This is a genomic window from Oscillibacter sp., from assembly GCF_032060045.1.
In the GTDB taxonomy this organism is placed as follows: Bacteria; Bacillota; Clostridia; order Oscillospirales; family Oscillospiraceae; genus Oscillibacter.
Genome location: NZ_DAMBZJ010000002.1, coordinates 65,521 through 112,643, shown reverse-complemented (window position 1 = coordinate 112,643; position 47,123 = coordinate 65,521). Strand labels below are relative to the sequence as shown.

At 49.7% G+C, this 47,123-nt stretch carries 45 protein-coding genes, 1 tRNA gene and 1 pseudogene; 17 read left to right on the top strand and 30 right to left on the bottom strand.

All coding sequences use genetic code 11. From position 1 onward, the window contains the following. Positions 1-377, bottom strand: a 377-nt coding sequence (locus RT018_RS01545) for a hypothetical protein (RefSeq protein ID WP_312938786.1), incomplete at its 3' end; no start/stop codon positions are given. 616 nt (positions 378-993) lie between these two features. After that, on the bottom strand, positions 994-2,775 hold the full coding sequence (locus RT018_RS01540; RefSeq protein ID WP_312938785.1) for a PrpR N-terminal domain-containing protein: 1,782 nt from the start codon (positions 2,773-2,775) through the stop codon (positions 994-996). Between the two features lie 296 nt (positions 2,776-3,071). On the opposite strand from RT018_RS01540, the gene RT018_RS01535 reads away from it, so the two are divergent. The 11 genes and pseudogenes from RT018_RS01535 (at position 3,072) to RT018_RS01485 (ending at position 14,039) form a co-directional block, all read left to right on the top strand. Continuing rightward, on the top strand, positions 3,072-4,439 hold the full coding sequence (locus RT018_RS01535; RefSeq protein WP_312938784.1) for an SLC13 family permease: 1,368 nt from the start codon (positions 3,072-3,074) through the stop codon (positions 4,437-4,439). A 118-nt stretch (positions 4,440-4,557) separates the two neighbouring features. Continuing rightward, complete coding sequence (locus tag RT018_RS01530) at positions 4,558-5,871, top strand: lactate racemase domain-containing protein (RefSeq protein ID WP_312938783.1); 1,314 nt, start codon at positions 4,558-4,560, stop codon at positions 5,869-5,871. Between the two features lie 18 nt (positions 5,872-5,889). After that, positions 5,890-6,180, top strand: coding sequence for a UxaA family hydrolase (locus tag RT018_RS01525; protein WP_312938782.1), 291 nt, complete (start codon positions 5,890-5,892; stop codon positions 6,178-6,180). Positions 6,181-6,194: 14 nt separating this feature from the next. Next, a complete protein-coding gene (locus RT018_RS01520; RefSeq protein WP_312938781.1) occupies positions 6,195-7,355 on the top strand; it encodes a UxaA family hydrolase in 1,161 nt (386 codons plus the stop codon). A 753-nt stretch (positions 7,356-8,108) separates the two neighbouring features. Beyond that, positions 8,109-8,270 (top strand): annotated as a pseudogene (locus RT018_RS15770) (hypothetical protein); the annotation flags it as partial. Between the two features lie 1,085 nt (positions 8,271-9,355). Beyond that, complete coding sequence (locus RT018_RS01510) at positions 9,356-10,543, top strand: glycine betaine/L-proline ABC transporter ATP-binding protein (protein WP_312938779.1); 1,188 nt, start codon at positions 9,356-9,358, stop codon at positions 10,541-10,543. A gap of 2 nt (positions 10,544-10,545) precedes the next feature. Next, the gene (locus RT018_RS01505; RefSeq protein WP_312938778.1) at positions 10,546-11,400 is read left to right on the top strand and encodes a proline/glycine betaine ABC transporter permease; all 855 of its coding nucleotides are present in this window, start codon (positions 10,546-10,548) and stop codon (positions 11,398-11,400) included. 58 nt (positions 11,401-11,458) lie between these two features. Beyond that, complete coding sequence (locus tag RT018_RS01500) at positions 11,459-12,355, top strand: glycine betaine ABC transporter substrate-binding protein (protein ID WP_312938776.1); 897 nt, start codon at positions 11,459-11,461, stop codon at positions 12,353-12,355. A 525-nt stretch (positions 12,356-12,880) separates the two neighbouring features. After that, a complete protein-coding gene (locus tag RT018_RS01495; protein WP_312938775.1) occupies positions 12,881-13,168 on the top strand; it encodes a transposase in 288 nt (95 codons plus the stop codon). A gap of 15 nt (positions 13,169-13,183) precedes the next feature. Next, positions 13,184-13,831, top strand: coding sequence for an IS3 family transposase (locus RT018_RS01490; RefSeq protein ID WP_312938774.1), 648 nt, complete (start codon positions 13,184-13,186; stop codon positions 13,829-13,831). A gap of 10 nt (positions 13,832-13,841) precedes the next feature. Then, positions 13,842-14,039, top strand: a complete 198-nt coding sequence (locus RT018_RS01485; protein ID WP_312938773.1) for an IS3 family transposase — start codon at positions 13,842-13,844, stop codon at positions 14,037-14,039. A gap of 561 nt (positions 14,040-14,600) precedes the next feature. Here RT018_RS01485 and RT018_RS01480 read toward each other — a convergent pair. Both RT018_RS01480 and RT018_RS01475 read right to left on the bottom strand, forming a co-directional pair. Then, positions 14,601-15,164, bottom strand: a complete 564-nt coding sequence (locus RT018_RS01480) for a hypothetical protein (protein ID WP_312938772.1) — start codon at positions 15,162-15,164, stop codon at positions 14,601-14,603. 292 nt (positions 15,165-15,456) lie between these two features. After that, positions 15,457-16,626, bottom strand: coding sequence for a hypothetical protein (locus tag RT018_RS01475; RefSeq protein WP_312938770.1), 1,170 nt, complete (start codon positions 16,624-16,626; stop codon positions 15,457-15,459). 588 nt (positions 16,627-17,214) lie between these two features. Between RT018_RS01475 and RT018_RS01470 the strand changes: the two genes are divergently transcribed. Beyond that, on the top strand, positions 17,215-17,523 hold the full coding sequence (locus tag RT018_RS01470; RefSeq protein ID WP_312938769.1) for a hypothetical protein: 309 nt from the start codon (positions 17,215-17,217) through the stop codon (positions 17,521-17,523). 110 nt (positions 17,524-17,633) lie between these two features. Here RT018_RS01470 and RT018_RS01465 read toward each other — a convergent pair whose 3' ends face one another. The 19 genes from RT018_RS01465 to RT018_RS01375 form a co-directional block, all read right to left on the bottom strand. After that, positions 17,634-18,695, bottom strand: coding sequence for a helix-turn-helix domain-containing protein (locus RT018_RS01465; protein ID WP_312938767.1), 1,062 nt, complete (start codon positions 18,693-18,695; stop codon positions 17,634-17,636). 131 nt (positions 18,696-18,826) lie between these two features. Further along, entirely contained in the window at positions 18,827-19,117 is a 291-nt protein-coding gene (locus RT018_RS01460; protein WP_312938765.1) for a hypothetical protein, read from the bottom strand. A 1-nt stretch (position 19,118) separates the two neighbouring features. Beyond that, positions 19,119-19,877, bottom strand: coding sequence for an AAA family ATPase (locus RT018_RS01455; RefSeq protein ID WP_312938763.1), 759 nt, complete (start codon positions 19,875-19,877; stop codon positions 19,119-19,121). Between the two features lie 173 nt (positions 19,878-20,050). After that, entirely contained in the window at positions 20,051-20,377 is a 327-nt protein-coding gene (locus RT018_RS01450; protein ID WP_312938762.1) for a hypothetical protein, read from the bottom strand. Between the two features lie 50 nt (positions 20,378-20,427). Further along, on the bottom strand, positions 20,428-20,976 hold the full coding sequence (locus RT018_RS01445; RefSeq protein ID WP_312938760.1) for a helix-turn-helix domain-containing protein: 549 nt from the start codon (positions 20,974-20,976) through the stop codon (positions 20,428-20,430). After that, positions 20,973-21,302: a hypothetical protein gene (locus RT018_RS01440; protein WP_312938758.1), complete on the bottom strand. Its 330-nt coding sequence runs from the start codon at positions 21,300-21,302 to the stop codon at positions 20,973-20,975. The genes RT018_RS01445 and RT018_RS01440 overlap by 4 nt, the downstream gene beginning before the upstream one ends. After that, positions 21,295-21,687, bottom strand: a complete 393-nt coding sequence (locus RT018_RS01435) for a hypothetical protein (RefSeq protein ID WP_312938756.1) — start codon at positions 21,685-21,687, stop codon at positions 21,295-21,297. Before RT018_RS01435 ends, RT018_RS01440 begins: the two co-directional genes overlap by 8 nt. 289 nt (positions 21,688-21,976) lie before the next feature. Next, positions 21,977-22,294, bottom strand: a complete 318-nt coding sequence (locus RT018_RS01430; RefSeq protein WP_312938754.1) for a hypothetical protein — start codon at positions 22,292-22,294, stop codon at positions 21,977-21,979. A gap of 9 nt (positions 22,295-22,303) precedes the next feature. Then, positions 22,304-22,912 carry a hypothetical protein gene (locus tag RT018_RS01425; protein ID WP_312938752.1) on the bottom strand — a complete coding sequence of 203 codons (609 nt, stop codon included), beginning with the start codon at positions 22,910-22,912 and terminating at the stop codon, positions 22,304-22,306. A gap of 3 nt (positions 22,913-22,915) precedes the next feature. Beyond that, entirely contained in the window at positions 22,916-23,410 is a 495-nt protein-coding gene (locus RT018_RS01420; protein ID WP_312938750.1) for a hypothetical protein, read from the bottom strand. 15 nt (positions 23,411-23,425) lie between these two features. Then, positions 23,426-24,148, bottom strand: coding sequence for a zinc ribbon domain-containing protein (locus RT018_RS01415; RefSeq protein ID WP_312938749.1), 723 nt, complete (start codon positions 24,146-24,148; stop codon positions 23,426-23,428). Between the two features lie 170 nt (positions 24,149-24,318). After that, the gene (locus tag RT018_RS01410) at positions 24,319-25,311 is read right to left on the bottom strand and encodes a ParB/RepB/Spo0J family partition protein (protein WP_312938748.1); all 993 of its coding nucleotides are present in this window, start codon (positions 25,309-25,311) and stop codon (positions 24,319-24,321) included. 12 nt (positions 25,312-25,323) lie between these two features. Then, a complete protein-coding gene (locus RT018_RS01405) occupies positions 25,324-26,232 on the bottom strand; it encodes a sigma-70 family RNA polymerase sigma factor (protein WP_312938747.1) in 909 nt (302 codons plus the stop codon). 22 nt (positions 26,233-26,254) lie between these two features. Then, positions 26,255-26,605 (bottom strand): hypothetical protein, encoded by a 351-nt coding sequence (locus RT018_RS01400; protein WP_312938746.1) that lies wholly within the window; start codon positions 26,603-26,605, stop codon positions 26,255-26,257. Between the two features lie 16 nt (positions 26,606-26,621). Next, the gene (locus tag RT018_RS01395) at positions 26,622-28,298 is read right to left on the bottom strand and encodes a hypothetical protein (RefSeq protein ID WP_312938745.1); all 1,677 of its coding nucleotides are present in this window, start codon (positions 28,296-28,298) and stop codon (positions 26,622-26,624) included. A gap of 93 nt (positions 28,299-28,391) precedes the next feature. Beyond that, on the bottom strand, positions 28,392-29,108 hold the full coding sequence (locus RT018_RS01390; RefSeq protein WP_312938744.1) for a hypothetical protein: 717 nt from the start codon (positions 29,106-29,108) through the stop codon (positions 28,392-28,394). Positions 29,109-29,123: 15 nt separating this feature from the next. Further along, positions 29,124-29,816: a hypothetical protein gene (locus tag RT018_RS01385; protein ID WP_312938743.1), complete on the bottom strand. Its 693-nt coding sequence runs from the start codon at positions 29,814-29,816 to the stop codon at positions 29,124-29,126. Next, positions 29,813-30,373: a hypothetical protein gene (locus tag RT018_RS01380; RefSeq protein ID WP_312938742.1), complete on the bottom strand. Its 561-nt coding sequence runs from the start codon at positions 30,371-30,373 to the stop codon at positions 29,813-29,815. Before RT018_RS01380 ends, RT018_RS01385 begins: the two co-directional genes overlap by 4 nt. A 386-nt stretch (positions 30,374-30,759) precedes the next feature. Further along, positions 30,760-30,951 carry a helix-turn-helix transcriptional regulator gene (locus RT018_RS01375; protein WP_312938741.1) on the bottom strand — a complete coding sequence of 64 codons (192 nt, stop codon included), beginning with the start codon at positions 30,949-30,951 and terminating at the stop codon, positions 30,760-30,762. A 147-nt stretch (positions 30,952-31,098) separates the two neighbouring features. Between RT018_RS01375 and RT018_RS01370 the strand changes: the two genes are divergently transcribed. After that, positions 31,099-31,494: a helix-turn-helix transcriptional regulator gene (locus RT018_RS01370; RefSeq protein ID WP_312938740.1), complete on the top strand. Its 396-nt coding sequence runs from the start codon at positions 31,099-31,101 to the stop codon at positions 31,492-31,494. 227 nt (positions 31,495-31,721) lie between these two features. Beyond that, on the top strand, positions 31,722-32,828 hold the full coding sequence (locus RT018_RS01365; RefSeq protein WP_312938739.1) for a tyrosine-type recombinase/integrase: 1,107 nt from the start codon (positions 31,722-31,724) through the stop codon (positions 32,826-32,828). Between the two features lie 82 nt (positions 32,829-32,910). Here RT018_RS01365 and RT018_RS01360 read toward each other — a convergent pair. After that, positions 32,911-32,987, bottom strand: a tRNA-Val gene (locus RT018_RS01360). Positions 32,988-33,271: 284 nt separating this feature from the next. On the opposite strand from RT018_RS01360, the gene RT018_RS01355 reads away from it, so the two are divergent. The 3 genes from RT018_RS01355 (at position 33,272) to RT018_RS01345 (ending at position 40,316) form a co-directional block, all read left to right on the top strand. Further along, on the top strand, positions 33,272-34,201 hold the full coding sequence (locus RT018_RS01355) for a GDSL-type esterase/lipase family protein (RefSeq protein ID WP_312938738.1): 930 nt from the start codon (positions 33,272-33,274) through the stop codon (positions 34,199-34,201). A gap of 268 nt (positions 34,202-34,469) precedes the next feature. Further along, a complete protein-coding gene (locus RT018_RS01350) occupies positions 34,470-36,668 on the top strand; it encodes an EAL domain-containing protein (protein WP_312938737.1) in 2,199 nt (732 codons plus the stop codon). Positions 36,669-36,722: 54 nt separating this feature from the next. After that, complete coding sequence (locus RT018_RS01345) at positions 36,723-40,316, top strand: response regulator (RefSeq protein WP_312938736.1); 3,594 nt, start codon at positions 36,723-36,725, stop codon at positions 40,314-40,316. A 123-nt stretch (positions 40,317-40,439) separates the two neighbouring features. Here RT018_RS01345 and RT018_RS01340 read toward each other — a convergent pair whose 3' ends face one another. The 6 genes from RT018_RS01340 to RT018_RS01315 form a co-directional block, all read right to left on the bottom strand. Beyond that, positions 40,440-41,459, bottom strand: coding sequence for a PfkB family carbohydrate kinase (locus RT018_RS01340; protein WP_397359483.1), 1,020 nt, complete (start codon positions 41,457-41,459; stop codon positions 40,440-40,442). Between the two features lie 38 nt (positions 41,460-41,497). Further along, positions 41,498-42,154 (bottom strand): bifunctional 4-hydroxy-2-oxoglutarate aldolase/2-dehydro-3-deoxy-phosphogluconate aldolase, encoded by a 657-nt coding sequence (locus RT018_RS01335; RefSeq protein WP_312938735.1) that lies wholly within the window; start codon positions 42,152-42,154, stop codon positions 41,498-41,500. Between the two features lie 256 nt (positions 42,155-42,410). Further along, a complete protein-coding gene (gene ilvD, locus RT018_RS01330; protein ID WP_312938734.1) occupies positions 42,411-44,105 on the bottom strand; it encodes a dihydroxy-acid dehydratase in 1,695 nt (564 codons plus the stop codon). Positions 44,106-44,215: 110 nt separating this feature from the next. After that, complete coding sequence (locus tag RT018_RS01325) at positions 44,216-44,686, bottom strand: PH domain-containing protein (RefSeq protein WP_312938733.1); 471 nt, start codon at positions 44,684-44,686, stop codon at positions 44,216-44,218. A 98-nt stretch (positions 44,687-44,784) separates the two neighbouring features. Next, entirely contained in the window at positions 44,785-45,894 is a 1,110-nt protein-coding gene (locus RT018_RS01320; protein ID WP_312938732.1) for a DctP family TRAP transporter solute-binding subunit, read from the bottom strand. Between the two features lie 66 nt (positions 45,895-45,960). Then, positions 45,961-47,123 (bottom strand): TRAP transporter large permease (locus RT018_RS01315; protein WP_312938731.1); only part of this gene is annotated, 1,163 nt, incomplete at its 5' end.

Below are 47,123 nucleotides of genomic sequence, written 5' to 3'. Positions count from 1 at the left end.
TGCGAAGCGCCGGACGTATCCACTTGAATGGAGTTGCTCTTAATTGCCGTGACGGTTCCGGCCACATCGCCGGTTCGCATCGCCGCCGCCGTCACTATACCGCCGCGAACCGTCAGGTCATAGAGATAGCCTTCCTGCAAGGTGTTTTGCACGGCGTAATTGTTAGCGTTGCTCACCTGATACTGCAAAATCGCTCCGTCTTTCCAGAAGCAATGTACAAACGTGTCCTTGGAAGAACTGGTAACTATTCCATAGTCTTGAACGCCGAGGTAGACCACCTTTGAAACGTCGGAATTTACTTCCGCCGCTGCCGGAACCACCCCCGTAGAGCAGAGCATGCAAGATGTCAAAAAGACTGCGCATAGTTTTTTCAGCATGTTTTTTATTCTCCTTATCCTCAAAATCTTGATGGAATTCTGGTTATCCCGGTGTGTCAGCCCTTTCTCTGTCCGCGTTCGATTGTTTCTTCCTCCTTCCACTTCTCTCCTGTCTCTTCTTTGACTTTGCTGCCTCCCAAGCGCCCCAAACGCAAAAACCCAGTAAAAACCGAAGACGCTTTTCGATGCTTACTGGGTTTCCTTTGCTGATTGGCGCATGGTAAGATGCGTCACACAAAGGAAGCAGCTATTAAGTTTTACGCCGCAGATGGGTCCGCTGCCTTATCATTGCGGCCGTGCACTATATCAAAGTATACTAACTTGAATTTATGTGTCAAGAAATTTTGACACATTTTATAAAAATAGTTATTCAAAACAAAACTATTTTGTCGAATTAAACAAAAAGGTTTCCATTGAAAGACTGTACGTTGTCTCAAAAAGGACATCACGTGGTTTGCAATTATTAAGCACTTGAGATTTTGGAAGAGAGCCTAAAGGTTTTGCTGGCATTCATATAGATATTTTAATGATACAATCAATAAAAAGCAGCCAATCACATATGTGATTGGCTGCTTCTCATTTGGCCGTTCCAATATAGCATTTCTGCGAATCATCGTCATGGACCCTGTATAAGGCGCCAAAATGTAGTTCGTCCGATTCCTAGTCGCCTTGCCGCCTCTGTCCGATTTTCGCCCACCTCATTTAGAACCCGAAAGGCAATATCCCGATTAATTTCGTGCAAAGAACGATTCAAATTCAACGGAGCGACGGACTCTTTGCTACCGCAAGAGAACGAACATGTATTGCGTTCTTGCCGAAGTGTGCGATTAGTCATCGCACTTGTAATGGTATGGTCAGATGCCGAGAATGCAAGCTCTTTGATTACCCGGTAAAATTGCATATGATTGTACGGCCACCTGAATTCCTGCAGCGAGCGCAGTGCTTCTGGTTCAATGTTTAGGACAGGCCGTTCCAACTCTAAGTTCAACTGGCTGAAAAGCATAGTAGTCAAGGTTGCAAACTGTTCCCGCTGCATTCTCAAAGGCGGAAGATATAATAATTGACATCCAAGGCAATTTAAAAACTCGACGCACTCCGGCGGCATCTGTATTTCGTATTTGCAGGTACAGGAAAAAATAATACGATGTCGGCGACATGCATTCATTTTTAGAATCGCATCAACAATTTGGAGTCGCTGGGTATCGCTGAGCGCCTCCACATCCGAAAAATATATTGTATTCTGGGCATCGGACAAGGGCGAATTTGCATTCATTAGCAAAAAATCCAGACTTTTTTCGTTGAGCAGACTGCAATTAATAGAAACCAGCGGCCTGTTTCGCAGAGTTCCCTGTGCATATAAAAAACTGACGGCAGCATCTTTGCAGGTGCCTGATTCACCGACAACGACAAGCGGCTGAGGACTTTCCGATAACCGCAAAACGGCTTTTCGCAGTTCGGGATCCGTGTTTAGCAGCGTGAAAATACTGCACAGCTCAATTTGATCTTCATCTGTACAGGAACAAAACGAAATTCCAGTTTGGCTATGAGCTGGCGGTATTTGACGGTCCTCCAAATAGAACGCTGTATAAATGGTGCCTTCGAAAGTAATCGGACGGATCTGAATGCAATACAGCGTTCCGTTTAAATTGCGGATTACTCGCCGTACGCCGGAATTGGTAAGCAGCAACTCGCGGCGTAAAATGGGCAAAATTTCTGGAGACAGGTGGTTCACCGTTGAAAAAAACAAAGACCCAGCCTTGTCTAGCACAACAGTTTGCCCGGGTGGACATTCCAAAAGATTGCGAAAAAACCCGCTTTCTTCTCGTAAGCGCACCTGGCATCGACAAACCATCAGAGCCTGATCCAGGGCGTGGCGAATGCTATCAACGCCCGATGTAATTAGAATTGCGTTCATCCCCATTTGTGTTGCAAGTATGTTTGCCGTGGTATCACACAGAACAACACTATACTGATTCATCTGCAGTTTGCGAAGAGTAGGTTCCAAATCCTCAAGAGTATCGACGGTATACACATCCAAGTCATATCCCAGCAAGGTACACAGATTTTGAGCATTTACAATGATGTTGGCATAGGCCACCATGGCAATTTTGTTATTAAGTACATTGGACAGTTTAAGAGCGCAAAGGATGTCATACGAGGATATCTCGATTTCCACAACGGGAAACCCACAGTTGCGCAGCATCTGCGCAGTTCCTCCGCGAGAAACGACCACATCGTAACTGCCAGCAAAACGACTGTTGGCAATCTCCAGTGCCTGCTCCGTATTTCCTACGAACAGTTCCATGTCAATCTGTGGATAGTCGGCAGAAAGATTGAGCATCTGCGTTTTAATTCCTTCGAACGGAACAATTCCGAGAAGTCTAATACGATCACTCAACTGTTTCACCCCTTTTCGTATTCGCGATAATTGTACAGTATTAACAAAAAAAATTCAACATTTATTTGCTTGTTTCACATTGGAACGAAAATGCGGTGGTGTATTTGTTGCATTTCGGAACAATCTTCCGTTAAAATAGGTTTCGACACATCAAGTGTTTCAAAATTGAAAGCCACATCTGAAACACGAGCACGACGGGCAATCTTGCAGACACTTAGGGAGAAGTCAAATCTGCAAATCGGTAGATGCCAATGTGCGCAGTGGACGATCTCGCCCCAATAGGAAGGAGAAAAAATATGAGTAGCACACTATTAGTAATCAATCTAACGGTTTCAATTATCCTGATTATCGGCCTTATCTTGATTCCGAAACTGAATCCAATGGTCAGCTTAATCATTGCCAGCGCCTATATGGGTATTTCCTGTGGACTGGGAGTTATTCCCACGCTGTCTACAATTGCCGAAGGGTTTGGCAGTATGATGACCAACATCGGTATCCCCATCGGTTTGGGTGTCATTTTAGGCCAGCTGATGAGCGACTCCGGAGCAGCTCAAAAAATCGCGATTACATTGGTCCATGCCGTTCCATCAAAATATGTGATGTGGGCTTTGGCCGGAGCTGGATTTCTTTTGGCAATCCCTGTGTTTTTTGATATTACGTTTATTATTTTGGTTCCCATTGGCATTGCCGTGGCCAAGGAGATTAATAAGCCTATGTCCTATGTCGCCACGGCACTTATCATTGGTGACGTAATTGCGCAGACTTACATACCTCCCACTCCAAATCCCCTGGCAGCCCCCGGCCTTTTGGGTTACAGCCTTGGCACCCAACTGATAGTGGGACTCATTGTGGGCGCCATTGTACTCATTCCTTCCATGATCATCACCACCAAGTTCCTGGATAAGGGACTGTTTAACGATGAGAAGGACATCAACCACGAAGTAGATGTCATGAAGGCTATGGCTGAGAAAAAGGAGAACCGGACAGACCTGCCGCAACCCTCCTTTATTGTTTCCATGATTCCCCTGATGATGCCTGTGGTGCTGATTCTGATTAGCACGGTTTTGGGTGCTTGTGGGTATTCTTCCGATTCTTTGATTGTCAGCCTGTTTGGCAATAAAATCTTCACTCTTTCGATGGGTGTTTTGGCATCCTATCTCATTGCATGGAAGCACATTGGCCGGAAGGCAGCCGAGACTTCCAGCAACAGCGCTTTGGGGAATGCTGGTGTGGCACTGGCAATCACCGGTGCGGGCGGCTCATTTGGTAAGGTCATAGCTGCCACCAACATCGGCACCGCCCTGACCAGTGCGCTTCATATCGACAGTGGATCCGTCATTTCCGTACTGCTGTTTGCGTATTTCCTGGGATTCATTTTCCGTGTAGCGCAGGGCTCTGGTACTGTGGCCGGTATCACATCTATGACGATTATGGCTACCATTGCTCCCTCCGTTCCTGTTCATCCCGTGTGGATTGCAATGGCCTGTCTGGCCGGAGGCATTTCGATCGGTCATGTGAATGATTCCGGGTTTTGGGTCTGTACCAATTTGTCCGGCTTTACAGTTACCGGCGGCTTGAAAACCTATACTCTTCCGATTTTTGTGGTCACGGTCTTCACAGAAATCGCGGCTATCGTGGGTGCACTGGTTCTACCAATGGTTTAAACGCTACAGCACCCTGGTCATTCTCCCTTGACTGGGGTGCTGATTGGCGTTTTTCTCGCTATTTTCAAGAATGCGGAAGCAAGTGTTTCCAGTAATCACAAAGCAAGGAGTAGTTTCAATGGCATTTGAAAGCAGTAAAGATAACGTCGTAGATCATCTGTGTAGTACATCGGTGACACTGCCGAAGATGATTAAAGTTCATCAGGTGTTCGACAAGACCTGTATCGATCCTGTAGACCTTCCCAGAGTCGTACGAGACCAACTGGACCGGGATGAAATTCGGCGTAACATAAAGCCCGGAATGTCCATTGCGGTCACCTGTGGCAGCCGGGGCATTGCGAATATCTCGATTATTGTAAAAGCAATTGTCGACTATGTAAAAGAGTTGGGTGCAAAACCATTTATATTTCCCGCCATGGGGAGTCACGGCGGCGCAACCGCCGACGGGCAGTTGGAAGTTCTGGCTGGCTATCATGTAACGGAAGAGACGATGGGATGCCCCATCCGGGCAACGATGGACACCGTCCGCCTAGGTACCACCGTGGAAGGAAGTCCCGTATACCAAGATCAATACGCCCACGAGGCAGACGGGATCATCCTGTGCGGGCGCATAAAAGCGCACACAACTTTCCGGGGACCTTACGAAAGTGGACTTCTGAAAATGTCGGTAATTGGCATGGGCAAGCAACACGGTGCGGAATGCGTCCACGAGTCTGGTTTTATCAATATGGCTCGCGTTCTGCCCCAGTTTGCCCGCGTGGTGTTTGACAACACCAATATTCTGGAAGGCGTTGGAATTTTGGAAAACGCCTTTGATCAGACATACAAGATTGAAGCGTTGACCTCCGGAGAGATTTGGGAGAAGGAACCGGAACTCTTGAAGGAGGCCAAAAGAATGATGGGGCGCCTCTGGATTGAACAGACAGATGTGCTGGTGGTTGATCAAATCGGCAAGGATATTTCCGGCGATGGCATGGATCCCAATATTACGGGAACCTTTGGCAGCCCTGAGAGTGCATGTGACGGCAATCCGGGGCCGATTCACGCACAGCGCACAGTTGTCCTTGATTTGACCGATGCAAGCCACGGCAATGCAAATGGTATCGGCGTGGCCGATGTTACCACAAAGCGGTTCGTGGACAAAACCAATTTGGACATTACATATCCCAACGCCCTGACATCAACCCTGGTGAATATGGTAAAAATCCCGATGTTTGCCCACAGTGATGAAAACGCCATCAAGTTGGCCGTGCGAGTCTGCAATATGATTGACAGACAGAATCCGCGAATCGTCCGCATTCGCAATTCGCTGGAAATGGGCGAAATCTGGGTATCCGAAGCGCTTATCGAAGAAGTAAAAGCGCATCCTAATTTGGAACTGGCGGGTAATCTGGAAGACTGGGGCTTTGATTGTAACGGAAATTTATGGTAATATTTGAGGTTCGCTAAAATGGATAATGCAGTAGTTATTGATGAAAAAGATAATGTAGCGGTGGTAATTAAATCCGTGGCAAACGGTGATTTTGTCAACTATACGTTTGAAGGCAAACGTACATCGCTGCTTGCACGGAAGGATGTTTCCATTTACCACAAGATCGCTATTAAAGATATCCAAAAAGATGAGTTCGTTGTAAAATATGGGGAGCACATCGGGATAGCCCTCTGCAATATTGAAGCCGGAGAGCATGTCCATATCCATAACCTTCGTGGTCAGAGGGAAGATCTAGAAGCAAAAGCGTAGAAGGAGAATAGAATATGACATTTTACGGTTACCGGCGGCCCGATCATCGTATCGGCGTGCGCAATAAGGTATTAATTCTGCCTGCAAGCCTTTGCGCTTCCGATACAACCCGTATTATTTCTCAACAGGTGGAAGGTTCTATAACATTTAACAATCAGCAAGGCTGCGCTCAAATTCCTGCTGATCAGCAACTGACCATGGATATCATGGCAGGATATGCAGCCAATCCAAACATCTACGGGACAGTGGTTGTATCGTTAGGATGCGAAAATTGCCAAATGGATCTCGTGGTAAACGCGATTCAGGAACGAACGAACAAACCGCTCAAGCAGATCATTATACAGGAAGTTGGCGGTACAACCAGAGCGGTTGAATTGGGCATACAGTATGCGAAGGAAATGGTAGCGGAAGCTTCCGCAGTTAAACAGGAGGAATTCCCTGTATCCGAGCTGATTCTCGGTACGGAGTGCGGTGGATCGGACCCGACTAGCGGGCTGGCGGCAAATGTGCTGATTGGTAAACTCAGTGATCTGATTGTAGAAAAAGGAGGAACAGCCGTTCTTTCGGAAACCACCGAATTCATTGGTGCTGAGCATATACTGGCTCGTCGTGCTGCTACTCCTGCCGTGCATGACCGCATCTTTGAGATTGTTCAGCGATACGAAAAGGCGCTTCAACTGGTGGGCGCCGAAGTACGCGAAGGAAATCCTTCCCCTGGAAACAAAGCTGGAGGCATTACCACTCTTGAGGAAAAATCTTTGGGGTGTATTCACAAGGCGGGGCATACTCCAATAAATGGCGTATACGACTATGCAAAACAGTTATCGCCCAACGAGGGCTTAGTCATCATGGACACACCGGGAAACGATCCGGCCTCCGTCGCGGCTATGGTTGCCGGAGGAGCTCAAGTCATTGTCTTTTCAACCGGACGCGGTACACCTACGGGCCATCCCATTGCCCCGGTCATCAAGATCACTGGTAATGAGATTACATTTAATAAAATGAAAGAAAATATCGATGTGGATGCTTCCCCTATTATCAATGGTGGTAATTTGGATCTTATGGGGGAAGAACTGTTGCAATTAGTTGTAGATGTGGCCAGTGGAAAGCAGACGAAGGCAGAAACTCTGGGGTATACAGAGACGACCATTGCCCGTGTTTGCAACTATGTGTGAAACGCGAGGAAGCAAACCGTTATTTGAATTCCAATCCATTTGTCACAGCATGCGAACAGACAATTTTATATGCTACCGATCCCTTTCCAATTGGCCTGCAGACCCAATGAGAAAGGTTCCCTTTTCTTAAGAAAGAGCCTTTTTAGGCTCTTTCTTCATTTTGTGCCTCAGAGCCGGAGCGCGAATCGAGTTCGACTTTTTAACAACTTCTTGTCTGGAAGATCACCATTTGCGACCATGTGTAATGGAGTTTGTAATTTGAAACTGGCGCAGAAAAGTCGTTGGGACTCCGGTAAAATGAATGGTGTCGAGGACCCTGCGTCATTTGTATACCCTTATGACGCTGGAAAGCGGTGATGCTATTAAAACCGTCCAGGAAAATCTAAGCCATCACGCAAGGAAAACCACTGGGCAATATGCAAAACAAAAGCCCTAGAACCATTGTGGTTCTAGGGCTTGTTGGTGGACGATACAGGACTCGAACCTGTGACCCCCTGCACGTCAAATAGAAGTTAACTTAACTGGAAGTAACTATACCAGAATGAGCCACCGTTTTCAAGCCCTTTTTAATATTTTACACTGGCTCAGTTCGGCACAGTTAGTTCCAGTTTTCAACAAATTGTCAACAAAGCGGTCTCACATATTCCACTGAGCTGGCTTCTCGCATCCTAAAAGCCCGCATGCACTAACTGGCATCACGATCAGCGGCTGAAGCAGAAAAAACCTGCTTTAGACGCCTTGCTGTCATGGTTTCTGGCAAAAAATACGCTAACCAAATCTGCTCTTGGAAAAGCGCTGCACAATCAGGATTATATTGCCGAAAAAGACATCCGCATCGGGGACACCGTGCTGGTCCAGAAGGCGGGGGAAATCATCCCGGAGATCGTGGATGTGGATCTTTCCAAACGGCGGCCGGGGACCGATCTCTGGGTATTTGTCAGGTGGGCGCGAAAGCGGGCCGGGTGCTGGCACTCCACTTTAAGACCCTGAACGCGCCGGAGTGCGTCTCCCTGGAGGAATAATTGAAACCGCCTACGTGGTGGCGGGGGACGCCCCGGTAGCAAGCTTCAAAAGGCACAGGAGCTTGGCATCCCCTACTGACGGAGGACGAGTTCGCAAAAATGCTGAAATGAGTCCCTGATAGCCCCTCAAAAAGCAGCAAAAAGGCGGTATGGCTATCTCATAAGGAAGTAAATACATTTATGGGAGGACCCGGTGTAGCTTATGGCTGCACCGGGATTTTCCTGTTGACCTTGCCATATAAGTAAGATATTGGAAACTAAAAAATTTAGCATTATGTACAACTTATTTTATAATAGCTTCAAGATAACTGCCGTTTGCTACAAATGTTTTGTAATTTAAAAATTCAAATTGGACAACATGTTAAACGTCTCTATACTTTGCGGCAGAACGATTTATAAATGATTAGCGTGCTAAAATTTTGCTTTGAAGATCCTTCTGGATTTTCAGCGGACGTTAAGATCAACCGCCGAGGTCAGCCTTGACAATCACTTGGACTTTATTGTATGCTATATACAGATCGTATTTTTTATGTATTAAATTGGAAGTAAAAAAATCCTTGTCAAAAAAGATAATGGGATTATCTGTAAATCGCATTCTGCGTTATGCTTAATGCATTCAACTTTTCAATACATGTAAAATTTTGGGTATAGAAATGAGGCGCCTGAAAAAGAGCAAAAGCACTTTACTGCTTGTATTATACATACCAAATGTTCAGGATCGCTTCTAATCTTGGTTTATGTTGTAAACCTTGGAGCGACCCTGTTTTATTTTTATTTCAGAGTGCTTATCAGCTTTCAAACCATATAAAACCCGACTTATGGATTCGGCAACGCACTTTCTTGTATATTCCTTATGCGATCTTATATTAGCTTGTATGATCACGCTACAGGGCCAGCAAGTGCAGACTGATCATGCGCCCGAAAAGTCATTTAGTCAATACTTTTTTAGCTTGTTTCACAACTGGAGGGAGGAATTCCATGGCATTTAAACTAGAAGTTAAAGAGCTCTATAAAATATTTGGGCCAAATCCGAGCAAGATTATTCCACTGCTTAAAAACGGCCAAGGGAAAAAAGATATTCTCAAGAAAACAGGAAACGGTGTTGGAGTAAACAACGCCAGTTTTCAGGTTGAATCAGGTGAAATCTTTGTTGTAATGGGTTTATCCGGAAGTGGCAAGTCTACCTTGATCCGCTGTCTGAATCTGTTGATCCGTCCAACAGCCGGTCAGGTACTGATTGATGGTGAAAATATCGTGAAATGCGGTCGTGACCGCCTTATGCAAATCCGCCGGAAAAAAATAGCAATGGTTTTCCAGAACTTTGCGTTATTGCCCCATCGTACGATTGAAAATAATGTTGCTTTTGGATTGGAATTGCAAGGCGTGTCGGTTGAAGAACGCCTCAAGAAATCGCGTGAAGCGATTGAACTGGTTGGTTTGAAAGGCTATGAAAATTCATTTCCGGCAGAATTGTCCGGCGGCATGCAGCAAAGAGTAGGATTAGCGCGTGCTTTGGCCACCGATCCCGATATTTTGTTGATGGATGAGGCGTTTAGTGCGTTGGATCCGCTAATTCGGAAGGAAATGCAGGATGAGCTGCTCAGTTTGCAGAGCCGCATGCACAAGACAATCATCTTCATCACACATGACCTTGATGAAGCTTTGAAACTTGGAAACCGGATTGCCATTATGAAAGATGGCGAGATTGTTCAAATTGGCACATCGGAGGAAATTCTGACAAACCCCGCTGATGATTATGTCCGTGAATTTGTTCAGGACGTGAACCGCGTCAAGGTTGTTACAGCTTCTACCATTATGAAGCGGCCAGATCCAGTGGCCTTTGCCAAGGACGGCCTTCGTATGGCGGTTAGAAAAATGCGGGAGGCTTCTATTTCCAGTATTTTTGTGTTGGACAAGGAAGACCGTGTCAAGGGACTGCTAACCATTGATCATGCGATTGAACTTCTGCAAGCCGGCCGGACTGATATGGATAGCATCTTGAAAAAGGACATCGTCCGTGTCAAACCAGACGCCTCCATTGAGGAGCTTTTACCGTTAGTCATTGATTCCAAGTACCCGCTTGTTGTAGATGATGAAGAAGAGCGCATGTTGGGCTTCATTGTCAAGGTTTCTGTATTGTCGGGTATTATTGGAAGGGAGGTTTAAGCATGTATCGATTTGAAATTGGAAGTTATGTAGAACGGCTGATTGATTGGATGACCATTCATTGGGCTGGCTTTTTTGGTGGAATCCGTGAAGGTCTCAGTGCCATTATCGATGGGTTTTCTTGGTTGTTTCTCGTCATCCCATTTGTCGTTTTTATTCTGGTCGTAGTTTTGCTGGCTTGGCGGATTTCCGGGAAGGGCGTTGCGATCTTTGCCGGCATCGGGCTGCTGTTGATCCGTTCCATGAATCTTTGGTCAGAGACGATGTACACGCTATCCATGATTACCACTGCAACGTTAATTGCTTTGATTATCGGAATTCCTCTTGGAATTTGGATGTCTCATAGTAATAAGGCCAATCAGATCATTCGGCCTATTTTGGATTTTATGCAGACGATGCCAGCGTTTGTTTACCTGATCCCAGCTGTTTATTTTTTCGATTTGGGAGAAGTTCCCGGTACCGTTGCGACTGTCATTTTTGCAATGCCGCCGGTGGTTCGGCTTACCAATTTGGGAATTCGGCAGGTGCCAAGAGATGTGATTGAGGCATCTCGGGCCTTCGGTGCCACCAGTAAGCAGCGGCTTTTTAAAGTGGAGATTCCTTTGGCCATGCCCACCATTCTGGCGGGACTGAATCAGACGATTATGCTCTCTCTATCCATGGTGGTCATCTCCTCCATGATTGGTGCAAAAGGCTTGGGAATTCCCGTTCTCAACGGAATCACGCAGCTAAAAGTCGGCGAAGGGTTTGAAGGCGGTCTGGCGGTTGTCGTTTTAGCTATGATTTTGGATCGAATCACTCAGGGATTGGGTCGCTTCCAGGAGCGTAAAAACGCTCATAAGAAAATAACTGGTTAACTTTTGTTTCCCCGCCATTTTTGGTGTTCCTATTTTTAACAACTGAAAGGAGCTTAGGATGAACGAAAAAAGATGGATTGCGATGTTAGGTGCAGGTATTATGAGTGCTAGCCTTTTGGCTGGCTGCGGAGGAACCTCTGCTACTCAAGGTAGTGGTTCGACTGGGCAGGACAAGGGTACGGTAACCATCGGCTATGTAAACTGGTCAGAGGGCGTTGCCATGACTAATTTGGTACACGCTATCCTAGAGGACAAAATGGGATATCACGTAGAGACAACCATGACAGATGCAGCGCCCCTGTTTGCCTCTCTGGCAAGCGGTGGTACAGATGTTTTTCTGGATGCTTGGCTACCTGTTACACATAAGAGTTATATGGATAAATACGGAGACAGGCTGGAGGATCTGGGTATTAACTATGAAAATGCTAAGATTGGGCTGGTAGTCCCATCTTATGTAGATATTGACAGTATTGAAGATTTAAACAATGCTGCGGATTCTTTTGATGCAACGATCGTCGGAATTGACTCCGGTGCGGGAATCATGTCCACTACCACTACTGCAATTGATGAATACGGTTTGAATTATGAGCTGATGCCCGGAAGCGGCCCCACTATGACGGCTGCTTTGAAGAAAGCAATTGATGCGGAAAATTCCATCGTGGTTACGGGCTGGACTCCCCACTGGATGTTTGCCCGCTGGGATCTGAAATTCCTGGATGATCCCAAGGGGGTTTATGGTGCTGCGGAGCATATTCATACCATTGCCAGAAAAGATTTTTCCACCGATATGCCGGAAGTTGCCGCATTTTTGCAAAACTTCTCCATGACATCTGATCAGCTTGGAGACCTTATGGGAACCATCGCAGACGATACTTCCGGAAAAGATCCAATTGATTTGGCCAGAGGTTGGATGAGCCAAAACGAAGATCTTGTGAACAGCTGGATTGCATCCTGAATTTTCTGGGACGTAGCCTGCCAAGTTTTAAGGTACTATAAATACAATTAAATTAAAAGTTCCCGTATAAAAAGCATGTAGAGCCACAATGACCCATTAGTTATTGTGGCTCTATTGCATTTATTTTGTTTGCATTTAAGGCAACGCCGCATAACAGTATAAAAAATCTGTGCTGCTCGGCAAATTCAACAATGCTATTTGGGCTTTTTTATTTCCACTTTTCTACGGTCGTTTTACGCTTACGTTTAATTCGCTTTGCCTCTGCAAAAAAGCTGGGGAGTTTCTGTGCTGCTTGGTTGTCAACAAACCGAAAAAATGAAAAAAGTAAAAATCCTTAGAACCGTTGCGGCTCTAAGGATTTTCTTGGTAGACGATACAGGACTCGAACCTGTGACCCCCTGCACGTCAAATAGAAGTTAACTTAACTGGAAGTAACTGTACCATAATGGAGGGATATCATAGAAATGCAGAGGACAAACACCCAAAAAGTGATAGAATCAAAGAAAGAACAGGGTGGTGTTTGCAATGCGCAAATATGACAAGGAGTTCAAAGAAGAAGCGGTCAAGCTGTCCGATGAAATCGGGGTGAAGCAGGCGGCGGCACAACTGGGCATTCCGTACTACTCACTGGCGGAGTGGCGGCAGAAGCGAAAGGCATTCGGAGATCACGCCTTCGTCGGCAGCGGCATTCGCCGCGACGCGCCGCTTTCCGAGAACGAGCGCCGGCTGATAAAAGAGAATGCCGAGCTGCGAAAAGCCAACGAGATTCTCAAGGATGCGCTGGGTTTTTTCGCCAAAGACCGGAAACGGTAAAGCCGGAGCGGTTGTATGAGTACATCACGCTGCGCCGTGAGCGGTTCTGCATGCCGGGTTGTGAAAGTCAGTGAATCCGGGTACTACCGCTCTTTGCAGTCGGCTGGCAAGCCCAAGCCGTGGCAGCTGCTTCTGGTCAAAATACGAGAGATTTATAATGAAAATCCGGACAATGACAATTATGGCGTTAGCCAAATTCTCCTGGCGCTTACACAGCGTGGTATTCGGGTAAGTCGAAGCAGCGTACGGCGGGCCATGAAGCGTGGAGGCCTGCTCCATCGCGCTCCCCGTCACCCCAGCAGTCTGACAAAAGCAGACTTGGCTGCGCAGAAGGCGGAGAACCTGATTTGTAGGGACTTTACCGCAGACGCTCCCAACCGGAAGTGGCTGACGGATATCACGCGGATCCAGTGTCTGGACGGCAAGCTGTACCTGGCGGCAGTTCTGGACTGTTATAACGGAGAGATCGTCGGTCTTGCTATGGATGACAACATGAAGAAGGAGCTGTGTATCCGGACGTTTCGGTCTGCCTGCAAAGCACAGGGGGCCTATGGAATGACCCTGCACAGCGACCGCGGAAGCCAATTCCAGCTTCTCATTTCGGAAAGTGCTGGCACAATACGGTGCGGTTCAAAGCATGCGCGGCACGGGGCGCTGTTATGACAACGCCAGGATGGAGAGCTTTTTTGCGACGCTGAAGAAGGAAAAACTCTATCGAATCAGGACGGAGCGGATGCCCATGGCACAGGTTAAGAGCATCGTGTTCCGGTATATCATGACCTACTATAACCGCCAGCGAATCTATACTGCTAACCCCGGCGGCCTGCCGCCGGCCATGTATCGTCAGGCCGCCAGAGGCCTGGCCGCATAATCTGCAGATTTTGGGTGTTCACATTCTGCACTGTTCTTGACTTCTCCATAATGAGCCGCTGGTTTCAAGTCCTTTTCAAAAATTTGTATTGGCTCAGTTCGGCACAGTTAGTTCCAGTTTTCAACAGATTGTCAACAAAGTCACCCGCTGCATAAGCCTGTAGGTGAATTTATCACCGACCTCATCCTTATTGCCAGACCAGCTGCCTTTTAAGCAGTGGGTCCGGGGTTCGAATCCCCGCCGGGTCACCAGCGTTTTCCCTAGAGCCGTAATGGCTCTAGGGATTTTTTCTATCATCAAATCATAGCAAATCCAGTCATTTATACGCAACAAATAGGAACAAAAATTAAAAAATAGGAACACTTTTGGGAACACAATCTCTTAACCAAATTAAAAAACGCAACCTATAAAGTACAAGTTCTACTATTCATGATTCATGCTCCAGAACCTTTTTTCGTGCGCATTATGTGGGGCATTTTCTCAACAATGGGGTTGTAAACAAACTAGGCAGCTCAATGTGGGAATAAATCTGTACATTAGGATATAAATAGATTGAGCCGATCAGGCATTGTTGTCACCACTCGCTGAAAGGTCCTTGAGCTTGAGCGCTAATGTCATAAGAATATGTTCCGCAAAATACTGTTGATCAAAAATCACTTTGTTTATATCAATATTCTTGCATTCTGCTTTATTTCCAGTAATGGCATACTCCAGAGAGTCTTTACTTATTTCAGAACGAATTAATCGTATATACTGTGTACGCCTATTTCTATTTGTCGGATGTCCTACTACATCATTACGCATATCACGTATATCTTTGAGTAATGCATAGTTATCACATGTAAAACTATCTAATTGCAAGATACCGCACAGCGTGTTGATTGCATCCTGCTGCAAAAAGAAGGCCTGAAATAGCCCATAGATGTACAGATATGCGCCCTCAATATCGGGAAAAGGGCTTCTTTTATAGAAGTCAATCGCATATTGACTATCTTCAATTACATCCAATGTGGCCAGTAACTGTGACCACTGCGCTTCAGAGAATGTTGCAGGACGGTCTTTATCAATTTTTGAGACATAGGAACGAACTAGATCCATTCGGCTCGCAATCACATTTTCATCCATTTTTGCTTCCCTTTCTGAATTAGTTTGTAACTGTATCACCAACGACGTCATGAGTTTCAATTGTGGTACATATTTCTATTAGCAAGCCCGATGGACAGAAGGCCAGGGCTTGTTATCTGTTTATAAATAATGGGAATAGTGACATTCTTAAACCAATAATTAAATTGTTCAGTCATTTGGAGAGAGTATCATTTTTTGTAAACTTTGTCGTTCGTTTTGCCCTCGTTGGTGATCAAGCCGAGCTTTTCGGCCTTGGTCAACAGTCTGCGAACTGTTGTTCAAACAGTCCCTATTATGATTTTGCTTTGCTTATACTCTCTGTCATCTTCTTTATTTTTGCTGCTTGTTCTTTTTCTACTAGCACTCTGTCAAGTAGTAGTTCGATAGCTAATTCCAAATGCGGGAACATTTCAGAGCATTCGGTTTCCGTGTATTCATGCAATCCTTTACTCAGCACTCCATACAACTTGTTTTTTATCGGTAACAAGGCTTCTGGTAGTATTTCAGTTCCAAATGAACTTAGGTAATCTAGCTTCTCGTTGAATTTCATTTTGTAGTATTGATCTTCGTTCCAATTCTCACGTGATAAACATTGTACGTGCTTGCTTTCAACGATATTTTCAAAGATCCTTCTAAGATAAACAAAAGCTCCAATGCCTATTCCCGAAGCGTGCAGTCCAATTGCTCTTGTCAATTCTTTGTATTCGTTTTTAAGTAGCTTCTTATACTTTTGCACTTCAAAAAACTGCATATCCGCCATGGATGGATATTGCCCAATTTTTTGGAGCACCAAATAATACTCCGCTTGCTTATCTTGTTTTTGAGCTTTTTCAAGTTCCTCGGTGATATCAGGTAATGGATCGGAGCTACCTTTTTTATTGTTAAGGCAAGCGCCTTCATAGTTGATAAGAATTGCGGGTCTTGTTTCTTCCATTCCATGTGGATACTCAATCGAGAAGTAAGCGTATACAGTATGATTCGTATTATATGAGCATTCTAGCTTTATACAAAAGGTATGCAGTTGCTTAGCAATTACACTTAGACATTCGAGGCTTTTTTCAGCAGCTATTCTGCTATAATCATCAACTAGGACTCCATCAAGTGTCGATAGAATAGTATTGTACAACAAATTATTATTGGTTAGTAATTGGTGTGAATTTGTAGATGTTGTAAACTGGGGAATCGGCGCATTGGCATTTGAAAAAGCCAATTCCCGTTGACAGTCTTTACATGGGAGTAGCACTGGACTCTTTATTTGTGCCAGTTCGTACAATTGCCGTACATCATCTGAAACAAGAAGATTACTGTAGCCACTGCCATCGGCAAAAACAGCATTATCAAAGTTTTCAGATCGTGTGTCAATCGCAACCGGCTCATATAAACCAACTGATGTAATGAGCTCGGCAATTGTGTATTCAGATAGGTGTTTAAGTGAGAGTATCTTTTCATTGGTTTGTGGCATAGTATCATCCTCCAGCGTTCATATTGCTATCTTGAAACTCAACTTTGCAGGCCTATTCTAACGGGTTAATCGTCGATTCGATAAAGCCGATCTCATCTTCGGTTAAGCCATACTTAGCATAAAGCTAGGTGTCCGTACAGAGCTTGGAGAAGTCCTTAATGGAACTAAACGATATGTTTTACTTGGTGCGTCCTGAGATATTCTTCAAGCAGATACCAGTACACGGAAAAACTTCGTTTTGATGAAGTTCTCCGCTTTGGTTTTGCAATCAAATACGGCATAAAGAAAAGTTTGAAAGCATACCGAATTTCTGAAGCAATATTCCGGCTTCCCGATTACATATGGGTAAGCAGGAAGTTTAAGCATATAATCCACTTTTGCGTTTGGCAATTTTCTGCTTAGAGCGTTTTCACACAGTCTGGCTAAAACGTGTCAATGGCCTCTCAATTTGGTATTAATGTACCATTTCTATTCAAAAGATTAAACCAATATTTTAAATAGTTCAACCGTTTTTTTAAATGAACATGAAAATGTTCAACCCTTGACATGAAGATTCCTGCACCGTATAATCATTTCGAGGTGAGTGTGATGACGAACGAGGAAAAGATACTTGATTTGCTGGCGGCCATGAATGACCGTATAGGAAATATTGAGACTAACGTAGCAGGACTGCAAACCAATGTATCGGCGCTTCAAACTGATGTGGCCGGAATCCGGATTGACATAGAGAATCGCATTGACCCGTACTTACAGGCTCTTGCTGAAGGTCAAAAGGGTATCTTAGAAACGCTGGCTCCGAAGAATCGCGTTGAAGCTCTGGAGGAAGAAGTTGACTTCATGAAGCACGTGATTAAAACCTTGGCCAAAGAGGTTGACGAGCTGAAAAAGGCTAACTGAACACGGCTTTACAAGGCGGTGCCGAGCTGGTACTGCCTTTTTTCGTTGGCGGTGTGTTATTTACTCGGTACAATGGCCGTCGTGGTCATGTAGCCACTTCGTAGGACGCACTACTGACTTTTTGTCATACCAGGTTCGCGCTCCGGTATGCGACTTCCATGGCGATCTCTCTGCGCTCTACATCGTCTAGCTTCCTGCCGTTCGCGCTGTAACTCTGCACAAAGGTGAAGGGAGAGAGGCGAGCCAAAGAGTGCCGGCCTGCCAGGCCGGCTCACGGAGAAAGTCACCTCGCCTCTCTCCCCCCGCTGCGGTGGGTCTCCCCTCTCACCACTCCGACTTTCTCTCTCAAAAAAAGCTGGCCGGGGTATGGTTTTACAAGGCCCCGCCGAGCTGACGCCGCCTGCTTTTTGTCCTGGCACATTGATGTTCCAGAATATGGGAGTTGTATATCTTTTTTCTTCTCTTGTAAGAACCCCCGTTATCTTAGGTCTATCTTCGTTGTTCTGAATATCGGCGTACCTCCCCATATCCTCCGGCACAACTGCCAGCGTCGGCCGACACACGGCCCTGGTATCACGCAGCAGGAGATAGGAATTGCTGGAGAACGCACCGTTACATTTCTTACAGCGCTGTATGTAGAGTAGGCCAGCACAGTCCAGCTCCTGCACTGCGGCACGGACGGTGCTGTCTGCCAGACCGGCTTCCTTGCGGATTTTGGAAAAGCTGGGATAGGCGTGGTCTTTCCGCATCTGGCGGTAGATGTAGAGGAAGACGGCCACGGCTGCGCCGTGTAGCTTCGCTTCCTCCAGCTTGCGCACATAGCGGTAGGGAATCATGATAAAGCCCTTTTGCGGGACAATGCAGGTGTACTCAGACGCGTTGCGGGTGATTCTCCCTGTCTCCGGATCTCGCTTCGCCCGGTGACGCTTCACGGTGATATACCCGGTTTTCTCCAGCTCCTTCAGCTTGCGGCTCACTGTGTCCAAAGCGATACCGGACAGCTTGGCCAACTCACGCTGCGTCTTATTTACTTTGCCGGTGCTCTGGCTGGCATAGCTGAACATGGTAAGGGCAAGCTGCTTTGCGTAGGAGGTTATTTTCTTGCCCCTGGTATCCTTGGCCAACTGCTGCGGGAAGCGGAAGGATGGCTCTGCCCGGTGTCCTATGTACATGGTTCTTCTCTCCTGCATTTTGTTATTTACGTTATATAATGTAAATACGTTATTTCTGTTATTTAAGTTATATAATTGAAATAAGAAAACGGGGTGTACCAGTGCTTTCACTGATATACCCCGTTTGTTTTCTACGGATCTCGCTTCATCTTTTCATAGTCCTCCAGCTTCTTTTGATTCTCCCGTATGTACTGCTCCAGCAGCTGCGCCACCAGCTCACTGACGCTGCGGCGCTCCACAAAGGCCACCTTCTTTACACCTTCATAAAGGCTGGGCAGGATAGCTAGACTGATGCGCTGCTTCGTCTCCTGGTCGGATTTGGGACGGCCTTTCCCGGCTGCTGCCGGTGTCGGCTCCGCATGGATGATGGACGCCACCACGCCGCGTCCGGCCCGCTTCGCTTCGCGTTCTGCCAGTCCCATTTCAGTTCCTGCCCTTCTCTATAATGCAGGCCGCGACTTTCTCATACTCCGTGGCTGCGTCGTTGGTGGGGGCCTGCTCCGTGACGGCCTTTCCATCACAGACGCCCTTCTTCACAATAGCCAGCTTCTTCACCGTGGCCACCACGGAATACTTCTCCTGAAGGAGCTGAAGAATCTCCCGATCATCCTTTACCCGCATTTCGTACATGGTGGCAATGACCCCTAGCACGGTAAGCTGCGGGTTCACCAGATCGCGGATCTCTGCCACGGTGTCCAGGAGCTGTTCAAGGCCGCGGTAAGCGAGGTAATCCGTCTTGACCGGAATTAACACGCTATCCGCGCTGGCCAGCGCGTTGATGGTGAGAATGGAGAGCTGGGGCGGGCAGTCGATCAGGATGTAATCATACTGGCTGCGTACCTGGTCTATGGCGCGGCGCAGAATCGTTTCCCGGACGGGACGGCCAATCAGTACCACCTCCAGCTGCGCCAGCTCCAGCCGGGACGGGACGAGGGATAAGTTCGCCTGCAGCTCACAGGTGCAGCGGCTGATCGGGACGCTCTCTTTCTGCAAAACGCTGACAATAGTGTTTTCATAGTCGTAAGGCTCCAGCCCCGCGCTGATCGTCAGGCTCGCCTGGCTGTCCAGGTCAATCATGAGGGTTTTCTTGCCGGCACGTGCCAGGGCGACGCCCACGTTATAGGTGCTGGTGGTCTTGGCCACGCCGCCCTTCTGATTTGCGAAAGCGATTACGGTTCCCATATTCTTTCCCCTTTTCTAATTCGTTCATTGGATCAATCACCATAATTGGCAATGTGCTCGTCTCAAAGACCTTGCGCAGATAATCTATACGTTTCATTTGAATCACCTGTATAATTGAAATAATGGATATACGTTATATAATGGAAATAACTTAAATACTAGATGTGCGCTGTTCAATGGAAATCTGAGATATCATAAAGCTCAAATAGCTTTAGGTTGCGCTTCATATTCCGTAAAACGCTTTGCAGCCTGTCCAGCAGCACAGGGTAATTGCCCAGGGCATCCACAAGTGCAATTTCGGTTTCCAGCTTCAGCAGGTCTTCTTCATAACGCTTCCTGGATACCATGCGGTCAGCACGGAAGCCTGTAATGTAAATTCCCCTTGCATGTGTCGGGTTCCTCCGCAGACTTTCCGGAACATCCCACATCCCAATTTTTCGGGTTAGCAGCTGAAGCGCATATTTCTGATACCGCTGTTCTTCAAGCCATTCTCTTAGCATTGCTGGGCCTCCGTGTCCATAACTTATATAATTTATATAAGTTATATAATTTAATTGGCGGCGGCTGTGCCGGGGATGGAGTAACGATTAGAAAAATGTTGCCCAGATGAATCCTGACGCCGCTCAATTTGGAGCAGCCCCACTTCGGACAGGTCTTTCAGCATAATGCAAAGGTTGGAACGGCTCACGCCTGAATGCTTACTAATCTCCGCAATACTCAGCTCTGGTTGTCCCGCGCCCTGGCAGTCATACAGGTATAAGAAGACTGCCGTAGCTGCGTTAGGCAATCCCGACGCTAAGAGGCGTATGCAGACATTGCGGTTTAGTTCCAACGTCTGTTCCTGCTGGAAACGGTAGCAAGGATATTTACAGTCCATGTGACTTGCAAGGATCAGGTAATCGGCATCCAGCAGCGCAGCGTTTGCCAATCGGAACGTTACAGGAGAAATCGGCGTCTGCTGTTTAATGTCAGGTAGCGAGATTGTAAAAGCATCCTGCGGATCATAGCGAGTACACAGCGCCAGCAGGAAACGACGTGCGGACGGTGACAGTGCAGCATCCCGAACCGCTCTGCGGGGGTAATAACAGATGTTTGTCATAGATTGCAGTCCTCCTCTGTAATATCCTTCATATCAAAAGAGCCGTCTTCATGGAGCAGCAGCACTCCGGCCTTCGTCAGCTCCGCTTCACAGCTGCGGATCAAGTCCGGCGCTTCGTGCATGGCCAGAGCGATCAGCTCTGTGCCGGGATACTGGCTGGAAATGTGCTCCCGGCAGTTATAGAGGTGTGCAGCCACACAAAAAGCCACGTCAGAAAGATGCGCGTCAAAGATGCTATAAGGCATCAGGGAATAATCCTCGTCTGCCGGGAGCTTCAGCTCAACCTGAATCACCGGCCTACGCTGCCTATGCTTTTTCTTACTCATTGAAATCATCCTCCGTAATAGTTTTCACGCCATTCTGGATGAAGGCGTCAATGTCGCGGTCTTTCAGCTTCAGGTATTGGATGCCCAGCGACCGGGCCGAACTTGCGACTTCCTCGATCTGGCGCTGCTCCGCTGGGGAGCGGTCGCGGGTAGCAGAATAAACGCCCATGAAGAATGCCGCGCTGGAGATATGGGCAGCTTTGGCAGAGATAGCGGCCAACCGCTCAATCTGCGGCTGCATGGTTTCCTTTACCGCCCGCTGCACAAGTTCATACAGGTAGTCATCATCGGTCTTGGCTCCGATGGAAACAAGGCCGCGATCTACGAGATTCCGCAGCACCTCACTTTTAGGAATATGGCGCTGTGCCGCCAGCTGCGAGATCATGCGGCTTGTCTCTCCGGAACATCGAAAAGGTATGTAATTTGCGTGGTGACGGTCTTCCATCTGAATCTCCCTTCTAAAAACGTCTATTTTCTATTTGTGTTCCAATTGGAACACAAATAAAGTGTGTGGAACACACGTTGAGGGCTTTGCCCTCAAGCTGTTGAACGGCGTGTGGAACACGCCTTATCCTGCCATTCCAAAATGCTTCGCAATTTTGGAACGGTTTCCGCCTCCTGCGGGGCGGAAATGCTCCGTCCCGCGTCCTCGTCCTTCGTTTCTGGCCGTGCAATCAATGGGAACGGTAAGAGAGGAAAAATGATTTGAAATCCCTGCATTTTTCCTCCAGCCACTTCCGGTAAGCGCCGGGAGCCATGTGCCGGGCATCATTTTCCATGGTGGCCAGCACCGCTTCTGTCTCAGAAAAGTCACCTTTCGGCCAGCCGCCCCGTGAACGCCGGAAGGCTGCGGTGTACACATTGCGGTTGGTAAGCCGGTGTACCATGGGGATCTGTTCAAGTACGATGGTACCGCAAAGCACCAGGTCAAATAACGCGCGGAATTCCGCTGCTTCTAATTCGCTCTCTGTTAAGAGATATTCAGATTGCATCACTGCACCTCATTCTCCCGGTTCTGGCTCGTCCGGTTCCCGCGCGGCCTGCGTAGGAATCATAATTTGTTCCCTGTCAAAATCCAGTATGATGAAATCGGGGTCGGCACTTGTATCTTGATTTCGCACACTTCTGAAGCCAAAAGAAGCTGCGGCAGCGATGGCAATTGGCGTATTTTCATCAGAGGTCAAGAGTGGCTGAATAAGCGTGTACCGCTCATACTTAAGTTCCAAGTCTCGCCAGCGGGGCGGCTCCGGTACCGCTGGGCCTTTCAAGTTGAGTTTTCTCAGCAGCATCCCCAGTAATTTCATGGCAAAGGGGAGTATTCCTAGAAAGCAAATAACGGCCATAAGTGAGCTTCGAAACCCCATGTCAAAATCGCCAGCATCATAATAGCGATGGAAAATGGGCGGCAGCGCATGGAACCCAAAGAACCAGATTGCCGTAAGAACCAATGCTGTTTCTACCAAGGGAATAAGATAGCGGATGATTTTGTGCGATCTTTTCCAGTCTACAAGGGCGGCTTTGTCCTTCTCGTATAGCGCCTGATTGCATTCACCGTCTGACCAATCTTTTTCACAGGCGTACTTTGATTTAAAAATAATACGTACTTTCATGCATTACAGCTCCGCTTCAGCTTCCGGTTCCGGCGCATTATCGGTAAGCTGCCCTGCCGCCTGCGCACATTGATCGGCGGCAACGCTGCGGAGCCGCACTGCCTCTGTGTGCTTCCAGTAGGCTTCTCTGGCAGCTTTGCTCAGACAAATTGAATTACGCTGCATGGTTTCCCGACTGTACTCACAGCTCTCGGATTTTTCCATGATTTCGTCCCAGCGGTCGCGTTCAATAAATTCCGGGGCTTCTTCCAGCGTATCGCCGTAAAAATAGCGGTTAATTCCGCCCCGGCCATCATTGAAACTCATGCTCAGCCGGATCAGAATATTATCCAGCTCCACGGTGCTGCCCAGCTCTACCAGAAGATTACCGGCCCTCAGCTCATACCAGGGATATTTAGGGTTCTGATTCATCATGGGCGGCATTGTAAGATTGGCGGCGCTGATCCCCAGCTCACGCTTCAGCAGTTCGCGGGCTTTCACAATTCCGAGCTTTTTCATTTCCTTTCCCTCCTGTTATTCATTCTTTTCAGCCTCGTCCTTGTCCGCCAGATACGCATCAATAAAGCACTCTATCTGGGCTGCAACTTTTGCCTGATCCTTTTCCGACAGCTCAGAAAACCCTTTGAATAGCCGTTCGCCGCAAATGCGGCAGTAACGGTCTTCATCCTGGCATTGGTTTCCGCAATGAGGGCAGCACTTCCTTTTTGCCGCCTGTTCCACGGGCGTTACCTCGTCAAAATATGGTTCAATCATTTTATAGATAAGCGCCGTAACCTCCGGGGCCTGATAGAAATGCACTACGTCCTGCAGCTCATGACAGGCAAGGCTGTATTGCCCCATGCCCAGCGCCTTTTGCGCCGTGAATATGTGGAACAGGTAGCCGCAATGCAAGAGCTGCCCTCGTCTGGTTCTGATCCGCTGGGCAAGCTCCCGAAGTGCCAGCAGGCCGCGCCGGTCCTCCTTCTCCGTGTACACCCGCAGCCATGGGAAATCGTTGACCGGCTCCTCTAGGTAATCACGCAGCGCTTGCTTGTCGCTCTGGCCGGGGGTACTGGCAGCATCCGGAGACAGCGCTTTAACATTCCGGCGCTGTGCTTTATCCAGCCGTTCGTCTAAAAAATCTATACGAATGTATAGCCAGAGCATCACCACAAGGGCAAGCCACAGTACAATCGCAATACTTTTGCTGATATTCCCACTCTCTATGTAATCGACAAAAAGGCATGAACCTGCCATGGCGGTTGCTGCCAGAAGCATGTCAAACAGTAGAAAGCCTATATAACACCGTGCTTTTTTCCAATGGCCTTTTAGAAAATCAACTACATTATCAATCCAAAAAAACAGGATAAGGGCTACGACTGGAACACCTATTTCTAGAACATTGTAGATATTAAAATTCATTCCCCTCACACCTCTCTGGAGAAGTAGAGCTTCAGCGCCTGCTGGATGGTGGTTTCGATTTCCTCCTGCGTGGCCTCTTCCGAGAAGTAGCGCCGCACGGTCTTGTAGGGAAGCGTCACCTTGCGCAGATTTTTTCCGCTGGGCTGTACAAGTTCCTCCAGCATTTCCGGCGTAAACCGTGCGCCGCCCTGGTCGGCCTCCCGCAGCCGGTCAGCCAACTCCAGAGACATGTACACGCTATGCTCATGGAAACAGTAGGCTTCAACCGCCTCCTGGTTATCACGAGAGAGGAAAGAAAGGGTTGCGCCGATCGTCAGCCCCAGTTTCTTTTCATCTACTGCCTGCAATAGCGCGGGTGTCAGGTACGTCAGGCGAATATAGCGCTGAATTTGGCGCGCACTTTCATCTGTGCTTTCTGCTATTTCAGCATCTGTTCTTGACTTCGTGCCAACTTGGCACGAAGTCAAATCTGTCCTCTGCCCCTGCCGTTTCATGGTGTCAAGCTGCATCTTATAGGCGAATGCTTTTTCAGAGGGCAGCAGGTTTTTCCGTTGCTGAAGGTTGGTGGAAATCATCTGCAGGATGGCTTCATCGTCGGTGAGCTTCCGAATGATGCAGGGAACCGCTGTATACCCGACGGCGCGGGCCGCAGAGCGCCGGTTATGTCCGGCAATGATCTCATATCGGTGATCTCCCAAAGGACGTACAATCAGAGGCTGAATAATACCGCGTTCTCGAATATTCTGCTGTAACGCCTCCATGTCCTCCGGGGAGTACGGACGGAAGGGCTGCTTCTCCATGCCGGTAGCAAAATCCCGCAGCAATTCAATAGGCAGCTCCCGTAGCGCGTCACCGGCTACAGGCTCCAGCGCCGGTGCAGCAGCGGACGATTCCACGCTGCCGGGGACCTGCAGCGTCCCCGCAAACAGCTTGTCCAACGCGCTGTTACCATTATTTTCCTGCTCTTGAATCAGTTGCTTCAGAACTTCCTTTTTCATATTGGTAGCCTCCTATAAATAATCCCGCAGGAAGGAACTCCTGCTGGGGTGGCGCAACTTCCGCATTGCCTTGATCTCTACCCGCTGTTCCTGGTCTAAGGGGAGATTCAGTTCTTCCGCCGTTTCCTCGGCGGTGTAGACTTCTCCGCCCACAAAGCCGAACCGCAGACGGATGGCGCTTTCCTCTGCCGGTTCCAGTGTCGCCAAAACTTCCCGTACCTGCTCTCGAAGCTCCCGGTGTTCCGCCAGTTCTTCAGGTGTTGGTTCATCTTTTACAAACAGATCTCCAAACGTGGCACTGTCCGATTCATCGGAAACAGGGGCATCCAATGAGCGGGTATAAAAAGATTTGGTATAGTTCAGGAGCATACGGACAATAGCGGGTGGAATGGTCATTTCCTCTGCAATATCGTTAACTTCCGGTTTGCAACCAGTCTCCTTTGAAAAACATTCTGAGGTGGTACGAATTTTTTGGATAGCACCAGTAACCTGGTGTGGAATATGAACGGCATTTTTCTGCCCGATCAGCCGTCCCAGAGCTTGCCTTATTCGGACGGTTATAATTGCTGGAAAGTTGAGAGGGATTTCATTGCAAGTTTCAATCGCCTCAAGCAGGCCCAGCGCGCCCTCCTGCATCAAATCCTCCATGGAAATACTGTTGCCATAGCTGTACCGTTTAGCGATAATGGCCAGCAGGGGGAGGTAGGATAGCGTCAGTTCTTCCCGAGCCGCCACACCGTTGGCAATATCCCGCTTTGCGGCGGCGATATCCTCTAGACGTACCGTGTGCTGCTGAAGCTGCTCTTTTGCTGCGCGGCCTTCCTGAATTGCCCGAAGCAAAACCCGCTCCCGGTCGGGGGACATTGCACCGCACTTGTGATAGTCCGGCAGGGGCGCAGCTCTGTTTTTTTCTTCTCTCATAATCTTTCGCGGTCAGGCATCCTCACGGCTGCGGGGTATGAGATTCCTTTTGCTGACGCTCCAGCTCTGCCTGCGCCTCCTGCATCCGGCGACGTTTACCCAGGAACCAATACTCAAACCAAAAGAGCGGAAAGAACCACACCCCCGCCACAGCCATTCCGGCTAATTCTGCAGTGATAGCATAATCTCGCACAAGGGGATAAATAAGCGGATAGAACAGGCGATGCAAGGCGTAGGGATATGCCATGGTCATAAGGACTAGAAGTGCGATTGCAGCAACGGTAAACGTGTAGATACCCATTCCGAGAAACGTAGTCTTTTTCGGAAGCCGTTCTGTGTTGGGATTTGGTTTTACAGATTTCTGATTGTTCATAGCGGTAAGTCCTTTCTTAATCATCAACAATATGAATGTACCAATCGTTTAGAGCGTCATCAAAGATGTATAGTGATTTGCTAACGGAGGCGTAGAGCTGCCCGCCGGGAGTCCATGAATCAAATACATACACCGGCACGGTGTATTCCATATCATCCGGATACCAGAGCGGCGTGTAGTGGATACGGTTGCCATAGTAGGAAAATGGGTTCCGTTTGAATGACCAGTTCCGTACGTCCACTTTCTCCAGCAGCCGGTTATACTCCTGGTACCCAAACTCCGGGAACGTGGCCACGGCATTTTGGATGGGTGTCACATCGTAATCCGCTACGCCGCTGCCATGCTGTACCAGCGGCTCCACACTGACCTCCACCGCATAGCCGGACTTCATGGTAGTCTGGCCATTGCCCATACGGTACGCTGTTTTGCATCGCTCATCTGGCGTTAACTCATAATCATGAATTACAAGAGACGCCTGATAGGTCACGTAATAGAAATACCAGTAGCCGTAAGTGGCAGTAACCTGAATCCAGCGGGCGTACCATTCGCTCCAGGTGGTTGAGGTGTTGTTGCCGTAGTCCGGTACCGGGGACAGCTTGAAATCGTCGTTGCGGTCGTAGTAGGTTGGATCTGGCGGCGTCTTTTCCTCCAGCTTCACCACGTTAATATTGAGGGTGACGGGATTCCCCGCTCCGGTGGCCGTTGCGGTCAGCTGCTGCGGTTCGCTGGGCGTATGCCAGCGTATCCAGATAAGCTGCGTTCCACCTGCGGGGCAGATAAATGACTTGCGGGAGGTCTGACCGCCGATGGAGAGTATCACATAGGCATCATCATCTGGGTTGATCTCCGTCGAGGATGAAACCGGGAAGCTGACAATAACATCTGTGTCTGTCCGGAACTCATAATCGTATTCGGAAGGTGTCACCGGCGGCGTGGCCTTGAAGGTGACAATGCCCATGCCCAAGTAATGGATGATATCGGCGTTGGTTTGCTTGCCGGACTTTGCTCCTGTCCATTTCTCCAGATGCAATTCTGTGTCGGCCTTTTCCAGGAACATGGAAAGCGGAAGATTCTGATGTGTGAGAGATTTCATCCAGGCACGGAGCTGGCCCTTTGCCAGCACGTCATACTCGGCGGCTTCCGTGGCCGTCATAGCATATTTAGTACCCTTGAACACGAAGTAGGCGATTGGCTCCAGCAGCAGCTTATATTGTCCGCTTATGAGATCGTCATAGGGGACGCCAATGCCGCCCGCAATGGAACGAATACAATTTTCCTCGGTAAAGTAGCGTTTGATGGCGTCAATGTTATTGCCACCTGCACCACCTACGATGGTAGGCATTTTCCTAGATAGAACGGTGCTTTTATACGCAACGGAAGCTCTTTCAAGACTTGAACCATGCAGATAATCAAGCTTATTTCGCTTTACAAACGATGTCTCTACACTGCTTTCAGGTTGGTTGCTCCAGTCCATGGAATAGACCTTTTGCCCGTCTTTCAGAACGGTAATTCTACATCCGTCCTCATTGTTCCAGTAATTCTGCTTGCTTCCTTCACCCATGCCCCCGCCGCCGTCACCGCTGCCGTTGCCGCCGTCAATGTTTCCGTCACCCACGGCCAGCACTGGTACGGTCAGCAGGGACAGTGCCATGACAGTTGCCAGCAGGCTTGCCAATATTCGCTTTTTCTTCAATATGTTCACTCCTTTTGCATAAAAAAAGCTCCCTGCGTCCATTGGTACGCAAGGAGTTTCGTTTTTGATTTGATTTTTCCGGCGCGGAAGATCTCAGCCCATTTCACCGACATAGTTGCCAGTGTCTGGCCCCATTTCAATGTAGTCAGGAGTTCCGCCGCTGGTATCAGCGCCCCATCCAAAAACTTCGTCATAGATTTGCTTCTGACCATCAACCACGCGCGTGTCACCGTTCTGCGGTGTAGAGTTGCTGGGCTTGGACGGTGTACTAGGTGTAGACGGTGTGCTGGGTTTGGTGGAACTGTCTGAGGGCTTTGTGGTGGTATCGGAGCTGTCGGTAGATGGTGTGGTGGTTGTGCTGCCGGTGCTGGGTGTCGTAGCAGCCTGCTCTCCGTGATAGGCTCCATCCGTACCGGTGATCTTCCCGCCGCCGCTGCCAATGTTGGCCGTGGGCGCGTTGGGCGCGGTCGTGGTGGTGTCCAGCTCTCCGGGTTCGGCGTCCCAGGTGCGGTCTATGGTCACGGTGCCGTCCTTGTCCGTCGTGACCTTGATCCGGTCATTGGCGGGGTTTGTGCTGCCGGATCCGGAAGAATTGGTGCTTGAGTTCGCCGCTTGCGAGTTGCCCGAGGTGACAGTGAAATTATAATCTTTCGACGTATCCGGTTCGATGACGGGCAGCGTCGCCGCTTGTGCCTGCTGCTTGCCGGGTAGGTACACACAATTCACATAGTAGATGGAGCTGCATACCACACCGAAGGCCACCACCGTGGTCATAATGCCTTTCCAATGCTTTTTAAAGGATTCTTTCATATGAAATACCTCCTGTCATTTGGTTTTATTTTCCTCTAACGTATCACAATCCATGGGGTTTTGCAACCGTGCGGCCTCCGATGCCGCCTGTTCTTTTTTCAGGCGGCGAAGTTCACGCCGCCGGGCATTGATCTCTTCTTTGTGCAGCGCATAATATGCGCGCTCGCTGGCTCTAATCCTGGCGTTATTTTCTTTGCGGTATTCCCGGTCTTTCGCACGCCGTTCTTCAAGGCTTTTCTTTCGCAGTTCCCGTCTATGCGCATTCACTTCCTCGCGGTGCAATGCAAGATATTCTTTATTACGAGCGCTGATCTCTTCCCGATGCTCATAATAGTATTTCAGGCTTTTAGCAACACAGCTCTCGCGGTTTTCGGCGTAATGCGCTCTGCTCTTCGCAATGATTACATCACGATGTAATTCGCGGTAAAGTCTATCTTTTGCGCGCATTTCATCAAGATTTCTTTGACGACGTTCCCGCTCTTTCCGGTTGATTTCATCACGGTTCAAATGACGCTTCTGCAAAATAGAATCTTTATTTTTCTGGTAGTATTGCTGTGTGCGAAACTTCTTTTTTTGCTCTCGCAGAGCCTGCAACTCTGAGATGGGTTTCATGCTTTTAAGTTCGTCATATGCTTTTGGGGTTATGCGATCCAGAATGCAGTCTTCGTATGGGCAGTGCAAGCAATCCTCATTACATATTGTATTCATGCTGAAACCTCCGGTTTTTGAGCTGGGGCGCTATTTGCATCTGTTGCCTGACTTACTTTGTTTTCAAGCTGTTTGGAATAGCATCGCTTTCCATCATGAACACGCAGCCTGCCGGTATCATTACAGTACAAGCAAGCGTTAACATCAGATCCGGATTTACCTGTAAAGAGCTTTCGCCAATAAATGCAATCTGAACAAGAGCACAATTGAAGCCGCTGGGATACGGCTTGAATAAAGTCGTATCGGTATTCCCGGGCGTTAAAACAGGAAACCTTTTTCAGAATCACCGCATCTACAGGCGTATTATCCCAATAAAAAGCCCGAATGAACAGCATTCGCATTGATCCATCTTGATACGCTTCCATTGTATGACCTATTGCTGAGACGATGGCTTTATAACGACGCTGCTCTTCCGCTGGCAGTTCCACCGAGGCCGCGCTTGCGGTTGGGTCTTTGCCGTGGCTGCTGCTTATGGAGTATTTCAGGCTGCACATTTTCTCCGACAGCGTCGGATAGCTTCGAATAATTTCTTCAATAATAGAATCATTGCTTCCCACGCTTTATCACTCCCTTCCTCTCATGTAAAACGTTCATAATTCCGACTATCATTTACGCTGATTATCTGGTAATATCTTCAATAGCTACGTATATGTATGCGTACCTGTATGGACTTTTCAAGGTGCAAATAAAACAACTATGCGACGCCACCATCTGAGGCGCGCTCAGCGACCCATTGGTTAAATAATTTGCGATAGATTTCAAAATGCCGGTGTGAGTTTGCTTCTTTTGACCGATAGCAGATTGCAAATGGGTAAAGACCAGATTCTATTGCGCACGCCAATGCCTCATTGTTGACAGTCAAGCCCAAATTACGCATGGACTCGGCAAGTTCGTTTAATGTCATTGTTTCTATTCGTGGCATGTGTGACTCCTCTCTGAATATTTAGGCTGACTCATAATCAAAAAGTGCATCAATGGAACATTTTAAGACTTCAGCCAAACGAGGAAGTTTAGCTGCTGCTGGTAGAGCTTCTTCGTTTTCCCACTGTGCAACGGATGATTGCTTTACTTCCATCGCACGGGCTAATTCAGTTTGAGTAATTCCGCAATGTTCTCGTAATTCTTTGATTTTCAAGACGTAATCCCCCTTTCAAGGTTGCATCCAAAAATCCAACGTGGTAATATAGTTTGTAACTATATTTCTGATTTTGGATATTTTTAGTTTGTGACTATAACTATAATTCACGAAAAATGAAGTGTCAAGGGAATTAGTTCATATAATATGAATTATGTCAATAATGCACTAATTATAATTCATATTTTATTTATTTTTATGGTGATGTGTATGGATGTAATCGAAAGAATTTTTGAATTGCTTCAGGAAAAAGGTATGCAGCAAAAAACATTTGCCGAGCGTATTGGAGCAACACAGCAAATAGTTACTGCTTGGAAAAAAAGTACATCAGCGTCATATGTTAAATATCTTCCTCAAATGGCTGAAGTCCTTGGGACTAACGTTCAGTGGCTTTTAACCGGTGAGGGAGAAAAAAACAGACAAACCGCCACCCCAAAGGGCAGCGGTTCGTCTGAAGAGTTTGCAAAGCTCTTTGTTAAGTTGACGCCGGAGAACCAAAAACTGATTATTGCTGCGATGCAAGGTATGCAACCAGACAAATGATTTCTGGCTGTCTTTCCTCGGGTAGTCCACGGAACAATTCCAGAGCGGTTTCTAAAGCATCATCCATACGGGCGTACTCCGTTCTCGAGGATCCTCGTATGAAATTAGGTACCCCCCATATTATAGAATTTTTTAGTTTGCTTGAATAGGGAGTAATCCTCGTTATTTCAGTCTAAAAAAGCGGTGTCTGAATGACACCGCTTATCATTTATTAAAGGATGAAGGCTATGCAATGTCCTAAATGCAACAAGAATGTCCCAGATGACGCTGTATTTTGCTGCTATTGCGGAAAGCGTCTTGCTGTACGAGAGCGCAAAGCAAAGAAGCGTCCGAACGGTACCGGCTGTGTTTACAAACTCTGCGGGAATCGCGCGAAACCTTGGGGTATCAAAAAGAACGGAATTTTCCTTGGTGCCTATCCAACAAAAGCATTGGCCGTCGAGACCTTGGAGAAGCTACAGAAGAAACCTGTTTCAGAATCCTATAATTTTACGATAGAAGAGGTGCGGGAACTTTGGAAACAGGAACACTACCCGGCGTTGTCTGAAAAAGGAAAGGAGTCTTATGATCTAGCATGGTCATTGTTTGAACCTCTCAAAGAAAATAAAATGCGGGATATTCGCACTGAGGACGTTCAAAAGCTCGTAGATGCACAGGTCGGTAAAGGGCGTTCCAGATCACAGTGTGAAAAAGTAAAGGGCATATATAGTCAGCTGTGCAAGGTAGCGATGCGAGAAGATATTATTGATAAAAACTATGCGCTTTTTCTACGACTTCCAAAAAGCAAACGTCCGGATCGTCTTATTTTTACGGAGAAAGAGATCAAAACTCTGAAAGTTGATGCGAAAACAAACGATACTTCAAAGATTATTCTGATGCTTATTTACACTGGCTTTCGTATTAATGAATTGTTACAACTTCCCAAAGCTGGCGTAAATCTTGAAAAAGGGATTTTTACCGGAGGGGAAAAAACAGAGGCTGGTAAAAACCGTGTTGTCCCAATTCATCCTGAGATATTTGCGTATGTGCAGGAATTCATGAGAGAAGCAAAAGGAGATTTGTTTTTAAGTGGGTACACCGGCAACAAGGATGATCACAATTTCAGGAACCGGGAGTATTATCCAACGCTAGAACGCTTGAGGATCAGAACAGAAGAACGGCCAATGAAGCCACATGCTTGTAGATACACCTTTGCTACTCGTGGAGCTAAATCTGGCGTATCTCAGGAAGCTTTGCAAAAACTTATGGGCCATGCAAAATATGACACTACAACAGACTTCTATATTCAAGATGATGTCGATATGCTGAAGAAGGAAATGAAAAAGCTAAAATGAGCGGTTGTCAACATATTGTCAACAAATTAAAAAATTGGAAAAAGCAAAAATCCTTAGAACCATTACGGCTCTAAGGATTTTTTGGTGGACGATACAGGACTCGAACCTGTGACCCCCTGCACGTCAAGCAGGTGCTCTAGCCAGCTGAGCTAATCGTCCGAAGCGAACGAATGAATAATACACGAAAACGACACGTTTGTCAACAGCTTTTAAAAAATAAAGGAGAAAAAATAAAAAAGGCTGCCAGAGGTATAAAAAGGGCACCTCTCTGCCCGCCAAAACATAGCCGCCGGAAAAAGGTAGACTTATCCACGACGCCAAACTGTAACTCTTTCGACGAAATTTGTCATTATTTTTAACCGGATTGTCTTCACTTTTTTCTTCTTTGGCACGTCCTTTTTGTATACAATGGAATACACAAACCGGTTAAAGGAGAGTGCGGCGTGGCGGGAAGACGAAAAAAGCATGAAAAAAGAAGGGTTCGCAAGCAGGCCTTGCTGGTATTGTTTCTGACGGTGGGACTTACGGTGACCACGCCTTTGACGCCCACGCTGGACGCCTCGCTGGCTTCCGTGGCCGCGGCGACCGCCCCTTCCGCTTCGCAGACAGAGACGCGGGCTCAGCCTAAGGCATGGGCGGATTTTGTGGACGGCTCCTTTGGTTCCGCCGCTCTCGACGTGGAGACGGAACCCAAAACAGGTTTCCGGATGGATCTGGAAAATGGCCGGGAAGTGCCCGCCGAAGAGGGTGACGAGACAGACTCGAAGTCAGAACCCGGAGTAACCGGGGAGAGCATTTCCGTGGAAGATAGCTATTTTGCAGACGCGGCCTTCGTGGGAGACTCCCGGACCGAGGGCTTTGAGTTATACAGCGGCCTGAAAAACGGTACATATTTTTGCGCCGTGGGCGCCACCGTCCAAACGGTCATGGATAAAAAGACGCAGGAGGGGCCCTCCGGGCCGGAGACAATTATTGATGCGCTCTCCCGAGGAAGCTTCCAGAAAATTTACATTATGCTGGGTATTAACGAACTGGGCTGGTATCGCACAGAGGAATTTACGGAGCAATACGCACAGGTGATTACTCGCATTCGGGAGGACCATCCCGATGCGACGATTGCAATTCAGTCCCTGCCGCCTGTCAGCGCAAAGCAGGACGCCAAGCGAAGCTATGTAAAAAACGAGCGCATTGTCCTGTATAATGGGCTTCTTGAGGAACTTGCGGCGGCGGAGGGCTGTATGTTTTTGGACGTGGCTTCCGCCGTAACGGATGAAAACGGAACCCTTCCGACGGAGCTAACCACCGACGGGGTGCATCTCAATACCGCGGGGTGCAAAAAGTGGCTGGAATATCTGAGGATACACCCGGTGTAATCTCAAAGGCAGGCGTGAAGGCCGCCGCATTCGCTTAAAAAGCGGAAAATGCGGCGGTTTTTACGATTTTTATTTAAATTTGCGAAATAAATGGGTTAAAAAAGATATAAAGCGTTGTAATTTTAATATTATAATTATATAATAAAATAACCTATCATTATTTCATCCACCGTGCGCCAAAACCCCATCGCCGCTTCTTGCGTCACCGTTTACGGCGGGCTGGGCGAGGGCGGATACGCACGCTGGGAAAGAACGGGGGAAAAGCGGGATGAATACGCGGCGCAAAATCTTGGTGGTGGACGACAGCATTGCCAACCGCCTGACGCTCTGTAAAATTCTCTCCCGGGAATACGAAACGCTGGAGGCCGACAACGGGCAGAAGGCGCTGGAAATTCTAAACCGGGAGTCGCTGGGAATTTCTCTGATCTTTCTGGACATCAGGATGCCCGTGATGGACGGATACGCGTTTTTGGAAAGCGTGCAGACAGACAAGCTACTGGCCGCCATCCCCGTGATTGTTGTCACACAAGGCGGTGGAGAAGAAGACGAGGTGGAGGCGCTGACCCGCGGGGCGATGGACTTTATTACAAAGCCGTACAAGCCGCGCGTGGTGCTGCATCGGGCTGCAAACATCATCTCCCTGCGGGAGACGTCGGCACTGGTGAATCAGATGGAGCACGACCGGCTGACTGGACTGCACAGTCAGGCGTTTTTCTATCAGAGGATGCGTCAGACACTGCGGCAAAACCCGAAGGGGCCTTATGACCTTCTGTGCTCCAATGTGAAAAATTTCAAGTTTATCAACGAGGTGTTTGGTCTTGCGGTGGGAGATCAGATTTTACGGCTGATTGCCCGGGAGCTGCGGGACGGGCTTCCGGGCGAGCACTTTTGCGGTCGTCTGCAAGCCGATATTTTTGCGTGTATGATCCGGCGAGATTCCATGGATTTGGAGGCTGCGCTGAACCGGGCCACGGAGCGTATCCGGGGAGAGTCCGGCGTGAAGAGTTTTTCTATGAAATGGGGGGTCTATTCCATCACGGATCTGCACATTCCCGTTGAGCAGATGTGCGACCGTGCGCTGTTGGCCTGCAACTCCATCCGGGGGGAATATGGACGACTTTTGGCCTTTTACAACGACGAGCTACGTCAAGCGCGGCTGTGGGAAAAAACGCTGGAGGACGGGATGGAGGCCGCTTTGGCCACCCGCCAGTTTGAAATTTTTTATCAGCCAAAATTCAGCCTGCGCAGCAACCGAGTTTGTGGTGCGGAGGCGCTTGTGCGCTGGAACCACCCTACTCTGGGTTTTTTGCTGCCCGAAAGCTTTATGCCCCTGTTTGAGCGCAATGGGTTTATTACCCGTCTGGACCAGTACATCTGGGAGGAGGCCGCTTCTGCCATGCGGGAGTGGGAGCTGCGGGGGCTGCCGCTGGTGCCTGTCTCCGTCAACGTCTCAAGGGCCGACATCTACAACGCCAATTTGGAGTCCGTGCTGTTGGGGATTCAACAGCGGTACGGCATCAAGCCGGGTCTCCTTCATCTGGAAATTACGGAGACGGCTTATACAGAGGACCACCGTCAACTCTGTGAAGAGGTGACAAAGCTTCGCAACGCAGGGTTTACCATTGAGATGGACGATTTTGGAAGTGGCTACTCTTCATTGAATATGCTTAATGAGCTGCCCATTGACATTCTGAAGCTGGATATGAAGTTCTTAAAAGAGGATCAGGAGCGGAGTAAGCGCCGTGGAATCCTCAGCTTCGTGGTGAGCCTTGCGCGCTGGCTGGACCTTCAGGTCACGGCCGAGGGCGTGGAATCCGCCGAGCAGGTGGAAAAACTGCGGAGCATGGGTTGCAACTATGCCCAGGGATATTATTATGCGCCTCCGCTTCCGCGGGAGGAGTTTGAACAGTTTTTAGAGGATGTGGATGATTCACAGGAGGAAAATTCTCTAAAAAATGCCGACATTTTAGAAAAGACCTATCTTCTGGAGATGGCTGCCTATCAGGATTATCTAACCGGCCTTCTAAACCGCCGTGGACTAAACGACGCCATGGCGCGGCTGGACCAGTCTCAAACCGGCGTGTCGATTTTTGTCTTTGACATGGACAATCTGAAGGACTGCAACGATTCCAAGGGCCACGCGGGGGGCGATGAAATGCTCCGCCGATTCAGCACGGTGCTTCGCTCCCATACCCGGGGCGGGGACATTCTCTCCCGTATCGGTGGGGATGAGTTTGTGGCCGTGATGCCCCGGATGCGCTCGGCGGAGTCCGCCATGAAAAAAGGGCAGGAGATCTGTCAGGCGTTTCGGGAAAGCAGCCCCCATCTGCCGGACGGCTTTTGTCCCTCTTGCTCTGCGGGCATGGCCCTGATGCGGGAGGGGGAATCCTTCGAGTCGGCCTTTGCCCGGGCCGATCAGGCGCTTTACCGCGCAAAGCGGAATCAAAAAGGCGTGTGCTTTGCCTGAGACAAGGTCGCAGACCGGAAGACGAAAGCCACTGTTGAAAGTGAGGTGCTGCCAATGAAAGAGTGTACCGAAGCTATGGGGCAAGCGCAGGAGTTTTTGCGGGTTTGGTTTTGCCGCCGGGACGTGGAAACCGCGTCCCGGTATCTGTCCGATGCAATTGGCTTTTTGGGTCCCGGCGGTGGAGAAGACGTTTTGGGCGTCTCCGCCATGAAAGACTATCTTATTCAGGACTGTCGGGAAGAGCCTCGCCAGTTTCACATTGTATTTCTCCACCCCTGGGAGCAGCAGGTGGCAGAGGGTTGCGCCTGTGTGAAGCTGGAGGTGCTCCTGCAAAATAAGGAATATAGCTGGCGGCTGCGCTTTTCCTTTCTGCTTCGCAAAGAGAGGGAATTTTGGCGCATCTGCCATATCCATATTTCCGAGGCCACGGGCAATCAGCGCGGCGGGGAGCACTATCCCCGCACCTTGGTGGTGGAAAGCCTGAACCGCCAGCGCAGCGACCTTTTGAACGAGGCCATTGCCGGTGGTATGATCGGTGGCTATCAGGAGCCGGGCTTTCCGTTTTACTTCGTGAACCAGCGGATGCTGGACTATCTGGGCTATGGCAGTGAGGGAGAGTTTGTGGCCGATATCGAGGGGCTGATATCAAATAGCATCCATCCAGAGGACCGGACGGAAGTTACCCGCTGGATTGCCGAACAGATTTCCCAAACCGGCGAATATACGGTGGAGTACCGGATGAGGAAGAAAACCGGGGAGTACATCTGGGTGCACGTCATTGGCCGCAGCGTCACGTCGGAAAACGCAAAGCCTGCAATTATGTCCGTGTGCGTGGATGTCACGGCCCTGCACATGGCGCAGGAGGACCGGCGACAACTGCTCAATACCATTCCGGGCGCGGTGCTGCGCTGCCGCTATGCCGAGGGGCTGGAGGTGCTGGATACCAGCGACGTGCTGTACGGTATCACCGGTTATGGGCCGGAAGAGCTGGCGTTGGCGGGGAACCGGCTAACCGCCTTGCTGGAGCCGGAGGACGCTGAAAAAATTCTCCCGGCTTTTCATGCTCAACTTGCCGCGGGTGCCGGAAGTGTGTATACCGAGTGCCGTTTGAATCGGCCAAACGGAGAGGCTATCTGGATTGCCCTGCGGGGACACATCACCGTTGCAACCGATGGTGGCGAACCGGTTCTCTTTTGTATGCTCACCGACGTGACCGAACAGGTGGAGGAACGGGCCCGGGTCCGCAGACGGTTTCAGCGAGAATCGGACCATGCCACCGAGTTGGCGGCCCCGAATCTGGTTGCAAAGGCTGTGGCCGATTTGACAGAGGACGCCTTCGAGTCCTATTCCGGACTGGGCGGCGCCAGTATGGAGGCTTATTTTACCAATTCCACCGTGGACGAGGCCATGCGTTACATAGCGGACAGCGCCGCCTCCGGAGAGGATGCCGTCCGATTTCTGGAGCGGTTTTCCCGCCGCCGCCTGATGGAGGCGTATGCTACCGGAGAAATGGACCACAGTGTGGAGTATCGCCGCCGCCGGGCGGACGGAAAAATGATTTGGTGCCGGACAGTGGGTCGCACGTATCTCACCCCAGAAACCAGCCACCTGACATTGTTTATTTACAGCTTTGATATTACCGAGGAATGGCTTTCCCGCAGGCTTCTGGAGCAGGCGTCCATCATGGATTATGATTTTTTAATGGACGTGGACATTGAAAATAACTGCTATCATATCGCCGCCCGGAGCGAGGCGGGCGTCATGAATCTGCCGGACAAGGGAGAATTTCATGTGGAGTTTCGCAGGGCCTCCGCCGCCGCAATTCCGGAGACATCCCGGGCGGAGTATTTCAGGCAGTTGGATTTTGACAACATCCGTGCCCGGCTGGAGACAAGCCCTTCTTACTCCTTCACGGTGCCCAACCAGACGAGCAGGGGACTGCGCTATAAAAAATACAGCCTTTCATACATCGACAAAATTACCGGACATGTCTGTCTCAACCGAGTGGACATTACCGACATTATCGAAAGCGAACAGCGCCAGAAGGAGGCTCTTCTTACCGCTCTTCAAGCGGCAAAACAGGCCAATCTTGCCAAGAGCGATTTCCTCTCTCGCATGAGCCACGAAATCCGTACACCGCTTAACGCCATAATCGGGATGGCATCCATTGCCGCTTCCGCTGGGAACGACAGGCGAGAGATTTCGGACTGCCTTTCCAAAATCAGCGTCTCTTCCCGGTTTTTGCTCTCCCTCATCAACGACATTCTGGACATGAGCCGTATCGAAAGCGGAAAGCTGCTGCTGAAAAACCAACTCTTTTCCCTCAAGGACATGATCTGCAACACGGCCGATATCATTCGCGCTCAGGCGGGTCAAAAGGGCGTGGAGTTTGATTGCGTTCTCTATCCCGGGCTGGGCGAGAGCTACGCCGGCGATGAGATGAAGCTTCAGCAGGTGCTGGTAAATATTCTGACCAACGCTGTAAAGTTCACCGCGGACGGCGGAAAAGTCACCTTCTCGGCCGAGGAAGTGACCCGCGGGAAGAGCGACGCCACGCTTCGTTTTGTGATCCGAGACACCGGAATCGGCATTGATCCGGGCTTTTTACCCCGGGTGTTCGATGCGTTCGCGCAGGAGAGCGGCGGATCCACCACCGCATACGGCGGAACGGGCCTGGGGCTGGCCATCTCAAAGAACATTGTGGATATGATGAACGGGCATATTACCGTCCGCTCCATTCCGGAGGTGGGATCCGAGTTCACGGTGGACGTGCGTCTGGGCGCAGGCCCGGAAGAGGCTCCCTCGAAGGAAGCAGCCCTTCCATATAAGGGAATGCGGTGTCTCGTGGTGGATGACGACGCCGCCGTATGCCAAAGCACGTTGCAGATGCTGCGGGAGATGGGTACCGCCGCTGAGGGCGTGGACAGCGGTCCCCGGGCCATCGCCCGGACAAAGGCGCTGATGGAGTGCGGGGAATGCTTCTCTGCCGTATTTCTGGACTGGAAGATGCCCGAGATGGACGGAGTGGAAACGGCCCGGCGGCTGCGGACTTTGACAGCGCAAAAAACCATGATTTTCCTGATGACCGCCTATGACTGGGGTAGCATCGAAGAACAGGCCCGCTCCGCAGGCGTGGACGTTTTGCTGGAAAAGCCGCTGTTCCGCTCCACGTTGGAGTCTGCCTTTGCGCGGGCTTGTTCCAGCAAGACGCAGCCGAAGGTCCGCTCTGCCGTTGAGGCCTACAAGTTTGAACACCGCCATATTTTGCTGGCGGAGGACCATCCTCTAAATGTTGAGATTGCCGTGAAGCTGCTGGAACGGGTGGGCTTTGAGGTGGATACCGCCATCAACGGCCTGCGGGCGGTGGAGCTGTTTAAAAAATCTTCCGTTGGGTACTACGACGCGGTGCTTATGGATATTCGCATGCCGCTGATGGACGGATTAACCGCCGCGGCCGCCATTCGCGGCATGAACCGACCGGACGCTCCCCGAACACCCATCTTGGCCATGACTGCCAACGCCTTTGAAGACGACGTGGAAAAAAGCATGGCGGCGGGGATGAACGCCCATCTGGCCAAGCCCATTGAGCCGGAGGCTTTGTATCGTGCGCTGAATAGGTTTATTTCTGGGGAGAATGAAAATTTATAAAAAGGTCCCGGCGTACTGAAATACGCCGGGACCTTTTTTGCGCGGATATGGTTAGAAACGACCCAAAGATCATGGAAATGCCCACAAGAAAGAAGGTCTGCCCGTTGAATCAGGGAAGATGTTTTATCTCTGGACACGGCCGGAAGCGTTACCGCTGGCCAGATTCTCCACTTCGGAAATAGAAACAAGGTTGAAATCATGCTCGATGGTGTGCTTCAGGCAGGAGGCGGCAATGGCAAAGTCGATGGCCTTCTGGTTTTCATAACCGTTCATCAGAGCATAGATTAAGCCGCCGCCAAAGCTGTCGCCTCCGCCCACGCGATCCACGATATCAATGCGATAAGTGTGGGAGAAGACGGCCTTGCCGTCGCTGTACAACATGCCGGCCCAGTCGTTCACAGAAGCGGAGAGGCTTCCGCGCAAAGTGATGGCGACCTTCTTGAAGCCGAACCGTTCGCTCAGCTGCTTGGCCACACTGCTGTAGCCCTCGTGGCTGATCTTGCCAGTATTTAAATCGGTATCAGCCGCGGCGATGCCGAACACATCCTTGGCGTCTTCTTCGTTGGCAATGCAGACATCCACATAGGGCATCAGTTTGCTCATCGTCTCACCGGCCTGCTCGCTGCTCCACAGCTTTTTACGGAAGTTCAAATCACAGCTGACGGTGAGGCCCATGTCTTTTGCGGCCTTGCATGCTTCCATGCAGATTTCAGGCAGCTTGCCGCCCAGCGCCGGCGTGATACCGGTAAAGTGGAACCAATCAGCGCCCCGGAAAATGCTGTTCCAATCAAAATCAGAGGGCTGCGCCTGAGAAATAGCAGAGTGGGCGCGGTCATAGATGACCTTGGAAGCGCGCTGCGAAGCACCCTTCTCCACGAAATAAATGCCCAGACGGTCGCCACCGCGCACAACCATGCTGGTGTCAACCCCATAGCGGCGCAGCGCATTGATGGCGCACTGGCCGATCTCATGAGCAGGGACCTTGGTTACGAATGCGGCATCAACGCCATAGTTGGCCAGAGACACAGCGACGTTGGCCTCTCCGCCGGCATAGGTGGACTCAAATTTTTCAGACTGGACAAAGCGCTGATATCCCTCCGGATTCAGGCGCATCATAATCTCACCAAAAGTAACGATTTTCATAGCGATGTACTCCTTTTTTAAACAAGTAATTGGTGACCTCAAGCGTTGTGTGCGATTTCCACCAGCTGCCGCGCCACCTCGGTAATCTTATGGTACTCGCCGGCTTCAATCCAGGCCTTGTTGGCGAGATTCCCGCCAACACCGGCACCGGACATTCCGGCCTTCAGGAAATCAGCAAAATTCTTTTCACTGATACCGCCCACAGCCAGCAGCTTGATGTGGCTCAATGGGGCACGGATGGCCTTGACGTACTCCACGCCCAAATTTGCGGCAGGGAACAGCTTAACATACTCTGCGCCGCACTCATGTGCGTACTCAATCTCGGTGGCAGTCATAGCGCCGGGCATTGCCACCATTCCCAGCTCAACTGTGCGGCGGATGACATCGGCGTTGGTGTTGGGGGCGATGGTATAGCTTCCGCCAGCCTGAGCGGTCCGTTCCACCTGTTTTATGGTTAGAACAGTGCCGGAGCCAACCAGCATTTTGCCTGCGTACTTTTTGGCAATGGCAGCGATGCAATTGGCGGTTTCCTCGTCGGAAGCGGGGTCCTTCGGATTGAAGGGAACTTCCATCAGACGGATGCCGCCCTCATAGAGCGCATCTGCCACCTTCATGCACTGCTCTGTTTTAATGCCGCGGACAATGGCAATGACTTTTTCGTGATCGACCTGTTCTTTGATTTCTGTAATCGTCATAATGCTCCTCCTAAGTTGATCGTCATAGAATATCGGTTGTAGTGAAAAAAGAGGGGGCGGAAGGGATATCTGTATCAATAACCTGCCGAAAAAATAGAGAGTCAGGCAAGAGAATGCGTGAAAGTGTTGCGAGAGCAGAAGCCTCCAACAAGGAAAAAGGCCGCTTATAGCGGCCTTTTCCTCAGCAGAGGACTTAACGAGACACAGAAAGTGCCTCCGCCACAGCGTTTCTTGATGTAAATAGTTTAGAAAGAGATTACAGGTTTTCCAGCTTCTTCATATCCATGACAGCACCCTCTGCTCCGGAGCCTGCCAGCTTGCAGTACAGGCTCAGCCAACCACGGGTGAACTTGGGGGCTGGAGCTTTCCACGCAGCCTTGCGGGCAGCCAGCTCTTCGTCGCTGACCAGAACGTTCAAAGAACGCTCTTCCACGTCAATGGCGATGCGATCGCCGTCATGGACCAGAGCGATCGTGCCGCCCTCAGAAGCTTCGGGAGAGATATGACCGACAAAGCAGCCGTTGTTGGTGCCGGAGAAGCGACCGTCCGTGATCAGAGCGGTGGTTTTTGAAAGACCGCGGCCATAGAGATACTTCATAGCCTTGTACATCTCGCGCATGCCCGGGCCGCCCTTGGGCCCCTCGTAACGAATGACCACGACATGGCCGTCGCGGACCTTGCCCGCCAAAATCGCCTCCTCGGCGGCTTCCTCAGAATCGAAGCAAATCGCCTCGCCTTGAAAGTGATGCAGGCTCTTGTCAAAGGCGCCGGGCTTGGTAATGCCGGTGTTGGAGGCCAGATTGCCCCGCAGAACTGCGACGCCACCGGTGAAACCGAAGGGATCGTCAAGGGTGCGGATGGTGTGGCCGGTATCGGGATAGAGATACTTGTGGGAAGCAATGTTCTCGCCAATGGTATGTGCCGTAACGGTCATCTGATCGTAATCCAGATGCGCGCGGGTCAGATTTTGCATCATGCGCATCACGCCGCCGTCCTTGAAGAAATCAATGACATTGTAGTTGCAGGAGGGATTCATTTTGGCGATCTGCGGAGTGGTGCGGGAGAGGGCGTCGAACTCGGCCAGAACGTCGATATCCAACTCTGCCTCGTGCGCGATTGCGATCAGGTGCATAACCGCATTGGTAGAGCCGCTCATGGCCATGCAGGCCTTAATGGCGTTGCGGATACTTCCATTGGTAATGATCTTGCGAGAGGTGATCTCTTTTTCCACCAGCTCCATGATCTTGATGCCGGCTTCCTCGGCCAGTGCCAGGCGGCGGGCAGAGGTGGCGGGCGCTAAGCTGGCATCCGGCAGCGTCATACCCAAAGCCTCAGACAGAGAGCACATGGTGTTGGCGGTGCCCAAATACGAGCAGGAACCGCATCCGGGGCAGGCGGTATCTTCCAAGGAGACGTATTCTTCCTCGGTGATCTTGCCGGCAGAGAGCATGCCATAGGCCTCGGTGCTGGAGGTCTGATCGGACTCGCGGCCATCAAACACCTTGCCGCCCTCCATGGGACCGCCGGGCAGCACGATGCAGGGAATATCCAGACGGGCGGCCGCCATCAGCATACCGGGGACAATTTTATCGCAAGAGCCCAGCAGCACCAGCGCATCAAACTGATTGATCTGGGCCATGGTTTCAATAGAATTGGCGATAAGTTCACGATGGGGAAGAATGTAATGCATACCGACATGGCCGTTTGCCATACCGTCGCAGCCGCCGATCACGCCAAATTCCACAGGGGTGCCGCCGGCACGGTAAATGCCGTCACGGACGCGCTGCGCAACCTGACGCAGGTTGAAGTGGCCGGGGACGGACTCGCTCCAGGAGTTTGCAATGCCTATGACAGGACGGGCCAGATCATCAGAAGTGAAACCCATCGATTTGTAAGTGGCTCGATAATATTGATTGCTAAGACCGGTCAAATATTTTTTGCTGCGTTCCATAAGTGTTCTCCTTATATCAATGTGTCAAATTCAAAAGCGGGACGATGCCCGAAATTTTCAAATTAAATGCAAAGATTCCAGAATTTTGGTAATTAATAAGACGAGTAAAATCAATGTTCAATCTGGGGAAGTTGCTGTGCATACTGCTGAATGACGGGCAAAAGCTCGGTGAACCTTTTGCTGAGCGCTTGGATGCTTTCCTGCGACATCCCCACACAGATTGCATCGTTGGGGAGATGTATTTTGACAACGCCAATGGAGTCGTTATTGTCAAAGGACAGATTCAAAACGGCGTTCAAGGGTATGATATCTAGACGAGAGCGCATAAATGAACGCATCTGGGTCATAAAAATGTGCTTGTTGGTAACTGCGTAGGCGTAATTGCGCTGGTGCGCGGACATGCTGTGGAATCGATGCAGGCCAATGAAGGTCAGGTAGGCAAATTCATCTTCATCCATGGCCTGCTCCGCCAAGCGAAAGCTGTTGATGCCCCATGCACGGGTCAAGCCCTTGCCGAAGTTATGTTCACAACTGTATGCATACATATCCTCCGCTTTTTTCAAATGGATTTCCTGTTCCATAGGAAATGCCTCCTTATCCTATCATTTTTCATAACTGGCCCGGCAAATGCCGGGCCAGTCTGATTGCGAAAGAACGGCTTCATGCGAAGCGGTGTAGATTAACCCTGAGCAGGATTCAAAAGGTCCATGATTTCGGAACCGGTATCCTTAGCGACCATATCCCGAATGTGGGCGGTCTTTGCCACGAACTCGGCCTTAGCCTCATCGGTCAGATAGGTGACCTCAATGCCGTAATCGTCAATGCAGGACTGCAGGTTGTCGGCAGCAGCCTGACGGTTGATGGACTTCTCCTCTTCGCCGAAAGCCTTTGCAGCCTCGGACAGGATGGCCTGCGTGTCAGCATCATAGGTATCCCAGATCTTCTTGGACATGTCGAACAGGAAGGGGCTATAAATATGGTTAGACATGGTGATATACTTCTGGACTTCCTGGAACTGATAGCTATAGAAGTTCGGAATGGGGTTCTCTTCGCCGTCAACAGTGCCCTGCTCCAGAGCGGTGTACAGCTCAGAAGAAGACATCGGAGTGGCTGCAGCACCCAGGCTGTTCCACAGCTCCTGATGGAACTTGTTTTCCATGGTACGGATCTTCAGGCCCGCAACATCGGCAACAGAAGTAACGGGGTGCTTGCTGTTGGTCAGCTCACGGAAACCGTTTTCGTTCCATGCCAGATTGATAATGCCCTTGTCAGCCAGCTTGGCGTTCAGGAAATCACCAACGACAGAAGCCAGAATGGCGTCAGCCTCGGATTCGTCATTGAACAGGAAGGGGATGTCAAAGATACCCAGCTCGGGCACATAGCCCACCAGGGGAGCGGTAGAGGTGTTGTTGATTTCCAACTGTCCGGCAACGACCATCTCGGTGGCGGTGGTATCGTCGCCCAACTGAGCGCCGGAGTATACCTCAACACCGATGTTGCCCTTGGAGTTGTTTTCAACCATGGGGGCGAACACAGACAACTGCGCCTTGACGCCGGGAGAGGTCTCGCCGGCACCGTTGGAAACCTTCACAACGATGGGGTTGGTTTTGCCCTGTGTCTCGGCAGAAGAGCCGTAAGGGCCAACCTCTGTGCTATCGCCAGAGGCGGGGGTGTTGCCGGAAGTGGAGCCAGCGCTGCCGGCAGGGGTCTTGGTGGCGGCCAGACCACAGCCGGCCAGGGATGCAGTCATGGCCAAAGCCAGCAGCAGTGCAAGAACATTCTTTTTCATGGTGTTTCCTCCTAAGTAAAATATTTAATGAACGGGCGAAAACCCGCGCATTTCAAAAGGGAGAGATCAGCCCATATGCTTGGGCACGAACAGGATCAGCTCGGGGAACAAGGTAATGATCAGCAGAACCAAATACATAACACCGATGAAGGGCAGGCTGGCTTTGATCAGATCAGCCAGCTTGATCTTGGACAGGGACACGCCGCAGTACAGCACGTTGCCGACAGGGGGCGTGGCCAGACCAATGCACAAGTTGGCAACCATGACAACACCGAAGTAAACGGGATCCAGGCCAAAGCTTTTGGCGATGGGCAGCAGAATCGGAGTCAGGATCATGATGGCGGGACCGGAGTCCATAACGCAGCCGACCAGAACGAGCAGCAGGTTTACCAGCAGCATAAAGGTCACGGGACTGTTGGTCAAGGAGAGAATGACCTTAGCCAGAAGCTGGGGAATCGCACAGGTGGTGACCAGGTAAGCGGCTACCTGCGCAGAACCGACAACGAACATCATGACAGCGGTGGACTTCATAGCGTTGATCATCAGATGGGGCCACTCGTTAAACTTGAATTCACGGTACACAAAGCCGGAGACGATCAGTGCGTACAGAACAGCCAGAGCGGCCGTTTCCGTGGCGGTAGCAATACCGGTGGTGATGCACAGGATAATGAACACGGGAAGGCAGATCGCAAGAAAGGCTTCTTTGGTGGCTCTCAAGATGCCGATCAGGCTGGTCTTGGGGCCAACAGGATAGTTGCGCTTACGGACATGGAAGAACCATGCGGTCATGAGGCCAATGCCGATCAAAATGCCGGGGACGATGCCTCCCAGAAACAGAGCGGAAACGGAGACCTCGGCACAGACACCGTAGAAGATCATCTGGGTGGAGGGAGGAATGATGGGGCCGATACAGCCGGCGGCACAGATGATGCCGGTGGATTTGCCCTTATCATAACCGGCGCCGTCCATGATGGGGAGCATCATGGAACCGACTGCGGTGGTATCAGCCACTGCGGAGCCGGACACGCCTGCAAAAATCATGGAAGCCAGAATGCCCACATAACCCAGACCACCCTTGAAACGGCCCAGCACGGAGTAAGCAAAATCAACGATACGGCGGGAAATGCCGCCGCGGGTCATGATCTCACCGGCAATCATGAAGAAGGGGATGGCCAGCAGGGGGACGCTGTCAGTGCCGTTGACAAATTTTTGAGCGAGCGTAAAAAAGG

What these genes read in the sequence shown, in the direction of transcription:
- RT018_RS01505 (WP_312938778.1), top strand. Translation starts at nt 10,546, where the DNA reads ATGTATCGATTTGAAATTGGAAGTTATGTAGAACGGCTGATTGATTGG.
- RT018_RS01425 (WP_312938752.1), bottom strand. Translation starts at nt 22,912, where the DNA reads ATGAAAGTACGTATTATTTTTAAATCAAAGTACGCCTGTGAAAAAGAT.
- RT018_RS01485 (WP_312938773.1), top strand. Translation starts at nt 13,842, where the DNA reads ATGGAGAGCTTTTTTGCGACGCTGAAGAAGGAAAAACTCTATCGAATC.
- RT018_RS01400 (WP_312938746.1), bottom strand. Translation starts at nt 26,605, where the DNA reads ATGAACAATCAGAAATCTGTAAAACCAAATCCCAACACAGAACGGCTT.
- RT018_RS01510 (WP_312938779.1), top strand. Translation starts at nt 9,356, where the DNA reads ATGGCATTTAAACTAGAAGTTAAAGAGCTCTATAAAATATTTGGGCCA.
- RT018_RS01475 (WP_312938770.1), bottom strand. Translation starts at nt 16,626, where the DNA reads ATGCCACAAACCAATGAAAAGATACTCTCACTTAAACACCTATCTGAA.
- RT018_RS01500 (WP_312938776.1), top strand. Translation starts at nt 11,459, where the DNA reads ATGAACGAAAAAAGATGGATTGCGATGTTAGGTGCAGGTATTATGAGT.
- RT018_RS01320 (WP_312938732.1), bottom strand. Translation starts at nt 45,894, where the DNA reads ATGAAAAAGAATGTTCTTGCACTGCTGCTGGCTTTGGCCATGACTGCA.
- RT018_RS01450 (WP_312938762.1), bottom strand. Translation starts at nt 20,377, where the DNA reads ATGCTAAGAGAATGGCTTGAAGAACAGCGGTATCAGAAATATGCGCTT.
- ilvD (WP_312938734.1), bottom strand. Translation starts at nt 44,105, where the DNA reads ATGGAACGCAGCAAAAAATATTTGACCGGTCTTAGCAATCAATATTAT.
- RT018_RS01465 (WP_312938767.1), bottom strand. Translation starts at nt 18,695, where the DNA reads ATGTACATAGGACACCGGGCAGAGCCATCCTTCCGCTTCCCGCAGCAG.
- RT018_RS01420 (WP_312938750.1), bottom strand. Translation starts at nt 23,410, where the DNA reads ATGAAAAAGCTCGGAATTGTGAAAGCCCGCGAACTGCTGAAGCGTGAG.
- RT018_RS01455 (WP_312938763.1), bottom strand. Translation starts at nt 19,877, where the DNA reads ATGGGAACCGTAATCGCTTTCGCAAATCAGAAGGGCGGCGTGGCCAAG.
- RT018_RS01410 (WP_312938748.1), bottom strand. Translation starts at nt 25,311, where the DNA reads ATGAAAAAGGAAGTTCTGAAGCAACTGATTCAAGAGCAGGAAAATAAT.
- RT018_RS01495 (WP_312938775.1), top strand. Translation starts at nt 12,881, where the DNA reads ATGCGCAAATATGACAAGGAGTTCAAAGAAGAAGCGGTCAAGCTGTCC.
- RT018_RS01385 (WP_312938743.1), bottom strand. Translation starts at nt 29,816, where the DNA reads ATGAATACAATATGTAATGAGGATTGCTTGCACTGCCCATACGAAGAC.
- RT018_RS01335 (WP_312938735.1), bottom strand. Translation starts at nt 42,154, where the DNA reads ATGACGATTACAGAAATCAAAGAACAGGTCGATCACGAAAAAGTCATT.
- RT018_RS01340 (WP_397359483.1), bottom strand. Translation starts at nt 41,459, where the DNA reads ATGAAAATCGTTACTTTTGGTGAGATTATGATGCGCCTGAATCCGGAG.
- RT018_RS01520 (WP_312938781.1), top strand. Translation starts at nt 6,195, where the DNA reads ATGACATTTTACGGTTACCGGCGGCCCGATCATCGTATCGGCGTGCGC.
- RT018_RS01345 (WP_312938736.1), top strand. Translation starts at nt 36,723, where the DNA reads ATGAAAGAGTGTACCGAAGCTATGGGGCAAGCGCAGGAGTTTTTGCGG.
- RT018_RS01480 (WP_312938772.1), bottom strand. Translation starts at nt 15,164, where the DNA reads ATGGATGAAAATGTGATTGCGAGCCGAATGGATCTAGTTCGTTCCTAT.
- RT018_RS01470 (WP_312938769.1), top strand. Translation starts at nt 17,215, where the DNA reads ATGACGAACGAGGAAAAGATACTTGATTTGCTGGCGGCCATGAATGAC.
- RT018_RS01390 (WP_312938744.1), bottom strand. Translation starts at nt 29,108, where the DNA reads ATGAAAGAATCCTTTAAAAAGCATTGGAAAGGCATTATGACCACGGTG.
- RT018_RS01370 (WP_312938740.1), top strand. Translation starts at nt 31,099, where the DNA reads ATGAATTATGTCAATAATGCACTAATTATAATTCATATTTTATTTATT.
- RT018_RS01350 (WP_312938737.1), top strand. Translation starts at nt 34,470, where the DNA reads ATGAATACGCGGCGCAAAATCTTGGTGGTGGACGACAGCATTGCCAAC.
- RT018_RS01530 (WP_312938783.1), top strand. Translation starts at nt 4,558, where the DNA reads ATGGCATTTGAAAGCAGTAAAGATAACGTCGTAGATCATCTGTGTAGT.
- RT018_RS01405 (WP_312938747.1), bottom strand. Translation starts at nt 26,232, where the DNA reads ATGAGAGAAGAAAAAAACAGAGCTGCGCCCCTGCCGGACTATCACAAG.
- RT018_RS01435 (WP_312938756.1), bottom strand. Translation starts at nt 21,687, where the DNA reads ATGATCTCGCAGCTGGCGGCACAGCGCCATATTCCTAAAAGTGAGGTG.
- RT018_RS01415 (WP_312938749.1), bottom strand. Translation starts at nt 24,148, where the DNA reads ATGGCAGGTTCATGCCTTTTTGTCGATTACATAGAGAGTGGGAATATC.
- RT018_RS01440 (WP_312938758.1), bottom strand. Translation starts at nt 21,302, where the DNA reads ATGAGTAAGAAAAAGCATAGGCAGCGTAGGCCGGTGATTCAGGTTGAG.
- RT018_RS01490 (WP_312938774.1), top strand. Translation starts at nt 13,184, where the DNA reads ATGAGTACATCACGCTGCGCCGTGAGCGGTTCTGCATGCCGGGTTGTG.
- RT018_RS01365 (WP_312938739.1), top strand. Translation starts at nt 31,722, where the DNA reads ATGCAATGTCCTAAATGCAACAAGAATGTCCCAGATGACGCTGTATTT.
- RT018_RS01430 (WP_312938754.1), bottom strand. Translation starts at nt 22,294, where the DNA reads ATGCAATCTGAATATCTCTTAACAGAGAGCGAATTAGAAGCAGCGGAA.
- RT018_RS01325 (WP_312938733.1), bottom strand. Translation starts at nt 44,686, where the DNA reads ATGGAACAGGAAATCCATTTGAAAAAAGCGGAGGATATGTATGCATAC.
- RT018_RS01445 (WP_312938760.1), bottom strand. Translation starts at nt 20,976, where the DNA reads ATGACAAACATCTGTTATTACCCCCGCAGAGCGGTTCGGGATGCTGCA.
- RT018_RS01535 (WP_312938784.1), top strand. Translation starts at nt 3,072, where the DNA reads ATGAGTAGCACACTATTAGTAATCAATCTAACGGTTTCAATTATCCTG.
- RT018_RS01525 (WP_312938782.1), top strand. Translation starts at nt 5,890, where the DNA reads ATGGATAATGCAGTAGTTATTGATGAAAAAGATAATGTAGCGGTGGTA.
- RT018_RS01460 (WP_312938765.1), bottom strand. Translation starts at nt 19,117, where the DNA reads ATGGGACTGGCAGAACGCGAAGCGAAGCGGGCCGGACGCGGCGTGGTG.